This window comes from Sorangium aterium, assembly GCF_028368935.1.
GTDB lineage: Bacteria > Myxococcota_A > Polyangia > Polyangiales > Polyangiaceae > Sorangium > Sorangium atrum.
Genome location: NZ_JAQNDK010000004.1, coordinates 863186 through 920856, shown reverse-complemented (window position 1 = coordinate 920856; position 57671 = coordinate 863186). Strand labels below are relative to the sequence as shown.

The window sequence follows — 57671 nt, the reverse complement described above, 5'->3', positions numbered from 1 at the left end:
ACGGCATGTGAGGTCCGCCGGGCTCTCGGCGCCCTCGACCGCGGCGACGTCGCGAGAGCGCATCGCGGCGGCGGGGCCCCTCGCGCGGCGGCTCCGTCCGGCGGATCCATTGTCGCAACCGTCACCCCTCCGTGGCTCTGACCAGGGTAGTCGAAATACGAGAACGAGTCGCGGCTTCGAACGCAGGCCCGTAACCAGCTTCACGGCGACATCGACCGACTTCATCCCATGTTGCCCGCCGCCGGCCGCCGGCAGGTGCGCAGCGCCGACCGTCACGCCCTGCGCCGTGCGCACGGCCGCGAGGCGAACCGCTCGTCAGTCGTCGCTCGTGGGCGAGAAAGGCGTGACGGGCGCGGATTCCTCGATCTCTCGCCTGGGCGGGTTCTTGACGGAAAGCGTGCTGTCGATGAGGACGGCTCGACGCGGGCGCGGCGCGCTGACCTGAGCTTTGCAAAGCTCCTCGACGACGCGGCCGCGCAGCGCATCGTTCACTTCCTTGTTCTTGCCGGGCGGCACGCGCGCGCTGATACGCAGGACGATCGATCCCTCGTTGAGCTCCTCCACGCCGACTTCCACCTGCCCCGGAGCGCCCGTCTGCAGCTCGACCTCCTTTTCGGCGACCCTCGCGAGGAGCTCGCGCACCCGCTGCACGTCCTCCTCGTAAGGCACGTGCACGTCGACCACCGCGTTCACGTAGGATCGCGAATGGTTCGCGACCTTGCGCACCTCGCCGTTCGGGATCGAATGGAGCACGCCGATCTCGTCGCGGATCTTCGTGATACGAACGCCGATCTCCTCCACGCGCCCCTGGATGCCGCCGATCTCCACGAGATCCCCGACGAGGAGCAGGTTCTCGAAGAGGATGAAGAAGCCGGCCACGATGTCCCCCACGAACGTCTGCGCGCCGAAGCCGATGGCCACGCCGATGACGCCGGCGCCGGCGAGCAGCGGCGTGGGGTCGATGGAAGCCTCGCGCAGCCCCAGCACGAGAGCCGAGAAGTAAATCGCGTACCGCACGAAGCCCATGGCCACGGGGACCAGGGTCTTTCGTTGCTGGAGCGTCTGGGGGTTCTCCTCCGCCACCTTCCCGAGGAAGAGGTCGTTGATGAGGAGCACGCAGATCTCGACGAGGACCCGGCTCGCATAGACGATCGCGATGATCCGGAGCCCGACCCGCCCCGCCTGCGAGAGCCACGTGTCGGGCGTGAGCGCGTCCGCGACCCACGTCGCCGCCGTGATGTACACGCAATAATCGACGACGCGCTTCGTGATCCCGAGCAGGTGCGACAGGTTCCCGAGGTACCTGAGCGGGCTCTCGAGGCGGGCGAGCCTCGTGGAGTTGTCGAAGATGACGTCGAGGAGGAGGTAGCCGATCCCCGTCGCGAGGCGGCTCATGTAAAATGCGCCCAGCGTGTAGCTGGCGAGCAACACGGCGCGCTGGGTCCCCGGCGCGAGCGCGAGCTTCTCGGCGAGGAGGACCGCTGCGGCGCCGAGGACGACCACGCGGAGCGCCTTGCGCAGGCGTATCGTGACCTCTGCGACCGGCTCGCGCCGCTTCGCCAGCCAGTCCGAGCGCGCGACCGCCTTCCCCACCGCGTCGGCGAGCCCCCGGGCGAGGGCGTCGACGAAGAGCGCGCCGACGGCGATGCCGAGCGCGGTGAGCCACCGCATCTTGGCGAGCGCGGGATCGTCTCCGGCGAGCCCGACGAGCGCGCTCTTCACCACGTCGAGGGCGCGAATCCCGCGGACCACGGCGAACGCCGCGCCGCCCACGAGCACGGCCCCGACGAGCGCGACCCAGACGAGCGCGCGGCGACGGACGCGACGCCGGAACGACCTGCGCTCGTCGGCCGTGACGTGCTCCAGCGTCGGCGAACGCAAGACGAAGGCGTAGCCCCGATGGATCAGCCTGACCACGAGCTCCGAGAGGAGCAGGAGCGCCACGATCGCGATGCACAGCGCGACGAGGTTGTGGAGGAGCAGGTCGAGATGCAGAGTCATCGATGCAGTCGAGACTACCGCCCGATCTGGACGTTCTCAAGGACGCCGAGGGCGTCGGGCACCAGCACCGCGGCGGAGTAATAGGTGCTCACAAGGTACGAGGTAATGGCCTTTCCGTCGGTCTCCATCCTGCGGGCCGAGACACCGGGCTCGATCTCCTCGGGGAGGCCCGTGCGGTGGAGGCCGATGACGCCCTGATGGTCCTGCCCCGTGCGCATGACGAGGATGGAGCTCGTCTTGTCCTCGTTGATGGGGATCTTGTCGCAAGGCAGGATCGGGACGCCGCGCCACGCCGCGACCTGCATGCCGGAGAGCTCGACGGTGGTCGGGTAGACGCCGCGGCGACTGCACTCCCGGTGGAAGGCGGCGATCGTGCGCGGGTGCGCCAGGAAAAACTGCGACTTGCGGCGCCGGCAGAGGATCTCGTCCATGTCGTCGGGCGTCGGGCGGCCGCTCCGGGGATGGAGGCGCTGCTTCAGGTCGGCGTTGTGCAGGAGGCCGAAATCACGGTTGTTGATGAGCTCGTGCTCCTGCCGCTCGCGCAGGGCCTGGACGGTCAGGCGGAGCTGCTCCTGGAGCTGATCCATCGGATCATTGAAGAGATCCGAGACGCGCGTGTGGAGCCGGAGGATCGACTGCGCGACGCTGAGCTCGTATTCACGCGGCGCGGTCTCATAATCGACGAACGTCCTCGGGAGCGCGTGCTCGCCCTTGTGACCGGCGGTGAGGGCGATCGCCGCCTGTCCGAGCTTGTCCTGCGGCTTCTTCAGCCGCTCCTTGAGCGACTCGACGTGCGCGCGGAGCGCCGGCGATCGCGAGATCAAATCCTCGAAGACGCGCTGCGGGAGCTCGAGCACGATGCACGGCGTGACGGCCCTGACCGAATAGGTCCATACGTCGTTCGATTCGATGACGGACTGATCCCCGAAATGATCCCCATCCGCGAGGACGTCGAGGATCGTGTCGGCGCCGTACTTGCCCACGCCGAGCTTCTGGGCCTTCCCGTGCGCGAGCAGGAAGATCGTCTCCGCTGGTCTCCCGCGCTCGGCGATCAGCGCGCCGGGCTTGTACTCCCGCTGGGTGAACCGGCTCGCCAGGGTGTCGAGCACGGCGTCATCCGAGAAGCCTTGCAAGAGCGGCAATTCGCCGAGCTCCTGCGGGATCACCTGCACGTTCGCCCCGACGTTGCTGAAGCTCAACCGCCCGTCGCCGACGGCATAGCTCAGGCGGCGGTTCACGCGATACGTGCCGCCCGTGACCTCGACCCAGGGCAATACATGCAAGAGCCACCTGGGCGTGATCCCCTGCATTTGCGGGTGCGATTTGGTCGTCGTCGCGAGCCCTCGCGCCCCCAGCGTCCCGAGGCTCGAACGCTCACCCTCGTCCCCGTTCCCAAGTATTTCCGCGTTTGCCATGACGTACCTTTCCTTCTGCGCGCTTCGGAGAGCAGAGCGCTCCGCGTGTGCCCCACGTCTGCGCGGGGCACGCGCGGAGCGGCTACCGCTCGAGGTTCACTCGTGGGCGCGTCCGATCTCGACGCTCTCCAGGACGCCGAGCGCGTCGGGGACCAGCACGGCCGCCGAGTAATAGAGGCTGACGAGGTACGACATGATGGCCTTCTCGTTGATCCCCATGAAGCGCACGTTGAGGCTCGGCTCGACCTCGTCCGGAATGCCGGCGTGGTGCAGGCCGATGACGCCCTGGTTCTTCTCGCCCGCGCGCACGAGCAGGATCGAGGTCGTCCGCGTCTCCGAGACCGGGATCTTGTTGCACGGGAAGATCGGCACGCCGCGCCACGCCGGGACGCGATGGCCGTTCACCTCGATGCTCTGCGGATAGACGCCGACGCGGCTGCACTCCTGGCCGAACGCCGCAATGGCCCGCGGGGGCGCGAGGAAGAACGACGGCTCCCTCCAGACCGTGGCGAGGAGCTCGTCCATGTCGTCCGGCGTCGGGGGGCCGCTGTGCGTGTGGATGCGCTGCTTCAGGTCGGCGTTGTGCAGGAGACCGAACTCGGGGTTGTTGATGAGCTCGTGCTCCTGGGTCTCCTTCAGGGCCTCGATGGTCAGGCGGAGCTGCTGCTCCGTCTGGTTCATCGGCTCGTTGAACAGATCCGCGACGCGCGTGTGGATGTGGAGCACGGTCTGCGCCACGCTGAGCTCGTACTCGCGGGGCGAGGTCTCGTAATCGACGAACGTGCCGGGGAGGACGGGCTCGCCGGAGTGGCCCGCCGCGATCTCGATCGCGGCCTCGCCCGTGTTGTCCTGCTTCTTCGTGGCGAGCGCCTTGAAGTTGTCGAGGTGCTTCTTCAGCGACGGGTGCTGGGCGACGAGCTCCTCGAAGACGCTCTGCTGGAGCGTCAGCACCGTGACCGCCGTGACGGCCTTGGCCGTGAACGTCCAGTAATCCTGCGTCTCCAGGAGCGCCTGGTAGCTGTAATGGTCGCCGTCGGCGAGGACCGCGAGCACCGTCTCATCGCCGTACTTGCCCGCGCCGATCTTGTTGACCTTGCCGTGCGCGATGAGGCTGATGTGATCGGCCTCCTTGCCGCGCTCGGTGATGACGTCGCCGGGCTTGTATTCACGCTGCACGAAGCGGTTCGCCAGCGCGGTGAGGACCTCGACGTCATCGTAACCGCGGAGGAGCGGCAGCTCGCCGAGCTCCTGCGGGATGACCTGGATCTTCGCGCCGGTGTTCGTGAACGTCACCCGCCCGTCGCCCACCGCATAGCTCAGGCGGCGGTTCACGCGGTACACGCCGTTGACGTGCACCCACGGCAGGAGCTTGACCAGCCACCGCGACGAGATGCCCTGCATCTGCGGCGCCGACTTGGTCGTCGTCGCGAGCTGCCGCGCGGCCGCCGTCGCGAGGCTGGTCTGGTGCTGATCGATCGAACCCAGATTACCTGTGATAGACATGAGTATCTCTTTCCCGGACGGCTAGGGCCGCCCGTGCTTCGCCGGCACGGACCGCGCCGTACCCATTGAAAGATCCGCCTTCGCAGCAGGAGCCGCGGCGCCGGCTTTTCCGGCGCCGAAGAGACTGCTGATACGCGCCGCAGAGGCGCCAAACCCACGCGCGCCCTCGATCGCCCGTTCGATCGGGTGGCGCTCGAGCTCCGCGTCCACGTACCGGCTCGTCACGACGTGCCAGTTGAGGACGCCAGCCATGTACGCTCGCTGCTTCTCGACGTATCCGAGCACGGCCTCGCGCGCCGCCTTGTCGAGGTCGAACTCGTCGAGGATTCGGGGCAGCTCGGTCGCGACGATGTGCTCGAACTCCAGCACGCGCGCCGTGATCAGGTCATTGACGACCTCCTTGGCGCGCTGCGCGTCGCATTCGAGGAACCGCTCGGCGACCAGCACGAGGTTGTTGAGCTCGCCCTCGAACTCGATCTCCTTGCGGTACGAATAGAGATCGTTGATCCACCCGCCCACGTCGGCCGTGGTGTTGTCGAGCCCTCGCATCGTCCGCGTGCGGAAGAGCTCGGCCGGGACCACGTCGCCCAGCGTGAGCTTGGACAGGCTCATCGTGAGATCGGCGCCGAACGTCTTGCGGCGCATCTCGACGTAATCGACCGGATCCGGGATCCGGTTCTGGGTCTGGTTCAGGAGCTCCCAGAGCCAGCTCCCGGTCATGGTCTCGACGCTGCGGCGGAGCGATTGCCGCGAATTCATCGACATGGTGGAGGCTGTACGGATCCAGAGATCCAGCAGGCTGCTCTCCACCGGGTTCTCGGGCACCGGGGCGCCCGCGCAGTCGAGGGGCATGAACATCGAGAGCCGGGCGATGAACCGTTTCGCGCCCGCCATGTCCCGCGTCGCGCCGAACACGCGCGGGAAATAATCGTCGCCGTACGTTCCCCACGTCAGCCAGGCGGAGCTCAGGTCGAGCTCGTGCGGGGACGCGTCCGGGTGAATGCCCGCAGCGCAGATGGGGAAATCGAAGCCGATGAAGCTGCGCTCGTCCCAGATCCCGGACCCGAAGACGCCCGGCACCACGTCGAGCATCGCGAACTTGCGGGCCCACTCGAGGGTGTTCCGGCGCGCCGCGGGCAGATGCGGGCTCAAGCGGAGCTTGAACGGCATGTGGATCTTCGGGAGCGGCGTCCTGCCCACAGGCTGAAACGGGGCGTGGGTGAGGGTCTTGATCCGCTGCAAACCCAGGGCGCCGGGCGTGAGCCTGAGCCGGAACGCCGAGGTGCCGAGCCCCGTCGGCGCCCCGACGAGATCGGGGACGCTCGCGGATTTGTCCGCGTTTTGGTTCATGTAGCGGCTCGACCGCATGTGCCACTCGTGGCCGCCGGACTGCCAATCCTGCAGCCCCTTCGCGTACTTGGCGACGTCGAGGGCCTGCGCCGGCGTCAGCCCGTACTCCACGCAGAGCGCCGGCACCTCGACGAGCGCCGTGTTCTCGAATTGCTGGAGCCGCGACGTCAGGATCTCGTTCGTCAGATCGGCCGCCCTTTGCGTGGGGACGCCGAGGAAACGCTCGAGGACGAGCACGCAGTTGGCGTTCTCCCCTTCGTCCTCGACCTCGCGCTGGTACGAGAACACGTCATTGCGCAGGTGGACGCCGTCCGAGAACGTGTCGCGCAGGACCTCGAGGGGGCGCGTCGCGGCGACGGCGGCCGGGACCTCGGCGCCCACGGCGATCTCCACGAGGCCCGCGGACCAGGGCGCGCCGCCGACCTTGCGGCGCATCTCGATGTATTCGACCGGGTTCGCGACGCGGTTCTCCTGGATATTGGCGAGCTCCCACATGCATTCGAGCATCAGGTTCTTCGTCGCCACGAGGAAGCGCTCGCGCCAGTGGACCGAGGTGAGCGGGACGGTCCGCGCCCAGAGGTCCGCGAGCGCGCGCTCGACCACGTTCGTCGGCTCCGGCGGGGTCCCCGTGGGCACGACGGGCATGAAGAGCGGCAGGCGGTCGAGGTACGCCTTCGCGCCGCGCATGTCCTTGGTGCGCTTGTAAATCTCGAGGAAATGGTCGTCGAAGAAGAACACCCAGACATACCAATCCGTGATCAGATTGAGCTCGGGCGCCGGCGCGTCGGGGTGGGTGTACGCGCAGAGCAGCGCGTAGTCGTGCGCGTCGAGATCGCGCTCGGTCCAGATGGGTTTTCCCTGCGGGTTCTCCTCCAGGATACCCATCTCGTAGGACCAGGCCTTGGTATGCGCGCGCGCCCCTTCGAGGTGCGGATTGAGGCGCGCCGGATGCGGCATGTAGAAGTCGGGCAGCGTGAAAGGTTGCATGTTCGCTGACTTCTCGCGCGCGACGTCGAGTTGGGCGGCGCGGGCGACCTGAATGTCTTGGCGGTCCGTATTCCGGACGCACCTCGGCCGCTCGCACGCAGACGTGCGACGACGCATTGGTAGGGCTCGTCCCCACAGCCCGATCGGGATCGTTCGGACGGGGCGGATCTAGTTCAGTCCAGCGCTGCCACCAAATTAATTGATGGCGAGCTTTGGACCGCAGGAACTCCAAACCTGTTGCTTGATGCGGAGCCGCTCGGGCGCCGCGGCGACCGCTCGAGCCTCGCGGGCGGGCGCGGTCATGTCACGCTCACCCGCCGGGTCGGCTCGGCAGCCTGTGAGGCTCCGGCAGCAACCACGTTTCAGCCCGCTCGTTTGCGCTCACCGCGCGGCGGTGCGGCGTGGTGCTTACCCCAGCCTTCCAGGATGCTGGAGACACCAAGACGCCACTATTTTTGTGTTCTTCTTGGCGTCTTGTAGCGTGTCGGCGATCCTCGGCCGGATCTCTGACACACGAAGCTGGGCTATATCCGCGCCGTCTCCTCGAGCTCCTTGCCGCGCGTCTCCGGGAGGAGCCACAGGATGAGCGCGAGCGCGACCAGCGGGAAGAGCGCGGTCGCGGACACCGCCGGTCCCCAGCCGATTTCCTCCGCGGCGAAGCCGACGGCGATCGGAGAGAGCATGTAGCCGATCCGGCCGAGCAGGTTGTTCGACCAGGCGATCGCGTCGCTCCTGAGGTGCGTGGGGAAGAGCTCGGTCATGTAGGCGTTCAGCACGGGGAGCACCCCGCTCGCGCCGAAGATGGCGAAGATCAGCGCGGCCGTGAGCCCGCCCCGCGAGCCCAGCGAGTAAGCGCCGAGCACGCCGGCCGCCGCCAGCACATAGATGATCACCGCGCCCTTGCGGCGGCCCACCACGTCGAGCAGCTTGCCCGAGGCGAAGATGAGCGGCATCGAGACGAGCGCGGCGAACGTGATGCTGCCGCCCACCTCGCCGTCGCTGAGCCCGCGCTCCCGGAGCGCGAACGTCTTCCAGAACGTCACCGCGTTCTGGGTGCAAACGTACGTGAGCCCCCAGATCAAGGCGAGCTGCAGCATCCGCCCGCGGTACGGCGTGCGCAGGATGCGCGTGAACGGCGGCGTCCCCTCCCCCTTTCGCTCGGCCGCCGCCTGCTCGAACCGCGCCGTCTCGCGCAGGCCACGCCGCGCGACCGCGATGAGCAAGAGCGGGACGCCGCCGACGAGGTACACGCTGCGCCACCCGTAGGGCGTCGCGAGGAGCAGCGGCACGACGCCCGCGCACACGATGGATCCCAGGCTCGAGAACGCCTGGATGACGCCGATCACCATCCCGCGCCGATCGCTCGGGTACTCCTCGGCCGCAATCACCATGCTGACCGCCCACTCGCCGAGGAGGAAGATGCGCGCGAGGAGCTGCAAGACGGCGAAGACATAGACGTTCGGCGAGAACGCCGTCAGCACGGAGAAGATCGTATACCCCGCGATGGTGACCGAGAGCACCCGCCGCCGCCCCCACTGGTCGGCCTTGCGCACGAGGAGATACGCGATCATCGTCCCCGAGTTGATGACCCCGACGAGGAGCCCCTCGTGGCGGGGCGCGAGGCCCATCTGCGCGCCGAAGTTGGGCAATATCTGCGTGAGCGCCAGGAAGTCGTAGCCCTCGAAGAACGAGGCCACGCTAAGGAACCAGAACAGCCGCCGCTGGTACGGCGTGAACGGCGTCTTCTGGTGCGGGGCAGCTGTCGTCATATCACCTGTTCCCTCCGAGCGGGCGCTCGTAGACGCGATAACGGCGGTAAGGCACGCACCCGGCCGACTCCACGATATGGCGCATCGCCGCGTTGTCCTCGTGGATCAAGGAGGCCTCGAGCCGCTCGTACCCCGCCGCGAAGAGGCCGTCGACCACGTGCCGCACGAGGAGCGCGTGGAGGCCCGTCGACCGGAACGCCGGCACGACGCCGATGAGCTTGAAGCTCGCCGTCCGGACGCGGCGGAGCGCCCCGAGGACGCGCGCCCAGCCGAGCGGCAAGAGCCGCCCGCGCGCCGCGGCGAACGCCTCGTTCAGCTCGGGGAAACACGCCGCGAACGCGGCGGGCTCGCCGCGCACGGTCGCGATCTGCAAGAGGCGCGGGCTCGCCAGGGCGACGAACGCGCGCCCCAGGTTCACGAACTCCGCGCGCGACATCGGGACGACCTCCGGCACGCCGCGATATGCCTCGGTGAAGACGGCGTGGGCGATCTCCATGTCGCGCGAGAGGCGGTGAACCGCGACGCGACGCACCTCGAGGCCGGGGAGGCTCACCGCGTCGGCCTTCCGGCGCAGGGCCTCGGGGAGCTCGCGGCGGCGCCCCGCCGCGTCGACGAGCGGGGTGTCGTAAGCGAGCATGTCGTAACGCTTCGAGAACCCCTCGGCCTCGACGAGCTCGCGGTAATACGGAGGGTGATGGCCCGCGAGCATCGGCGGCCGGGAGCCATACCCCTCGACCAGGAGCCCGATGTCCTCCACCCGCGTCACGTTGCGCGGGCCGCGCAGCGACGTGGCGCCGAGCGCCAGCGCCCGCTCGCTCACCGCGCCGAAGAGCGCCCGCGCCGCCTCCGGGTCGCGCTCGCACTCGAAGAAGCCGAAGAACGCCGCGCGCTCGCCGCTGTGGCGATCGTGGCGCCCGTCGAGGAGGAGCGAGATCGTCCCGACCGTCTCGCGCCCGCGCCGCGCCCGGAACAGGCGCAGCTGCGCGTCGCGGAAGAACGGGTTTCGCGGGTCGAGCCGCCGCAGCACGAGCGGGCGGAGGGGCGCGACATAGCCAGGATCGGCCGCGTGGAGGCGCAGCGGCAGGTCGAGGATCTCGGTGAGATCCGCGCCGCTCTTCGCCTCCTCGATGGTGATCGACATCGAGGCGCTCAGTACCCCGCGAGCCGCTTCAGCCGGAAATAGAGCGGCGTGGGGCTGCCCTCGTGCTTCTCCTTGAGCGGTCCGCTCATGAGCGGCAGGTACATCACGCGCCGCTGGCTGGCGTCGCCCGTGGCCGTGGCCTGCGCGACGCGGTGCCAGATGCGGCCGTCGTGGATCGTGAGGTCCCCCGCCGCGGCCTCGAGCGCGTACTCGTCCGGGTCGGGCCGGTGGTCGAGGAAATAGGCCTTGCGGGTCATCATCTCGAAGAGGCCTTGTCGGTGAGAGGACGGGATCAGCCGCACGCCGCCCTTCGAGAGGGGCGAGTCGTCGAGATAGAAGCCGACGTTCAGGTACCGGCGCGGCTTCTCGAGATAGAAGAGGTCGCGCAGGCTGTCGGTGTGCCAGCCGAGCCGCTGGTACGTCGACCCCTCCTCGTGGCGGTAATGGTTGATGACGAGCCCGTCGCGCTCCCGCTCGCCGATCCTGTAGCCAGGCCCGGCCACGTCGAGGACGGCGCCGAAGCGAGGGTCGCGGACGAAGGCGCGGAGGCGCTCGCCGAAGAGCGACGCGAACACCATGCGCTGGATGTAGCGGGAGCCGTCCTTCGCGTGCCGAAGAGGAGCGGGACGCCGTTGATGTGCGCCCTGCCCTCCCCGACGAGCCGGCGGTCCATGGCCTCGACCTCCTCGACGAGCGAGCGCACCGCGCCGCGATCGGCGAACCCGCGGAAGCGGATGAACCCGTGCTCGTCGAGGAAGTCCCGCTGCTCGGCCGTGAGCGCGCCGCCGAGCTCGAAATCCGGCAGCCGGATACGGTGGTTCGCCGGAGGCAGGCCGGCGCTCGCGGGCGTGGCGGCGGCTGGCTGCGTGTCGCGCGGGGCGTTCACGTGACGTCTCCTGCCAGGTCCCTAGCGCAGACGGGCCGCGGCGGGAACAGCGGCCGCAGGGAGCGCCCGCCAGCGCGGAATCTGCACCGATGCGCACGCCTTGCAGCCGAGCGCGCCGGCCCGCCGCGGCGTCCCGCGGTCGCTCCTCGAGCCGAGTCGGCTCCCCCCGCCGCCAGGCCCCCGATCGCCGCTCCAGCGGAGACGTAGCGGCACCTGCCTTGCAAAGCGGTCGATCGAGGATCGATGAACCGGTGAACCGGTGCGGCGACGAATGACACAAGAGCAAGATCCCATGACGGAAGGGCAACGGCGAGATGAACCGCCGGAGCCGCCGGTGCGCGGGCGAGCGCGCGGCGGGCGCGGCTCCACGGGGGCCTTGCTCCTCGCGCTCTGCGTCGCGCTCGGCGTGGCCGCCGGGCTCGGCGGGTACACCTTCGTTTATGCGAAGGGCGCCTCGTACCTGGGGAGCGATCCGTCGGCGTGCGCCAACTGCCACATCATGAACGAGCAGTTCGCCGGGTGGCAGCGCTCCAGCCACCGAGCGGTGGCTGGGTGCAACGACTGTCACGCGCCGCACACGTTCCTGGGAAAATATGCCACGAAGGCGTCGAACGGGTTCTGGCACTCCTTCGCCTTCACCTCGGGCCGCTTCCCGGACCCGATCCGGATCAAGCCCAGCAATCTACGCATCACGGAGGAGGCCTGTCGCGGGTGTCACGGCGACGTCGTGGATGCGATCGACAGCGAGCACCACGGCGCCGCGGGGCTCTCGTGCGTGCGCTGCCATGAATCGGTGGGCCACCTCCACTGAGGGGCGCCCGCTGCACGAGGGATGGAACCGATGACGGAGCCGAAGGACGAAGGATCCACGCAGAAGAGCGCGCGCACCGGCAAGCCGCCGGCGCGCTGGCGCTACCTGCCGCTCGCGGCGGTCGCCGCCGCGGCGGCGACCGCCGGGATCGCCGCGCTGCTCGTGAACATCTTCGAGCACAAACAGGAGGCGAAGAGCCCGTTCTATCGCGTCGTCGAGCTTGACGACACGATAGACGACCCGGCCGTATGGGGGAAGAACTTCCCCCTCCAGTACGACGGCTACCGGCGCACGGTCGACCAGAAGCGCACGCGCTTCGGCGGGAGCGAGGCGGTGCCGCGCACGCCGACGGAGGCCGATCCGCGCAGCGTGGTCGCGCAATCGAAGCTCGAGGAGGACGGGCGGCTGAAGACGATGTGGGCCGGCTACGCCTTCGCGCGCGACTTCCGGGAGGAGCGCGGGCACGCCCACATGCTCGAGGATCAGGTGTACACCGAGCGGCAGATCGCGACGAAGCAGCCGGGCACGTGCATTCACTGCCATGCGTCCGTGTACGTGCCGTACAAGAAGCTCGGCGGCGGCGATCTGATGCGCGGCTGGGAGGCGATGAACCAGATGCCCTTCCCCGAAGCGCGCAAGCTGGTGACGCACCCGGTCTCGTGCATCGACTGCCACGATCCGGAGTCGATGCAGCTCCGGGTGACGCGGCCCGGGTTCATCGAGGGGATCCGCGCGCTCAAGGCGTCGACGGGCGAGGCCGATTACGACGTCAACACGATGGCCACGCGCCAGGAGATGCGCTCGTACGTCTGCGGGCAGTGCCACGTGGAGTATTACTTCAAGGGCCCGGAGAAGCGCCTCGTGTACCCGTGGGCGAAGGGCATCAAGGTCGACGAGATCTACGCCTATTACGAGGAGAACGGCCACTCGGACTGGACGCACGCGGAGTCGGGCGCGAAGGTGCTGAAGGCGCAGCACCCGGAGTTCGAGATGTGGAATCAGGGCATCCACGCCCGCTCCGGCGTGGCCTGCGCCGACTGCCACATGCCGTACCAGCGGGTCGGCGCGACGAAGATCAGCGATCACCACGTGCAGAGCCCGCTCCTCAACGTGAACCGCGCGTGCCAGACGTGCCACAAGTGGCCCGAGGACGAGCTCCGGCAGCGCGTGGAGACGATCCAGTCGCGCCATTTCGAGGCGCGCAACCGGGCGATGGACGCGGTGGTCGCGCTCATCAGCGATATCCGCCGGGCGAAGGAGGCCGGGATGGCCGATGAGGCGCTCGCGGGGCCGCGCGCGGCGCAGCGGAAATGCCAGTTCTTCGTCGATTTCGCCGAGGCCGAGAACTCGTCCGGCTTCCACGCGCCCCAGGAGGCGATGCGCATCCTCGCGTCCGCCATCGATACCTGCCGCCGAGGCCAGCTGTCGCTGCGAGATGGCTCTCCGCCCGAGTGATGCCAGCGCACCGCCCGCCTGCCCGAACAGGCCGAGCGGCCTCGTCATCGCTCGCTCACGGCCTGACGAGCTGGGCCATGACTCCAGAGCTCCGATATGGAGCGCTCATGTGTCCCTCATTGCATTTGACGCGATTCATCCGAAGCTCGACTCATCGCGAGATAGTGCTTGGATAATTCGTTTGAGATCCGTACGGTGTCGCCGAAAGGGGAAGACGCCATGGCAACCTGCCTCAATCGTTCGAGCGCCGTCGCCGCGCTGTGTGCCGCGTTTGCGCTCGTCTCGACGTCGTGCGCCTCCGGCGATCCGGGCGAGCCGGCGGCCGAAGAGATCCACGTCTCGCACGTGGGCAAGGATACGGTCAGCACGTTCCTGAACCGGCTCGCGACGGAGACTGGCCAGGTCGTCGTGACCCGCGCCAGCGTCGAGGACGCCTGGCAGAGCGTCACCCTGAAGAAAGAGCGCGGGAGCTCGCTCTACCTCGTGGAGGGGCCGCTCCCCGGCGCGGCGCTCCCGGGCGAGCGCGCGCGGGTCGGCGGGATCGCCGCCGTCGCCGTCCCGACGGGCCGCGACCCCCATGACTGGCTCGGCTCGCCCCGCCTTCACGCGGAGCCGATCGGAGAGCACGACGTGGTCCTGTCGCACGCTCCGGAACGACAGGGGACCCGCGCTCCGGCCGGGGCGCGCGCGCCGCGCGACGGCGACGCCGCCGAGCCCCCCGAGCTCCACATCGACGCTGCGTTCCTCGAGGCGCGGCTCAAGGAGCTCTCCGGGGCCGCGCCGGTGACGGTCGATGGCCGCACGGCGGTCATCCGCGAGCGCGGGTCCGAGGACGGGCGCGCGCTGGCCCGCCGCTGGATGCGCCAGCAATACGAGGCGATCGGGTTCACCGTCGAGGAGCACGCCTATCAAAGCGGCTGGAGTCAGGGCGTCAACCTGACGGCGGACAAGCCCGGCGCCGACCGATCGCGCGTCCTCATCCTCTCGGCGCACTACGACTCCATGAGCAACGCCGGCGCCGACGACGACGGCTCCGGCATCGTGTCGTCGCTCGCCATCGCCCGCGCGCTGAAGGACGCGAAGCTGAGCATCGGGCTGCGCGTCGTCGCCTTCGATCAAGAGGAGGACGGCCTCCTCGGCTCAAAGGCCTACGCGAGCAAGCTCTACCGGGACGGGCAGATGGATCAGGTGGTCGGCGTCCTGGATCTGGAGATGACGGGCTACGACTCCGACGACGACGGGCACTATCACGTCATCCACTGCAACGAGAACACGTCGTCCGATCTGGCCGCGCTGGTCGAAAAGGCCGCGTCGCACGGCGAGCTCGGCCTGACCCGGGTGGACGCCTGCACGAACCGCAGCGATCACTCGGCGTTCTGGCGCTACGGGGCGCCGGCCGTGGCCATATCGCAGAACTTCTTCGGCGATGACGGCAACCCCTGTTACCACCAGCGCTGCGACCGGGTCGATCGGCTCAACTGGGACTACATGCGGCGGCTGACCGAGGCCGCGGGGCGCGCGGCGGCAGGCATCCTGGTCGAGTAGCGGGAGGCCGCCGCGCGGCGGACGAGCGGGCGCGAGTCGCCGTACGCTGCCCATGCAACCCGAGGATCTGGCCGCGCAGGTGCGCGCCTCGGCCTACGTGGGGCGGCACGTGGCATGGCTGCGCGAGGACGCGGAGCTCAGCGTCAGCACGATCTACGTGCACAACGCGATGAACCAGCAGGCATTCATCGAGGTCTTCATATGCTGGCGGGCAGCTAGCTGGGGTTATCGCCCACCAGCACCCCGAAACCGACGGTCACCACAGGCGCAGGGCCTACACAGTAGTAATCGTCACCGACGCCAGCTTCTTCGTCTTATGGTCCCACACCCTGAGCGAGATCTTGGTACCTGGACTCGGATTTCCGATAGCCGTGTTGAATGCCTCAGCATTCAACACGGCAACATTGTTGACCCCGACAATAATATCGTCTTTTTCGATACCTGCATTATTGCAAGGCCCTCCCGGAGTAACAGCGACGACCAGCGCACCGGGCATAGTAGTCGCATCCGCGACATCGGCGCCTATAGCCGTCGGGCCCACCAGATATGGAATTGGGAGCGCGTTCGCGTAGTTGAGCGACCCTCCCAAAACTCCAGCCATTACGAGCGACGCAGCAAACAGAATCACCAATCCTCGCAGATTTCTCATGCCCCCTCCCATACGCATTCCGCCTGCGCAAACAAGAGCCACAGACCAGCCCCACATCGATATGAGACACAGCCTAGCCGACGACAATCGAACGCGACCGGCAAACGTCACACGCTCATGTTTCCTACCTAGCAATACCGCACGAAGCATCCCTAATATACACCAATGTACACAGCGGCAAACCGCGCGAGCCGCCGCGTTCAGGCTCCTGGCGACGCCGACGCCGACGCCGACACCGACACCGACGACAAATCGATCTCGGGGAAAGGGGAATAGAGCGATTCGGGGACGTCAAAGGCGAATCACCACGCTGGCCTCAGGTGATAGAGCATTTTGACGCAATTCGCCCTCTCCTGAAAATGGACGACATCACAACGTGCACCCCGACGCCGTGGGCGCGCGGGCGCGCGTCTCGGCCGACGTCGAGCGGCACGTCGCCTGGTTGCGCGAGGACGCCGAGCTCGGCTTCAGCGCAATCCGCATTCGCAACGTAACCTTGAACCAGCAGTTCTTCCTCGAGGTCCTCCGCGGGCGTGTGCCCCCGGCGCTGTGCAGGTGACGCAGCGACGCGGCGAGCCCGGCAACAGGGAATGGATCATCGACAGCGCGCCGTGCTGCGCGTGGAACGCCCCCAGCGCGGGCAGCGTGACGAAGCGGTCGCCGCCGAGCGACGGCGGCGCGGCCCCGCCTCGGAGGATCCATGCGATGTGCGCCTCGGCGGCGGCAGCATCTCGAGCGGTCTGCCGAGATCCTACTGGCAGCGCCGTGCGGCGCTACTCGGGCCGCCTCGCCTTCCTCTTCTTTTCTGGCCTTGTCAGGTCGCTGATGGCGGCGGCCAGCGACTGGAAGATGGATATGTCGCGCAGCTCGATCCCGAGGCCGACCATGCCCTGCGCCATCCCGGGCCCGACGCCGACGAGGCTCACGCGCGCGCCGAGCAGCCGGGTCGCCTGCGCCGTCTGCACCAGCGCCGCCGCGGTCGCCTCGTCGACGAACGGCACGCCGGTCACGTCGAGCAGCACCCACCGGGCCCCCTCTCGCGCGACGCCAGAGAGCGCGGCCTCCAGGATCTGCTGCGCCCTCGCGGCGTCGATCGCGCCTATCAGCGAGATGAGCAGCACCCCGGGCAGCAGCGGGATGACCGGACAGCCAAGCTCCCGCACCGTGCTCGCCAGCGCGCGCTCGCGCTCGTAGGCGGCGGCCAGCATGTCGCGCTCCGCCTGCAGCGTGGCCTCCATGTCGTGGTGCTCGAACGCGGCGATCAGGAGCGACACCCACATGGCCAGCGGATGGAGGTTGCCCACGAAGCTCTCCAGGTGCAGCCCTCCCAGCACCAGAGTCCCCCAGTCGCGCCTCGCGCTCACGAGCGGGACCAGCAGGAGATAGCCGCCCGGCTCGTCCGGCAAGGCCGCCGCGCGCAGGGCGGGCGGCGGAAAGTCGCCGGCCGGATACCGTTGACCCACGAGCGTGGTCAAGTCCGTGTCGTACGGGTACACCGAGTGGACGACGAACTCCGGCTCGGACGACCCCGACGCATCCGCCCAGAGCGCGATGCACCCCACACCGATGGAGGTCTGCGCCAGCCACTCCAGGCGCTCCTGGGTCCATGCGTGCTTCGAGGCGAGGAGCCTGCTCATGTGCACCTTGGCGCGGACCAGCCGCTCGAGGCTCTTCACGTTCCGCCGCTCCCACGCGGCGAGGGCCCGCTGCTGCGAGAGGCGCACGCGGTCGAGGAACGTCTCCAGCCGGCGCGCGGCCTCCGGCCCCGGCGCGACGGCGAGCCGCCGCGCCGCGGTCTGCTCGACGAGCTTCACCACCGCGAGCAGGACCTCGATCTTGTCGTTTCGCGTGACCCCCGCGGCGAAAGCGCGCTGGAGCGTCTCCACGTCCAGCGGCTCCTCCCCGGCGAGCGCCGCGCCGAGGCCCTGCGCGATCACCTCCGCCTCCGGCCAGCCGAGCGGCGCGTCGTCGGACAGCGGGAGCTCCCACCCATCCATGAGGAGGCTCATCTGCCGGGACAGCACGCGCTGCCAGTCGCCCTCGGGCGCCTCGATCGCCGGCGCGACAGGCGCGGTGTTCCACGCCGCGCAGCCGCTTCCGCACGAGCGACGCACCACCAGCTCGGCCGGGCCGCGGGTCACGAGCTCACGAGGGGGGAGGCCGTCGAGCAAATCGATGAGCCGCTCGACGGCCATGCTCCCGAGGAGCGCCGGGTCCTGCCGTACCGTGGTGAGCGGCGGATCGCAGTGCTGGGCGGCGTTGATGTCGTCGAACCCCACCACGGCGATGTCCTCGGGCACGCGGTAGCCGTGCGCCCGGATCGCGTTGATGGCGCCAATCGCCATCTCGTCGTTGCCCGCCACGAGCGCGGTACAGAACTTGCCGTTGCGCTCGAGCAGCTGATGGAAGCGCTGCTCGGTATATAAGATCGCACACTCGTGAAACTCGGAGAGCAGGTTGAGGTCGGCCTCGATCCCGCGCGCGCGCAGCGCCTGATCGAATACCCTGCTCCGCTCGTGGAAATCGTCCGACCCGGTCATGCCGATGTAAGCGATCCGGCGATGTCCGAGCCGGATGAGATGATCGACGAGCAGGTGAATCGAATCGTGGTTCTCCGCGCGGACGACCGGGCAGCGCGTCCCGAGCGGGGGCGCGCAGAAGATGACGCCAGGCTTCCCGTCGGAGAGCAGCTCCTCCAGCCCGTCGGTGTTGTACATCGCGATCCAGCCCGCCACGTGGCGAAGCGCCACGCGGCGCTCCAAGACGCGCCGAGGCGTCGCGTAGATGAGGAGGAGCTCGTAGCCCCGCGCTCGCGCGGCGCGGTGCATGCCACGAAAAGCCGTTGTGTTGAAGGAATTGTCGAGGAAGACCGACGCGACGCCGATCACCTTCGATGTGCGCTGATCGACAGGCCCAGTCTTCATCCCGGTCGCGTTCGCCCCCGCATCCCCCAGGCGAGCCTATCACCGTCCTCGATGGATCGACTCAAGAACTTCTGTGTGTCGACCGCCGCGCTCGATCCCACGTGACCCGGCGTGACGCGACAGGTGCGCGCATGTAAACAATCCGGAGCGGCCGCTTCGGCCGAGGTTTACGCGCGGCGCAGGCTGCGCAGGGCGGCCGTGCATCGATGTTCGTGAGGAGCCCCACGCAGGAGGCGACGTCGGTGATGGGAGCGCTTCAGGGCGCGGCGGGCTCTCCCCGCGGAGCGCGCAGGGCGACCGCGCGAGCACCTTTGTCAGGGCGGCAGATCGTGGGCGCGGTCACTTGCCTTGACGAGCGTGCCCGACAGGGAGGTCCGGGCCGACGCAGCCGCAGCCGCACTCGTCGGAGAAGAGCGCCTCTCCCGGCGCGCAGATGAAGTCGACGAGGTGGCAGTACTCCGGATCGTGAGAGATGTAGCGGACGTCCGGATCCGCGGCGTCGGGGCAGGTCTCCGGCGCGGGGCCGACGCAGCCACAGCCGCACTCGCCGCCGAAGAGCCTCTCGGGCGGCGAGCAAGCGAAGTCGATGAGCGCGCACTCGTTCTGATCGTGAGAGACGTAACGGACGCCCGGAGCGCCCGGGTCCGGGCACGCGGGAGGCGGCTCCTCGTCGATGCAGCCGCAGCCGCACCCTGGTTGGGTCATCAGCCGCTGTCCCTCCGCGCAGACGAAGTCGATGAGCGCGCACTCGTCCGGATCTTGAGAGACGTAGTGGACGCCAGGATCGCTCGGATCCGGGCACGCGGGAGGCGGCTCCTCGTCGATGCAGCCGCAGCCGCACCCCGGCGCGTTCATCAGCGTCTGTCCCTCCGCGCAGACGAAGTCGATGAGCGCGCACTCGTCCGGATCTTGAGAGACGTAGTGGACGCCAGGATCGCTCGGATCCGGGCACGCCCCGCCCCCGCCGCCCGTGGGAGGTTTACAGCCGGACATTCCTACGATCGAAGAGGCCGCAAGAAGCAACAAGGCACAGGCTCGCATGTTGGTCTCCATATCTTTCTCGTGTGGGTTGGGAGATGCACTCCCCCTCGAGGCCCGTCTCGAGCCTCCCGGAGGAGCAGAGAGCTGGAATCGACTCAGGGAGCGCCGGCCACGAAGAGCGTCACCGCCCGCCGGAAGACCTCCGGTGAAGAGACCTCGATCAGCGCCACTTCCTCGCCGCGCGCGGCGGCCTCGGTCGGCCGGTACACCACGCGGAGCTCTCCGGCGCTCCCCGCCTCGAGGACCACGGGAGCCGCCGTTCCCTCGAGGCTGTACTCGGGGGCCGGGGCGCGCAGCGCGATCCTGTCGATCGCGAGCGGCGCGCCGCAGGAGTGCGCGAGCGCGACGGCGCTGCTGGACATCGCGCCGACGGCCGCCTCGGGCAGGGCGAGCTCCCGCTCGACCTCGAAGCAGCCTGCGAGCGGGCGAGGCGACGGCTCGAGGGCGCCGCGCCCGGCGATGAGGTCGACCGGCTCGGAGCGCAGCGCGCCGCGCCGGGCCTGGAGGCGCACCTCGTCCCCCCGGAGGCCGTCGATGTCGAGCGCGAAGCTGCCGTCGGCCGCGACCGGCGCGACGACCGGAGGCGCGGTCCCATCGAGGTTCACCGCCCAGACCACGTCGGCGTCGGTCACGCTCCCGGGCGCGCCGGTGAGCTCCAGCGGGGCGCCGTCGCACTCGTCGCACACAGCGCCGACGACGTCGCCGGCGAGCGCCGGCGGCCGCTCGAAGGGCGGCTCCGGGATGGGGTTCACCCCGCACCCGGCGACGCAAGCGACGAGAAGGACCGCAAGCCAGCGCATCACGACGCTCCTCTGTTCAAGAGTCGCGCCAATGCGGTCCGCGGCATTCCGCGGAAATCGTGGCCCCTTGTTGTACCATGTTGTACCATATTGTACCGATGGTACACCACGGCATTGCGCCAGGAGCCGTGGTCGATGGCCGTTACGAGGTCGTGCGCGCGCTCGGGCGCGGCGGGCTCGCCTCGGTCTACGAGGCGCGCGACCGGCTCTTCGATCGCGACGTCGCGATGAAATCGCTGAGCTTCGGCTCCGCGGGCGCGCTCGAGGCGTTCCGGCGGGAGTTCTCGCTGCTCTCGGCCTGCGCTCACCCGCGCCTCCCGCGCGCGTACGACTTCGCCCGGACGACGTCCGGCGGCGCGCCGGGCCAGCCGCTCACGTACGCCACGACGGAGCTCATCCGGGGCCGGACGCTGGCCGAGCACGCGCGGGGGCGCGCCTTCCGCGCGGCCCTGCCCGTCCTGCTCGACGCGCTCGACGCGCTCGGGTGGCTCCACGGCGCCGGCATCGTCCACGGCGACTTCAAGCCCGAGAACGTCCTCGTGAGGGACGACGGCGCGGGCGTGCTCATCGATCTCAGCGCGGCGCGGAGGATGCGCGCGGACGCGGGGGACCTGTCGGGGACGGCGCGGTTCTTCGCGCCAGAGCTCCTCCGGGGGGCCCCGCCGAGCGCGCGCACCGATCTCTTCGCCGTGGGGCGGACGCTCGAGGCCCTGTTCCCGCTCCTCTCCGGCGCGCCGCCCGCCGCCGTTCGCCGCCTCGCCGGGCGGCTCACCGCGGACGATCCGGCCAGCCGCCCCTCGGGGATCGAGGAGGTCCTCGAGGCCCTCTCCGCCGGCGGCCTGCCGCGGCGCGCGCCCGCCGTCGTGAGCGAGCCGGGCGAGATCGTGGGCCGGGAGCGCGAGGTCGAGGCGTTCGGCGCGGCGCTCGAGGCGCTGCTCCGCGGCGAGCGCGGGCCGCGCGCGGTGATCGTCACGGGCGAGGAAGGCGCGGGCAAATCGCGGCTGTTCCGCGAGCTCAAGTGGCGCGCGCAGCTCAGCGCGCAGGTCGTCGAGGGCGCGCCCCGCGGCGACGATCCCCTGCGCGCGCTGCTGGTCCGGGCGCTCGGCGGCGCGCCGCTACCGGCCGGCGTCGACGCGCTGCTCGGGGCCCGCGGCGAGCTCGCGGGGGCGCGCGGGCGCGAGGGCGAGGCGGCGCGCGCCCCGCGTGATTCGCGCGACCCGGCTGATTTGCGCGCCCCGCGTGACTCGCGCGACGTGCGTAATTTGCACGCGTTGCCCGCGCCGCGCCGGCCGCGCGTGCTCGCGATCGACGACGCGCACAGGCTGGGCGCGCACGACCGGGCGCTGCTCGAGGCGCTCGTTCGATCGGCCGAGCCGACCGACGCCGTCCTCTGGCTGATCGCCTCCGCAGAGCGCCTCGACGTGGGCGGCGGCGCGGTCGTCGAGCTCCCGCTGGGACCGCTCGGGGAAGATGCGGTCCGGGTCTGGACCGCGCCCCTCGCCACGGCGGCGCGCACGTCGGATCTCTTGCGCGCGAGCGGCGGCCGCCCGCGCGCGCTCAAGGAGCTCTGCGCCGCGCTGGCGCAGCGCAGTTTGAGCGAGGCGGAGCTCGACAGGTTCGTCCACACGACGGGCACCCCGGAGCTCTGGCGCCGGCGCGTGGCGGCGCTCGACCGCGGCGAGGCGCGCGCCCTCGCGGCGCTCGCGGTCGCCGATCCGCTCGGGCCCGAGGCCGCCGCCGCGCTCGGCGTGGGGCGCGCGGCGCTCGACGCGCTCGAGGCCGCGGGGCTCGCGCGGCTCGACGGCGAGGGGTTCCGCCTCGGTCAGGCCGGGCAAGCGAGGGCGCTCCTGCCCTGGCTCGACGCGGGCGCCGTGCGCGAGGTCGCGGCCGCGATGGCGGCCCACCTCGCCGGCGCCGACGAGGCGGCCCTCGCCCCGGCGCTCCGCAGCCAGCGCGCGGCGGACCGGGCGAGGGCGCTCGTGCTCGCGGGCGACCACGAGGCGGCGCGGCGGGCGCTCGCCGCTTCCGGGCCGATGCTCGAGTGGGCGCCGCGCGCCTGGGTGCGCGCGGCGGACGCCGCCTGCGAGGTCCTGCCGGCGCCGAGGACGCTCGTGGCCGCGGCGTCCGCGATCGAGGCCGCCGGCGACCCGCGGCGCGCGCTCTCGCTGCTCGCGCGGGCGAGGCGCGCGGGGCCGCCCGCCGACGTCGGCGCGGAGCTCTCGTACCGGGCGGCGCGCTGCTACGAGAAGCTCGGCAAGGTCGAGCGGGCGCTCTGGCAGCTCGGGCGCGCGCGGGCCCTCGCGCCCGGGCCCTGGGGCGGGCGGCTCGCGAGCCTCTCCGCGCGCTGCCTGCTGCGCCTCGGCCGCTACGACGAGGCCCGGCGCGAGGCGGAGGGGGCGCTCGCGGCGCTCGGATCACGCGAGGTCGCCCGCGCGCTCGCGAGCGGCGGGGCGCGCGAGGCCGCCGCGGAGCTCGCGAGCGGCGAGGCGCGCGAGACCGCCGCGGAGCTCGCCGAGACGCTGGGCCTCGCGCTCGGGTACCTGAGCGACCAGGCCGGGGCGCTCCAGAGCCTGGCGCGCGCCGTCGCGCTGCGGCCGGCGTCGGGCTCGCCCCGCGCCCGCGCCCGCACGCTCAGCTACCACGCGCTCCACGCCTACCGCGCCGGCGACGCGGCCCTCGCGGCGCGCGGGTTCCAGGAGGCGCTCGACCTGGCCGAGGCCGAGGGCCTCGGCGACCTGCTCGCGACGGCCGCGCTCAACCTGGGGACGGCGAGGCACCAGCTCGGCGACTGGGGCGCGGCGCTGCGCTGCTACGAGCGCGGGCTCCGGGCGGCGATCGCCTTCGCCAAGGAGCGGACCGAGGCGACCCTGCGCTTCAACCTCGCCAAGATCCACGCGGACGTCGGCCTCCTGGAGCGCGCCGAGCTCGCCGTCGCGCGGATGCGAGCGCCCGAGGGCCCGAGGGCCCCCGAGGAGATCGCCGTGGCGGCGCTCGGGCTCGCCGCGGAGATCGCCGCCGCGCGCGGCGCGCTCGGCGAGGCGGCGCGGCTGCTCGAGGAGGCCCGCGCCGGCCACGCGGCGCGCGGCTCGAAGCGCGAGGCGTGCGAGGCGGTGATCCACGCCGCGGAGGTCGCGCTCGCGGCGCGGGACAGGGCCGCGGCGAGCGCGCGGCTGGCCGAGGCCGCGGCGCTGCTCCGGGAGGCCGACGCGGCGGATCTCGCGCTGCGCCACGCGACGGCGGGCGCGGAGCTCGCGCTGGCCCGCGGCGACACGGACGCCGCCCTCGCGGAGGTGCAGCGGGGCGCGGGCCTCGTGGCGAGGGTCTCGCAGCTCGAGCTCCACGCGAAGCACGAGGAGGCGTCCGCCGAGGTGCTCCGCCTCCGGTCGGCGACGGCGCTGGCGGAGCGGCACCGCACGGCCGCGCTCGAGTGCTGGGAGCGCATCGGGAGCACGCTCCCCGCCGAGCTCGCCGAGGTCTTCTGGCGGCACCCCCGGCGGGCCGCGCTCCGCGGCGGGCCCGCGCCGCCGGGGGCCCGCATGGAGCTCGTGCTGAAGCTGCTCGAGGTGAACCGGCGCCTGAGCTCGACGCTCGACGCGGAGGAGGTGCTGCGCCTCGCCATGGACGCGGCCATCGAGCTGACGGGCGCCGAGCGGGGCTTCGTGATCCTGACGTCGCCGTCGCTGGAAGCGGAAGGCCACGCGAAGGGCAAGCTCGAGGTCGCGGTCGCGCGGAACCTCGATCGCGAGCGCGTCGGCAAGAGCCAGCTCAAGTTCAGCCACGGGATCGCGAAGCGGGTGGTCGAGCGCGGGGAGGCGGTGCTCACGGTCGACGCGCTGGCCGACGAGCGGTTCCACGGGAACGCGTCCGTGCACGGCCTGCGGCTCCGGTCGATCGTGTGCGTGCCGATCCGCGCGCACGGGGCGGTGCTCGGCGCCGTCTACCTCGACAACCGGTTCCAGCGCGGCAAGTTCGCGGAGGGCGACGCGGATCTGCTCGGCGCGTTCGCGGACCAGATCGCGGTCGCGCTGCACAACGGCAGGCTGATGGCCGAGCTCCGGGACCGCACGCGGGCCCTGGAGGAGGAGCAGCGGCGCGTCGCGGAGCTCATGCGCTCGCAGGCCGACGAGATCGAGCGGCTCTCGCACGAGCTCGAGCGGACGCGGGCGGACGCGCGCCGCGACTTCCCGGAGATCGCGGGGAGGAGCGCGCCGATGCGCGCCGTGCTCGCGCTCTGCGAGCGCGTCGCGGAGAGCGACGTGACCGTGACGGTGACCGGCGAGAGCGGCACCGGCAAGGAGCTCGTCGCGCGCGCGATCCACGCGGGCGGGCCCCGGCGGGACGGGCCGTTCGTGGCGGTCAACTGCGCCGCGCTGCCCGAGGCGCTGCTCGAGTCGGAGCTCTTCGGCCACGTGAAGGGCGCGTTCACGGGCGCGGTCCGCGAGCACGGCGGGCTGTTCGTCTCGGCGCGGGGCGGGACGCTGTTCCTCGACGAGCTCGGGGAGGTGCCGCTCGGCGTGCAGGCGAAGCTGCTCCGCGCGCTGCAGGAGCGCTCGATCCGCCCGGTGGGGTCGGACCGGAGCGTCTCGGTGGCCGACGTGCGGGTCGTCTGCGCGACGAACCGGGATCTGCGGGAGGAGGTCGCCCGGGGGCGCTTCCGCGAGGATCTCTACTACCGGATCAGCGTCATCGAGATCCGCTTGCCGCCGCTGCGCGACCGGCCGGACGACATCCCGGCGATCGCGCAGGCGATCGTCGAGAAGCTCGCGGCGCGCCAGGGCCGCCCGGCGTTCCGGCTGTCCCGGGGCGCGCTCCGGCGGCTCTCGTCGTACGGCTGGCCCGGCAACGTGCGGCAGCTCGAGAACGTGCTCTCGCGCGCGTGCGTGCTCTCGCCGGGCCCGGAGATCGGCGCCGCCGACATCCAGCTGCCGGCGGCGGCGCCCGCGCCGCGTGGCCGGTCGCGCGCCGAGCACCAGGGCGCCGAGGAGGAGCGGATCCGCGCCGCGCTCGAGCTCTCCCGCTGGAACGTGTGCGAGGTGTCGAGGAGCCTCGGGATCCCGAGGATGACGCTGTACCGGAAGCTCGCCCGCTATGGGCTCTTGCGGAAGGAGTGAGGGTCAGGCCAGCGTGAGCAGGGCGCCAGCGACCATCAGCCCCACCCCGAGCGCGAGCTTCCAGGTGATGGGCTCGCCGAGGGCGACCGCCGCGAGCGCGATGGTGAACGCGAGGCTCAGCTTGTCGATGGGCGCGACGCGGGACGCCGGGCCGAGCTTCAGGGCCTGGAAGTACGCGAGCCAGGAGGCGCCCGTGGCGAGGCCCGACAGGGCGAGGAACACGGCGGTGCGGGCGCTGATCTTGGCGATCTCGCGGTGATGGCCGGCAGCGAAGACGATCCCCCAGGCAAAGACGAGGATCACGACGGTCCGGACCGCCGTCGCGAGGGTGGATGGGACGCCCTCTACGCCGATCTTGGCCAAGATCGCGGTCGCGGCCGCGAAAACGGCGGAGAGGAGCGCGTAGATCCACCAGGTTGCCATCGTTTCCCTCCGGTGTTCCCGCTCAGCGATGCCTCCAGGAGGTGCCGCTCCCCACGTCGACGTCGAGGCGCCGTTCGCCGGGGGAGAGGGGCCTAATCCCAGACGCGCACGACCATGAGCCCCAGGTTCGACCGCTTCCCCGCGGCCACGATGCGGCCGTCGCGCTGGACGGCGACGGCGTAGAGGTAGTTCTGGTCCGGATGGTCGTCGAGCACGACGGCGCCCGAGGTGCCGAATCCGGCGTCCATCGTGCCGTCCGGCAGGAGCCGCAGGATCGAGGCCGTGATGCCCGAAGCCCCGGTGCCTCCCGCGACCGCGCCGAGGATCTTGCCGTCGGCCTGGAGGGCGACACCATAGCCCCGCACATAGGGCTTCTCTTCGCCGCTCGCGTTCACCATGCCGGTCCCGCCGAACGTCGTGTCCGCCGAGCCGTCCGCGTTGAAGCGCGCGAAGGCATAGTGGTTCACGCCGTCGAGCGCATATCCGATCAGGATCGGCTTGCCGTCGCTCCCGAGGGCGAGGTCGTTATCGTTGTACGGCGTCTGCGAGAGATAGGCGATGCCGCCCATTCCGAAGTCGGGATCGAGCGCCCCGTCGCGATCGAGCCGCACCGCGAGGAAGGTCGGGCCCGCGTCCCGCTCGGTCCCTCCTGCGACGATCTGCCCGTCCTCTCCGAGCGCGACCGAGTGCAGCGGGCGGTTCTCGAACGAGACGAGGCCCGAGCCGCCGAAGTCGCGATCGACATCGCCCATGGAAGAGAACCGCACGACGATGCCGCGGTTGCCCGGCTTCCCGACGCCGGCGGCGATGATCCCGCCGTCGCTCTGGACGGCGGCGTCGAAGCCCTCGGAGCCGCTGATCGAGGCAGGATCGAGCCTCGCGACCCCGCTGGCGCCAAAGGCCTGATCGATCCCGCCGCTCGCGTTGAATCGGACCACCGTGAGCTGGTCCTTCCGCGTCCCCACGGCCAGGATGCGCCCGTCCGGCTGGAGAGCGAGCGACTCGACCGTTCCTTCCTGGCCGACGACGAGGCCCGCTGTGCCGAACTCCGGATCGAGCACGCCGCCCGGCAGGAAGCGCATGAGCCCCCAGGTCTCTCCGTCGTTGCCGGCGACGAGGATCTTGCCGTCTTCCTGGACGACGATGGCGCGCGCCTCGTGGGGCGTTCCGCTGGTCGCGATTCCATCGCCATCAAACGACTGATCGAGCGTCCCCGGTGGATCGGCGACGAGGAGGGAGAGCGGCACCACCTGGTCCTCCTGCCCGGGCGCGCTGGCCACGAGCGAGGGCGCGGCGCCGCCGACCGTGGCAAGCGGCTCCGCGGCCAGCGTGAGCACGCCGGTGGCCTCGCCGTCCGAGACCACGATCGGGCTCGCCGAAACGCCGCTCGGCAGGCCCGACAGCGAGAGCGCGACGTCGCCCGCGAAGTCGCCCGAGCGGGTGATGGCGACGGTAAGCGACGTCGAGCCGCCGCGCACAACGCGCGCCGCCGCCGGGTCGAGCGCGATCGAGAAGCCCACCTGGGGCGCCCCGCCGCCGCTGCCGTGCGCGGACACCTCGCCGCCCCCGCCTCCGCCCGACGCGGCGGCGCCACCGGCGCCGCCCTCACCGCCGGCCCCGTCGCGCGAGACGTCGTGAATGCCGAGGATGCCCTGGCAGCCGAGCGCGAGACAGGCCGCGGCCGCCCCGGCGAGGAAGGCCGCGCGCGCGAGCCGGACGCCCCGGGCTGGCCGGGGCAGCGCGCTCCTCTGCACGAGCGGCGCGAGCGGGAGGATCATGCCGGCAGGCTACCACGTCGGCCCCCCGCAGGACGCAGCGCCTCGACGGCGCCGGAAGTCACGCGCTCGGAGACGAGACGCTCTCCACCTGCTGCGCGAGGTCATTCCACTCGGAGTACGCAAACCGATAGGGCTCGACGGACAGGCCCTTCAGGAATCGGACGATCGATCGCGCCACGGCGTCGACCTCATCGCGCGGCGCCATCGGGTGAGAACGCCATGCACGGAACCGCTCGACCACCTCCCGAGGCTCGAAGGGCAGACACCGCGAGTTCGGGCTTGGGTCGGGATCCGGATAGGAGGTCAGCACCTCGATCTCCTGCCGCAGGAGATCGAGCGCCCCGCAAGGATCGGCCTGCTCCAGCAGGCGCGCATAATCCCGATAAGGGGTGTGGTGCGACGGGCTCAGCCGCAGGGCCTTCTCGTAGTAGAACCGCGCCCGATCCGGATTGCCCAGCCGATCGCGGTACAGGTTCCCGAGCCTGCCGTACGCCTCGACCGTCCCCGGATAGAACCGCTTGACGTCGTAGTAATCCGGGTGGGAGGAGTACGAGTTCCTCGGGGAGAAATCGGGCTCGAGCTCGGCGAAGCGCGCGTAGTGCCGCGCGGCCTGCTCATGAGCGCCCCGGCGCTCATAGAGCTCTCCCAGGTAGAAATGATTGACCGCGTAGAGGCGCGGGTCGTGATAGGCCCGCGAGACGTTGTCCAGATATCGCTCCTTCAGAGGCGCGCGCGGCATGACCTGAGCCGCTCCGCCCCGCCCCCGCGTCATGAGCGTCTCTGCCAGGTCGAACGAGCGGAGGAGATGGCGCTCCGCCTGGTCCGATTCGTGATAATGCCACAGGAACTGGCTGCTGATGATGTAGGCCCCCAGCGGGTGGATGCCGTCCTCGTCCATGAACGGATCCGCGTGTCGATAGGGGGCCTCGGGCTGGAACGAAGGCGCGATCTCGTCCCACCAGCGCTCGAGCTGGCGAAGCGACGTGAGCGCGCGCTCCAGTGACATGTTCAGGCTTCGCTCGGAGTACCAATGGTAGATATCGTACGGCATGCGCAGGAAGTCGACGGCCTGCGTGAGCGCGGCGCGCTCCTCGCTGGACAGCGATCGTCGCCTGGTCACGTCGTACTCGACGCGAGCGAGCCCCGGGTGCGCCCACCGGATCTGCTCCTCTTCCTCCTCCCGGAGCTCGGTCTGCAGAAGGTCGATCACGACGTCGATGTTCTCCCGGTTCGGCTCGTCGTCCTCGGCCTCGCGGGCGGCCTGCAGGACGGGGATGAACCGGGCCCAGCAAGCTCTGGTGTCGTATACGCACCAGGCCGCATGGAACCGGACCAGCGGAGACGGAGACCGCAGCGCGCGCTCGTAGAGCGACGCGATCCGGTCATCGAGCGCGGCTTCACTTCGCGACGCCTCCGCGAGGAACACGAGCGGTTCCGCCGTGCGGGCCAGCTCGCGGTCAGCCAGGTCGATCAGCTCATCGCGGGTGTACTGCGAGAGCGCCTCCCTGCCGAGCCGCGTGACCGCATCCTGAGCCATGAACCAGGGATTCAACCACAGAGGACACGGCGGACACAGGCGCTTCCTTGGTACGCCATGCCCGGGCGTCCGCCACTCCCGGACGGCCCACCGCGCCGCGAACACCCGCTACACCTGTACATCCGTTCAATGATCTGCTAGCCGATCGGCATGCGCTCCCGCAAGGCCGCCGCCGCCGTCGTCGTCGAAGAGCTGCCGTCCGCCGAGGAACCCATCGACGCGATCCCGCCCGACGACACCGCGGCGGACGAGCCGATCTCCGCCGTCCGGGAGCCGCTCGCGCTCGATCTCATCTGCATCGACTGCGGCAGCAGCGGCGGCGCCTACGACGGCTGCGCGCACCGCGAGCGCGCCCGCTTCCACGCGCCGCCGCGGGCAGCGCTGGAGCTCGTCGCGCGCCTGCGCCGGGCCGCCGCCGAGCACCGCGCCGCCGCCCGCGCCCTCCGCGCCCTGGTCACCGCCGAGCATGCGCGCGGTCGCGCCGAGATCGAGCGGGCGGATCCGGTCGAAGCGCCGCAGCCCGAGGCGGCGCCGGAACCCCCCTCGCCTCCCCGGCTCGAGATCGCGGCGCCGGAGCCGCCCGCTCCGCCGCCGGTCGTCTGCCCGCGCTGCGCCGAGCGGACCGAGGGCGAGCCGACGGAGGCCGGGGCGCCGCCGCGCCGGCCAAAGCGCAAGGGGCGGGTGGTCCTCGAACAGCAGGCGTTTCTCTTTTCGAGCCATTCCGAGCAAGGATCGCCGCACTCCGAGCAAGAGTCGCCTCACGGGACCTGAGCCGCGACCAGGGCGCTGCCGAAGGAATCGGAGACCCGGGATCGGCGTTAGGCTGCGCCGATGTCCCCGAGCCCATCCCGAGCTCCTCGCTTGCGCGCCGGAGGCGGCGTCCTGGCCGCCGCGCTGCTCTGGCAACTCGCCTGCACGGGAGGAGCTCCACCCGGAACTCCGCCCGTGACCGGAGCGCGCCGGCCACTCGCGCCGCCTCGGCAGGAAGACTCGACACCACCGCGCCCGCGGCCCGCGGAGCGCCAGAGGACGCCGGCGCCCGCGCCAGGGCCAGCCCCGGGTGAAGCGCCGCTTCCCGCCCCGGGTGAAGCGCCGCTTCCAGCCCCGGGTGAAGCGCCGGTTCCACCCGATATCGTGGCCACGATGCAGGCGCTCGCGGCGCTCGACACAAGCGCGGAAGGCATCGGGCTGAGCGCGCCCCCCGCGGGAGCTCCCGCGCTGCTCCGCGCCTTGAAGGCCGAGCTCCGAGGCGTCGTCGGGCGCGCGCTCGACGCGGTCGAGGGCGCGCCGGCCGCCGCACGCGAGCGCGCGATGGCGGAGCTCGGGCGCCTCGGCGTCCGCCCCGCCGGCGAGGAACGGCGGTGGGGCAGCCTGCTCGACGTCCGCATCGAGCAGCCCGCGGCGCACCCCGCGCTCCGGGTCGCGCTCGTCACGCTCGCGGTCCCGTGCGGCGAGGACTCGTCTCTCTACGTCTTCGAGCGGGGCCGGGCGGGCTTTCGCCTCGCGCTCGCCCACGAGAGCGATCCGTCGGAGTGGACGTCCGAGGGAAACCGGCTGTCTTATGGCTTCCTCACGGGCCAACCGAAGGGGCGCTGGGCGCTGGCCGTCTCGAGCGCAGAGTCGTCCTGTGTCTCGCTCTGGAGGACGCTGACCACGAGGGTGCTGCTGGAGGGAACAGACCCGCTGCACCCGCGCGCGGCCTTCGCGAACAGCCTCCGATTCCACATGCCGGCCGGCTACACCCTCGCGGTGTCGGCCAGGGGCTTCACGCTGCGCTGGACAGGCGACCCGACCTTCCTCCCATGGTACCCGCGCTGGGACGCCCTCGCCGCGCGCTACACGGTGGAAGGCGACAGCGTGCGTCGAGCGCCGCCCCTCGCCCCTGACGCGGAGTCGTTCGTGTACGCCTGGCTCGGGCTCGAGTGGGCAGAGGCCGAGCGCTGGCTCTGCCCAGCGGCATCGCCGTCCGCAGGCGAGCGCTGGCACCGGGAGCTGCGCGCAGCGCTGCCAGGGCTCGCGTCGACACCGCAGCTCGGCGCGTGCGGGGGCCCCGACGGGGAAGATCCCACGACGTGCGAGGACGTGGAGCTGTGGCTGACGCGCCCGGGCCTCGCCCGGTCGACCGCGACTACCCACGTCCTCCTGGCGAAGCAGGGCGCGGACCGCTGCGTCGAGCGCGTGTTTTCGAGGGTGAAGCCATGAGAGGTCCGGGCAGCGGCTCGGTCGAAAGCAGGATGCTCGCGGCGGCGATCGCGCGGCCGGCGTGGCGGCGCCTGCGCGGACTGGCCCTCTCTTGCGCGGCCTGCCTGTCGCTCGCGCTCACGGCGTGCGCGGCCCCCGCGCCCGAGGCGAGAGGACCTCTGGTACCTCGGCCGGCAGCGCGGCCCGTGGCGCACGGCGCGCCCACAGTCCCCGCCACAGCCCTCTCAACAGCCCTCTCAACAGCCCCCTCAACAGCCCCCCCAGCGGACGACGCCTCGGACCTCGTGAGAGAGGCGCTCGCCCCGTTCTTCGCCGCCCCGAGATCGGGCGCGGCCGACGATCAGGACACGTGGCTGGCGCCGCGGGTGAGCGTGGAGAAGCTGCCGGCGGAGTGCTGGGAGCTGGCGCCGGAGCAGGACGCAGCCGGGCTGGCGATGGTCGCGCTGCATCGGCGCGAACGCGGCCCCGTCCAGTGCGCTCCGTTCAGCGCGCGCCTCGCGCCGTTCGCCACGTTCGTCGTCGACAGGCGCGCTGGCACCGTGCGCTGGTGGGACGAAGCTACGCCCCGGCCGATGCGCGAGTTCCTCGCGGCGCGCGAGGAGTCCCTGAGAGCAGCCGTCTCGGCGCTGGAGAAGCGCTTCATCGACGACGCCATCGACTGGGGAGGCACGACCGCGCTCCACGTCGAGGACGAGACGGCCACGCACCTCCACGTGTCCGTGCTCTCGTCCGACGGCCGCAAACGGCTCGCGCGCTTCCGCATCGACAGGCGCACGCACGAGCTCTCGTGGGACGACAACGGCGAGCTCCGCGGCTACGGGGCGTTCAAGGCGAGCTGGTACCGGGACCATCACCCGGCGGTCATCGCGCTCGGCCAGCTGCTCGAATGGAAGTGGTCCGGGGTCGATTCGCTCACGCTGGAGGCATCCCACGGCCACGTCTTCGATCTCATCGCGCGAGCCGACGAGACCTGCTCCCCGGCGAGCACCCTGTGCACGACGGAGCGATTCCGCGTCGATATGCGGCGCGGCGCGGCGATGTGGCACGACGGCAAGGCCTACGTGCCCATCGAGCGATTTCTCCAGGACCTGGAGCGGAAGGGGCAAAGGGCCGTCCTCCTGGCCAGGGCCTGGGCGCTGAAGCGACGAGGGCCCGCCGGCGCCTCCTGCATCGCCTTCCGGCCCGAGAGCGTCGACAGGGCGAGCGCGCACGTCCGGATGCACCTCGCCCCGCCGTGCAACACCTCCCCGATGCTGATGACGCTGGCCTGGTACTTCGTGGATCTCCGCACAGGCAAGGTGTGCTCGTCCGAGGACGAGAAGTGCGCGCCGGAGGCCGGACAGGAGAGGCCATGACATCGTCCAGCAGGGCTCCGGCGCCATGAGGTCGCCCGCCGAGGTGCCCTCGCCGCCGCCCTCACCACCCGCCGAACGGTGCTGACAAGCGAAGCCGTCCGTCCGATACTCTCGCGGCTTGCCGCACAGCGCCGCTAGCCATCAGCAGACGACCGGGAGCCGGACGTGACGACGCGGATGCGCTCCCGCCGCGGGCGCGCCGCAGAAGCGGCATGGCCACACGGGTGCCCCGTGCTACCCATTTCCGCTTGGGATCGCGTCACGACGGAGCGCCGGCGCTGAGGACCACCGAGGATCCTGCCACCATGTCGCCCGATAGAGCCATCGGCATCATGTGCCCCGACATCTGGGGCAGCTATGTTTGCGAGCTTCTCGGCGGTATCCAGTCGGCCGCCGCGCGCGCTGGATATCGGGTGCTCGCCATCAGGGCGTCCCCGCGAGACGTTCACAGGCTGCGGCTCGCGCGAGACCAGGTCGACGGGTGGATCGCGCTCATCGACGCGGCGGAACTCGAGCCCTTCCTCGACGATGGGCGGCCCGTCGTGACCCTCAGCGCGCGCCCCAAAGAGGACGCGCGCTGTCCCTACGTCCTGCCCGACAACCACGGTGGCGCCCTCTCGGCCGTACGCCACCTGCTCGACCACGGGCACGAGCGGATCGTCTTCGCGGGGCACATGGCGCACGAGGACATCCGGCAGCGCTTCCAGGCCTACCGGGACGCGCTCGAGGAGCGCGGCATCTCGTTCGACCCCGACCTCGTCTTCGATCTCCCGAACAACGAGCGGGCGAGCGGTCGGCTCGCCGTGCAGCGGCTGCTGGAAGAGGGCGTCACCTGCACCGCGATGTTCATGTCGGCCGACAAGGAGGCGCTCGGGGTCCTCGACGCGTTCGCCGAGGCTGGCATCCGCGTCCCCGAGGACATCGCGCTCGTCGGGTTCGACGACATCGAGGCGGCCCGGTACGCCTCGCCGCCGCTGACGACGGTCCGCCAGCGGTTCGACCGGCTCGGCGGGACGGCCGCCGAGCTGCTCATCGACCTCCTCGCCGGGCGGGAGCTCCCCTGCGCGGGGCACATCGCGCCGACGACCCTGGTCCTGCGCCGCTCCTGCGGCTGCTCGCCCGCCCCGGCGCTGCGCGACGCGCCCCCGTCGTCCCGCAGCGCCGCTGCGCCGGCCAGCGGGCCCCCGTCGTCCCGCAGCGCCGCCGCGCCGTCCGGCGCGCTCGCGCGGGAGCTCGCCGCGCTCGCGAGCGCCTCGACATCCCTCGATCCGAGCTCGCCGGCGGAAGAGGCCTGGGCCGGGGCGACGGAGGTGGTCCTCGGGCTCGAGGCCGCCGTCTGGGGCAGGCCCGGCCCCGCCGCCGCGGCGCTGGAGAGGGCCTGGCGGGAGGCCGCGGAGCAGATGCCCGACATCGACCAGCTCCTCGAGATGGTCGACCGGCTGGAGCGGGCCGGCCAGAGGATGCTCAGCGGCGCGGGGGACGCCGCCGCAGAGCGGCGCGTCGCGGCGTACATCCGGGCGGCCCGGCGCGCCATGATGGAGGGCCGGGTGGCCATCGAGGCGGCCCGCGCCGACTACCTGAACGGCCTGCTCGACATCAACCTCGTCATCCGGGAGACGCTCCTGGCGGACGCGGGCGGCGGCGGGAGCAAGCTGAGCTGGCTCTCCGCGGTGCAGATGAGCTGGGGCTGCCTCGCCGTGTGGGAAGCGCCCGGGGACACGGGTCGCGCGCTGCGGATCGTCGAGAGCTGCTCCCCCGGGGCGACGACGGCCTCGCCCGAAGCGGGCGCGCGCGTCGCGGCCGAGGCGTTCCCGCGCCGCGAGTGGCTGCCAGCCGCCGCCCAGCGCGACGACCACGTCCTCCGGCTCATCCCGCTCCGGGGCGAGGGTGAGGATCGCGGCGTCCTCGCCGTCTGCGCCCCTGTGAGCAGCCCGCTCGGGCTGGATCACCGGGACATGGAGATGTGGGTGGCGATGCTCACCGCGGCGCTCGAGCGCGCGGCGCTGATCGAGTCGCTGATCGAGCAGGAGCAGCAGGCGCGCGCCGCCTACGAGCGCGAGCGCGCCCTCGCGGACGACGTGCGCCAGCTCGGGTGCCCGGTCATCCCGCTCGACCAGGGCGTGCTGCTCGTGCCGCTCGTCGGAGCCATCGATCTGGAGCGCGCGCGCCACGTGCTCGAGGTGGTGCTCGCGGAGCTCAGCCGCCAGGAAGCCGAGGTGCTGCTGATGGATATCACCGGCGTGCCCTTCGCCGACATGCAGGTCGCGGCGTCGCTGATGAAGACGACCCGCGCCGCCCTCCTGCTCGGCGCCGAGGTCATCGTCGTGGGGATGCGGCCGCAGGTCGCGCAGGGGTTCATCCGCCTCGGCATCGACCTCCAGGGCATGACGCTCCACCAGACCCTCGGCAGCGCGCTCTCGGCGCTGCGCGGCAGGCGGCAGCCGCTCAAGGCGCCGCCGGGCCCCCGCGCCTGAGCCCCCGGCGCGCGCCGCGCCTCGGCTCCGCTATTCCGCTGCGTCTGGCCTCGCCGCGGCGGCCCCGCGGGCGCGGCGGCCGCGCTTGCCTTCCCCCGGTTCCCCCGGCGCGCCGCGCGCGGCGCGCGGCTTGCCCCTATTGACGCCGACCCGCCGCACGAACGACAGGAACCGCCGGAGCGTGGGTGAGGCGTCGTCGGCGCGCCACGCGACGAGCAGGTCGGTCGACGGCGCGCCGACGATCGGCCGCAGCGCGAGCCCCTTGCGCCCGACATTCTTGATGGATTCCGGCAGGATAGAGACGCCGAACCCCGCGGCCACCAGGCTCAGGATGTCGAGGTGCAGCGCCTCCTGCGCGATGCGCGGGGAGAAGCCCGCCTCGCGGCAGAGCCCCATCACCAGGTCGAAGAAGGCCGACCCGCGCTGGCGCGGGAACACGACGAACGGCTCGCGCGACAGGAGCTCGAGCGGGATGCGCTTCCGCGCGGCGAGCGGGTGGTCGGCCGGCAGGGCGACGAGGAGCGGCTCGCGCCGGACGCACTCGGACGCGAGCCGGGGGTCGTGGAGCGGCGCCCTCACGAAGCCGACGTCGATGCGCCCGTCCTTGAGCGCCTCGATCTGCTCCTGCGGCGGCATCTCGCGCAGCGCGAGCTCCACGGCGGGGAGCTCGCCGCGAAAGGTGCGGACCAGCTCGGTGATGCCGCTGTACGCGAGCGACGACAGGTAGCCGAGCACGAGGCGCCCGGTCTCGCCCACGCTCGCGCGCCGGGCCTCGTGCACCGCGAGATCGAGCGCGTCGAAGACCCGCCGGACATGGGCGAGGAACGCCGCGCCCGCGGGCGTCAGCTCGACGCGCCGCCTCGAGCGATCGAAGAGCGAGAACCCGAGCTCGGACTCGAGATCCTGGATCTGCCGGCTCAGCGGCGGCTGGGCGATGCCGAGCCGCTGCGCCGCGCGGCCGAAGTGCCGCTCCTCGGCGACGGCCGTGAAGTACCGGAGGTGGCGCAGATCCATACCTTGAAGGTATCGTGTGATACGAAAGAATAGATTGGACGAACGTCACGGGCACCCTAAATGCGGAGCCTGCCCTCAGGCGCCACCCCCGGCCGGGGCGCTCCGGAGGGGGACGGGAATTGGCCCATGTGGCTCGTCCGGATCGCGCTTCAACGCACGTACACGTTCATCGTGATGTCGATGCTGATCGTCATCCTGGGCGTGTTCACCGTCGCCCGGATGCCGACGGACATCTTCCCGGACATCGACATCCCGGTCCTGTCTGTAATTTTCAACTACGGCGGCCTCCCCCCCGAGGAGATGGAGAAGCGCATCGTCAACAATTACGAGCGCTTCCTCACCACGACCGTCAACGACATCGATCACATCGAGAGCCAGTCGCTCACCGGCATCTCGATCATCAAGATCTTCCTCCAGCCCGGGGCCAGCATCGAGGCCGCCACGGCGCAGGTCACGGCGATCTCGCAGACCGCGATCCGCCAGATGCCGCCCGGGATCAGCCCGCCGCTCATCATCCGTTACAGCGCCTCCAACGTGCCGATCCTCCAGGCCGCGCTGGAGAGCGAGTCGCTGAGCGAGCAGCAGCTCTTCGACTACGCGGTCAACTTCATCCGCGCCGACATCGCCACGATCCGGGGCACGCAGATCCCGTACCCGTACGGCGGGAAGCAGCGGCAGATCATGGTCGACATCGACCCCCAGCGCCTCTTCGCCTGGGGGCTGTCGCCGCGGGACGTGAACGCGGCGCTCGGGCTGCAGAACGTCATCCTGCCCTCCGGCACGGCGAAGATGGGGGAGAACGAGTACCCCGTCATCCTGAACAGCAGCCCCGCGGCCTTCGAGGAGCTCGGCAAGCTGCCGCTCAGGACCGTGAACGGCAGGACCGTGTACCTCCGCGACGTCGCGAGCGTGCGCGACGGGAGCGCGCCGCAGACGAACATGGTGCACGTCGAGGGCAAGCGCAGCGTGCTCCTGAGCATCCTCAAGAACGGGAGCGCGAGCACGCTCGACGTCGCCTCGCGCATCCACGCGATGCTGCCCGCCACGCTGGAGAAGCTCCCGAAGGAGCTCAAGGTCTCGCTGCTCTTCGATCAGTCGGTGTTCGTCCGCGCCGCGGTCTCCGGGGTCGTGCACGAGGCGCTGATCGCCGCGGGGCTCACGGCGCTCATGATCGTGCTGTTCCTCGGGAGCTGGCGCAGCACGCTCATCGTCGTCATCAGCATCCCGCTCTCGATCCTCGTCTCGATCATCGCCCTGAACGCCCTCGGCCACACGCTCAACGTGATGACGCTCGGCGGGATGGCGCTCGCCGTCGGGATCCTCGTCGACGACGCGACCGTGGCCATCGAGAACATCCACAGGAACCTCGGGCAGCGGAAGCCGTTCCTGCGCGCCATCGTCGACGGGGCGCAGGAGATCGCCGTCCCGGCGCTCGTCTCCACGCTCTGCATCTGCATCGTCTTCGTGCCGGTCGCCTTCATCACCGGCGCAGCGCGGTCGCTCTTCGTGCCGATGGCCATGGCGGTCGTCTTCGCCATGCTCACGTCGTACTTCCTGTCGCGGACGCTCGTCCCGACGCTCGTGCGCCTGCTGCTCGAGCGCGAGGCGGCGGAGCACGCGCACGGCCACGCCGCTCCCCAAGGCCTCTTCGGGCGCGTCTTCGCCGCGTTCAACCGCGCCTTCGACCGGCTGCGGGCGGCGTACGGCGGGTGGCTCGCGTGGGCGCTCGCGCACCGGGCCCTGTTCGTCGGGGCGTTCCTTGCGCTCGTCGCCGCCTCGGTCGCGCTGATCCCGCTCCTCGGCCGCGACTTCTTCCCGACCGTCGACGCGGGGCTCATCAAGCTCCACGTGCGCGGCCCGCCGGGCACCCGCCTCGAGGAGAGCGAGCGGCGCTTCGCCCGGATCGAGGAGACCATCCGCGGCGCGCTCCCGCCGGGCGAGATCCGGACGATGCTCGACAGCATCGGGATCCCGGCGAGCGGCATCAACCTGTCGCTCAGCGAGGGCGCGCAGATCTCGTCGGCCGACGGGCAGATCTTCATCGCGCTCGCGGAGCACCACCGGCCCACGGCCGACCACGTCCGGGCGCTCCGCGCGAGGCTCAACGCGGCGTACCCCGACACGACGTTCTTCTTCCTCGCCCCCGACATCTCGACGCAGGTGCTGAACTTCGGCCTCGCGGCGCCGATCAACGTCCAGGTCGTCGGCCCGATCGGCAAGGAGGACGAGACCTACGCCGTCGCGCTGAAGATCGCCGATCGCATGGAGAGGATCCCCGGCGCCGTCGACGTCCACCTCGCGCAGGTGCCGGCGAGGCCGCAGCTCCGCATCGACGTCGACCGCACCATGGCCGACCAGCTGGGGCTCAGCCAGCGCGACGTGGCGAGCGACGTGCTCGTCTCGCTCTCGTCGAGCGGGCAGACGTCACCGACCTACTGGCTGGACAAGCGCGGCGTGCAGTACCTCGTCGCCGTCCAGACGCCCCAGTACGCGATGGGGTCCATCGACGACGTGAACACGACGCCGCTGTCGACCGGCGACGGCCGCCCCCAGCTCCTGTCCAACGTCGCGTCGATGTCGCGCACGACCGGGCCGGCGAACATCACCCACTACAACGTCGCGAGGACGTTCGACGTCCAGGCGAACGTCGACGGCACCGACCTCGGCTCGGTCGCGGGCGCCGTCGCGCGCGTCGTGGACGAGCTCAGGCCCGAGCTGCCGCGCGGGACGAAGGTGACCATCAAGGGGCAGGCCGAGAGCATGGACACCTCGTTCACGGGGCTCGGCTACGGGCTCCTCTTCGCGGTCGTGCTCGTCTACCTGCTGATGGTCGTGAACTTCCAGTCGTGGCTCGACCCGCTCATCATCCTGATGGCGCTCCCGGGCGCGGTGGCCGGCATCGCGTGGGTGCTCTTCGTGACGCACACGACGCTGAGCGTGCCCGCGCTCATGGGCTCGATCATGTGCGTCGGCGTCGCCACGGCGAACAGCATCCTCGTCGTGACGTTCGCGAACGACCAGCGCAAGCTGGGCCGCGACGCGGGCACCGCGGCCCTCGCCGCGGGCATGACGCGCCTCAGGCCGGTGCTCATGACGGCGCTCGCGATGATCTTCGGCATGCTGCCCATGTCGCTCGGCCTGGGCGAGGGCGGCGAGCAGAACGCCCCGCTGGGGCGCGCGGTCATCGGCGGTCTCCTCGTCGCGACGCTGAGCACCCTCTTCTTCGTGCCCGTGATGTACAGCCTCCTCCGGAACAAGGCCCCGGCCAGAGACCTGCTCGCAGAGGACCTATGAGCTCCCCCGCCCGCCGCGCCCCTGTCCCCCCGACGTCTGCTCCCCCGCCTCCGGGCAGCCCTGCCGACGACCTCGGGTTCGATCTGCCGCCGCCCGCCGTGCTGACGAGGACGCGCGGCCTCGCCCTCGGCGTGGGCCTCGTCGTCGTGCTCGGGGCGGCCTTCGCCGCGGCCTACCTGCCCCGCCGGAACGCCCGCGCCGCGCTCGAGCAGGGCGCGCGGGCCGCCGAGGGCGCGGCCCCGCGCGTGGGGGTCGTCGCGCCGCAGCCGGTGTCGAGCGACAGGGCGCTCGTCCTGCCCGGGAGCATCCAGCCCCTCGCGGAGACGGTCGTCTACCCGCGCGTGAGCGGCTACGTGCGGAAGTGGACCGTCGACATCGGCGACAAGGTCGAGGAGGGGCAGATCCTCGCCGAGATCGACACGCCCGAGCTCGACCAGGAGCTCGCGCAGGCCCGCGCGCAGCTCGTGCAGGCGAGCGCCGGCCTCGTGCAGGCCGAGGCCAACCGCGACCTGTCGAGGTCGAGCGTGAAGCGCTACGAGCAGCTCGTCCCCGCGGGCGTGGCGCCGCAGGAGGAGCTCGAGCAGCGGCAGGGGCAGGCGCACGTCGCCGAGGCGAGCGTCACGGTGGCGCGGGCGGCGATCACCGCGCAGCAGGCGAACGTCCAGCGCATCCTCGACCAGAAGAAGTTCGCGAAGGTCGCCGCGCCGTTCGCGGGGACGGTCACCTCGCGCACGATCGAGCGGGGGGCGCTGGTCACGGCGGGCAACGGGACGCCGCTCTTCACCATCGCGGCGACCGACCCCGTGCGCGTCTTCGTTGGCGTCCCGCAGGACGTGGCGCCCAGCGTGCGGGTCGACGCGCCGGCGAAGGTCACGGTGCGCGAGTTCGCGGGGCAGCCGTTCCAGGGCACGATCGCGCGCACGGCCGGCGCGCTCGACGCGGCGACCCGGACGATGAACACGGAGGTGCGGGTGCCGAACCCCGACGGCCGGCTGCTCGCGGGCATGTACGCGGAGGTCGCCCTGACCTTGCCCACGCCGCACCGCGTGCTCGAGATCCCGGCGACGGCGCTCTACAACGACGCCAAGGGGCTCCGCGTGGCCGTCATCGACCCCGGGAGCAGGATCCGCTTCGCGCCGATCGTCGTCGAGCGCGACACGGGCGCGACGATCCACGTGTCGACCGGGCTCGACGGGAGCGAGCGCATCGTGAAGCTCGCGAGCGCGGAGCTGAGCGAGGGGATGGCGGTCGAGATCCTCCCTGAAGCGCCGCCGCCACCTCCTCCGGGCGGGGCGAACCGCTGAAGTAAGCCTCGATCGCGTCGAGCTCCCGGGTAAACAGCGCCCTGGAGAACGCCGGGCGGTGGGGTACCTACTCCATCCTGCCGGAATGATGGGGCCGCCAAGACGCCATAAGACGCCAAGATTCTGATGTCACGCCGTGACAATGTCACGATGTCACGCCTGACGATGTCACGATGTCACGCCTCCGCGAGCGTGCCCTCTTGCGGCGCAGCAGCGCGCCGAGCCACTCCCCTCCTCCTCGCGAGCGGCGCGACGCCGGGCGGAGGCGGCGCCCGGCGCGGCGCTGTCGGGGGCGTCAGGAGCTCGCAAGTGGCTGATATGCGATGCATTTCCGCGGGCTCCAGGCGACGCAACGGCCGCTCCTGAGCGGCGCCCGGCCGTCGTCGCGGCCACCAAGGCGCGCGCACCGCGCGGGGCGCGCGGCTCGCCGGAGCGCCGCGCGGCCCGCTGGCACGAAGGGTGGATAAGCGCCTGACGGGGCGCGGGCGAAGAGGCGCTCCGAGAGCCGATGACCCCAATAGCCCTTCGCCCCGCCCCGCGGCGCGCCGCGGCTGCACCACCGTTCAAGGAAGGAATCGCGAACATGAGAGCCAGTAGCTTGATCTTCTGTGGAGCCGCGGCCGCCGCCTTCGTCGGCATGGCGCCGTCGGCGCACGCCCAAGACACGTACCCTCTGTCGGGGGTAATCTACTCCCTCCGCACGGACACCCCGGCATCGGCGGGTCTGTCCAGCGCCCTCCTCGACCAGGCGGTCAACGAGCTGGAGGATGCGGTCGACGACGGGGATATCAACGGCGCGGTCCTCCTGGTCGCCCGCCGGGGCCGGATCGTGCTCCACACCGCCGTGGGCACGAGGGACGGCCTGAACGAGGACGATCCGAGCATGCCCTCGGTGCCGATGCCGCTCGATGGGATCTTCGATCTCGAGTCCATGACCAAGCCGTTCACCGTCTTTCTCGCGATGAGAATGCAAGAGTCCGGGAATTACCCGGGGTTCAACATCAACAACACGGTCGCGACGTATTTCTCGGAGTTCGCCGTCTCCTCGGTCAACAACAAGAGCTCTGTCACGATCAGGGATCTGATGAGCTATGTATCGGGGGAGGATATCGACTACTTCGACGACAGCAACCCGAACGGCCTCTTCGACGACGCCGACCCCTGGCACTCGATGCTCGACGCGCCGCTGGCCCGCCCGCGGGGGACGAAGGTCGTCTACAGCGATCTCGGCTTTCGGATCCTGGGCCACGTGCTGGAGACGGTCGGCGCCGACTCGCTCCAGAACCTGATGAAGACGTACATCTTCAACCCGCTGCAAATGAATGACACGGGCTTTCAGCCGTGGCTCAACATGCCGGAGAAGGAGGACCGCTTCGTCGGCACGGCGTGGTCCGCGGCGCGCGAGCGTTATCTCCGGGGCGAGGTGCAGGACGAGACCGACTACTTCCTCGAAGGGGACGGCCCGGACCCGGCCGAGCACCTCACCGGGTGCGACGGCCTGTTCTCGACCGCGAGCGATCTGGCGAAGTTCGCCCAGATGATGTTGAACCGGGGCAAGCGCGTCTACAGCTGCAACCCTCCCCCTTTCGGCAAATGCATAAGCACCCTGCTCCCTGCCCAGACCGTGTTCGACATGACCACGAACCAGACAGGCTCGCTCAATCTCAACAGGTCGGCCTGGACGTACTCCGAGAACCTGCTCTACTCGCGCAAGGGGTACGGCTGGGAGATGTGGGACGCAGGCATGTGGCCCGGCGGGGAGTCGACATCGACCGTCGCCTACAGCAAGACAGGCGCTGCAGGGACGCTCATGGTGCTCGATCCTGAGCCGAGCCGCGAGATGTTCGCGATCCTGCTCACGAACCACGGGCTGCCGAGCTTCGAGCACTTCACCGTCGACCCGGTGACGGGCAAGATGTCCTGGGAGGACTTCGACTGGATGCTCGGTGACATCCGGGCCAACGAGGTCATGACCAAGGTCTACGGGTCCCTCGCCTGGTGACCCGTCCCGCGGAGGCGACGCGCGGGCCGAGCCGCTGCAGCCGGGCCACCGCCTCCTCGCGCGGCGTGCTCCGGGCCCATTCGAGGGCGCGCGCCGCGCGTGGCCGATATGCCATGCATTTGCCTTCGAGGGGCAAGGAAGTTTGCCAGGTGGGGCAAGAACGTTTGCCCTTATCGCATCTCCGACCGTGAGGTACCACCTCCGTACCAGGGAACGGTCCTCGTACGAGCACCGCAACGCGACGGCCGCACCGCTGGAGCGACAGACACCGACAGCATGAATGGAGGCGGAGCATGACACACGACATCAAGAGCGCACAAGGCACACTCCTCGAAGGCCAGGACGACTGCACCGTGGCCCGACCCAAGGATGACCGGCGAGGTCGGTCGGGCGGGAAGGGCCGAGGCATGAGGCTTCTCGCGAAGCTCGGCGGGATGATCGCCGTCCTCGCCTCCACGGCGCTCGCGGGCTGCATCGCGCAGGAGGGCGATGAGGCCCTGAGCGACGAGGCCCTGAGCGAGGAGACCGTGGAAGAGGCGGAGCAGGCTCTCCAGGTCGGCCTCACGTCGGTGACCTGCAACAGCGGCTGGCCTGGCACACGAGGCTGCTTCAAGCAGATCGTGAGCGCGACGGACATCGTCCCCGGCACGGTCACCGCACAAGTCGATGGCCACAACGGCGCTGTTGGGTTTAGCGCTTCACAGACTGGGCCCCGGACCATCGACTTCTCGGCGAGCATCCGCGAGGGCGACGCGTTCAACTCGGGGAAGAACACGACCAAGTTCCTCGTGACGTGGGTGCGCCAGTAGCGGCGGGACCCGGACCCGACCCGGGTTGGGGCCCCGGTCGGGTCGCCCCATAGGCCAACCCCGATCGGGTCGCTCCAACTCCGGGGACGGACGTGTACGGATCAGCGGACGGAGCGGCCGACCGTCTCGGCCTTCGCCCACATCTGCGCAAAGCCTTCGGCTCCGTTATAGAGCCGGTCGACGAGCTGCTCTCCGTCCGGAAGCGCCTCGATGTGCTTGAGGAAGTCCGGGAAGAGCCCGATGTGGACGACCCCCTCCTCGTTGTAATCCCACGAGCGGCTCCCCATCCGGGCCTTGGGGAAGCTGGAGTAATCGACGCAGGCCTTGGCGGCCGGATCAACGCACCGATACACGATCTCCATGGCCTGCGTACAGAACGTGCGCGTCGCGGCCCGGACACCGGCGCGGCGGTATTCGTCCGGAGACGGAGCCTTGTAAGAGCAGGACGCCTTGTCGTTGCAGGCGCGGCCGACGAGGCCCGTGAGATTTCCGCTGGTCTGGATGTCGAGGCAGCCGATGCGCGCGGAGCGCACGTCGATCTTGCCCCCTGTGCACCGGAGCTGCGCGGGCGGGTGGCCCCAGGCGTCGCCTGGCACCGTCACCGCCTGGTCCCGGGGCGCCTGGCACCCGGGAGATCGCGGCATTTCGACCATCCCGTTGATGTCCGAGCCGAGGGTAATCTGGAGCGGCTTGCCGCCGGATGTGATCGCCGCCACTTTGGCTGCGTTCCGCAGGAAGGTCTGTGCGTCAGAGCCGCCGAGTCCGACGCCCGCGAGCCCGCCGCGCGCCGCGATCTCCATGTACTGCGCGTTGGTCCGGCTATTCTCATTGCTGCGCGAGCCGCGGAGCCCGTTGTGCCCCGAGACGAGCGGATACGCGCCGCCAGGCGTCGACCCGGTGAACGTCAGCACGTCGCTCACCATCTTCTGGGACATGTGATCGACGTCGATGACCATCCCGAGCTTCATCATCTCGTTGATGGCGACGCGGCCCATGGGCAGGATCCCCAGCCGGTTCTTGTGGCCTTGATCCCGCTTGCAGCTCGGAAGCGGGATGTGACCGCCGGCGTCGCCGAGCTTCATCAGCTTGAAGAGATCGTTCCCCGACTGGATCTGCTTCGTGATGCCCTCTCCATGGGAGCACTCGAGATCCCACCATTTCCCCGTCTGGAAGCGGTTGGCGCGCGCCACCTCGTCCTCGTAGGCGGCGGTGCCGCCGAAGAGGTTGTCGGTGAGGTGGACCGGGAACACGTAGCGGACGCCGAGGCCGTGCAGGCGCCTGATCTCCGCGCGGATCTGGGCCTCCGTGGGCGACATCTTGTTCCACACGAAATTGCCGAGGTCGTCCAGCTCGACGCCGACGATCACCGCGAGTTTGTTCTTCTCCACGATGCGCCGGAGATCGCCGGATGAACGGGCGATCTCCATCCACGTGTCGTGCTTGCCGACGAAGCGGACGAGCTCCTCGATCTGGAGATTGCCCGAATCCCTGTCGTCGATAGGTGAGTTCGCTTCGATGCCGTGGGCGAGCGTGCGGCTATTGACGGCCAGCGCGACCATCACCCGGAGGCCCCCCTCCTTCGCGCGCTGGATCCAGTCGACCCACATCTGCTGGTGCAGGATATCGTTGTGCGCCGGGAAGTGCGCGAACGTCGGGTAGCCCACGGGGCGCTCGACCTGGAACGAGCGGATACCGTGCGATTTCGCCATTTCCCCGAGCACGATCTGGCGGACGTGATTCCCGCACTTGTTTTTGAACAAATCGTGACCTCGGTGCGTGCTGTAGCTGGTTCCCAGCGCCTCCGCGATGTTGGCGGCGCGCCGCATTTTCTCGTTGCACGTGGAGCCTGATACGCCTTGACCGCTGGGATTGTAGATGGTCCCCGGCGCCATGAGCACGTCGACGTCGGGAGCGCCGTGGACCACGTGCCCCCCGAAGCCGAGGTGCGCCATCGGGTGGGTGTGGAGATCGGCGAACCCGCGCAGCGGCCGGCCGGGGGCGTTCAGCGCGGGATCGAAGATCGGCGAGCGCCGCGCCTGCGCGCTCGCGGGGCCGGAGGCCGCGAACGTCAGCGCGGCCGCGGCGAGCGCAGCGGCGAGCGCAATCGAGGTTGGAGCCAACCCAGGACCTGTCATCGGGCTATTTTTCTTCATGCCGATCTATCCTTCAGAGGTTTGCGAGCTACGGAGCCCATGCGGGCACCCACTTCGGCGCCGAGAGGTACCGCATGGCCAGGGGCGCGATGAGGGCCAATTTTCTTGCCCCCCTGTTTGCGCGCCGTGATCCGGAGGGGCGCTTGCGTTCGCGCCGTGGACAGCCCGCCGCGCCTCGCAGGCAGCGTGATGCGCACGCGTCCCCGCGCGCTCATCGGACCGTCGACTCCGTGGCTGCCGCTCGCTGCTGCGCTCCGTCGTCACACCGGCGCTTCGAGCAGCTCGATCGTGACCTTGGCGCCGCCTTCCGGGAGGTTGGCGCGCAGGACGAGCCCACCGCTCGATTCCACCATGCCGGCCACGAAGCCGAGCCCCTGTCCGGAGCCGCCCGGCTTCGGGCTCGGCGTGTCGTGGAACCCGGGGCCGTCGTCCTTCACCTCGATGGCCACCCGCCCGCCGCCCAGCGGGCGCGCGTCCAGCGTCACGCTGGACGCCCCGCGCTCGCCCGTCCCCTCGCACGCGTTGACGAGGAGGTTGAGGAGCACTCGCTCCAGCACGTCGTGTCCCCCCGCGAACAGGACCGCGGTGCGCTCCGCGCGATCCGTGACGTCGACCTTCACCGCCTGGTAGCGCCGCCGGACGATCCGGAGCGCGCCGCGGGTCGCCTCGCCGATCTCGGCGGGGGCCGTCGCGCGCAGCGCGTCGAGCTCGCGCATCGTCCGATCGCGGATGTGCCCCATGGTCGACGCGACATCCTCGATGCTCTCGCGGAGCTGCTCCAGCTTTCGCAACATGCGCTCGGCGCTCGCGGACTCGACCCGAAGGAGCTCGCGCCGGAGGAGGTCGGTGTCGATGAGGGCGGCCGAGAGCGAGGTCTTCACGTCGTGGTGTTCGTGCAGCATGACGCTCAGGTTCCGCTGCGCGCGCTCGGCGCGCAGCGTGGAGCGCGCCCCGAGCTCGACGACGCGGAGCGTGCGCATCGTGACGAGGAGCGCCGCGCTGGCGGTCGCCAGGAGCAGGAGGAAGAACAGAGACGGCGGTTTCCAGAAAATGCCGTGGCTGCCGTTCAGCACGTGGTCGAGCACGATGAGCACGAGCGCGGAGAGCGCGTTCGCCGCCGTCGCGAGGAGCACCGCTCGGCGGAGGAGCCGGAACGCGCTCACGGACACCGTGATCAGGAGCGCGGCCATATCGGGCACGTACAAGATTCCAGGGTAGCCCTCCCAGGGCCAGAGCACGTTCGGCAGCAGCGCCAGGAAGCACAGGAGCGCGTCGAGGCCGACCGAGACGAGGATCAGGTGAGGGGAGGCATCGATTCGCCGACTCCTCCACCACACGTACAGCGAGGCGGCGACAGCGCCGAGGAGGAGCGGAACCTCGGTGAGCGAGCGAGCGTAAGCGCCTGGCGACGGCGGACCACTGACGGCGAGGAACCGCGCGAGGAGGGCCGCGCAGAAGACGCTCCGCGCGATGGAGGCGGTGCGCTCACCCCGCAGCGCCTCGCGCGTGATGAGGGCGTCGAGCTGCGCCCCGCTCGGCAGCCCTGGGAAGCTGGCCAGCTCCGCCCTGTTGAGACTATGCGCCTCCATCGACCACAGGCATGCTACCACACCATGCTACGCTGGCTGGTCGTGGAGGACGACGCGAGGCTCAGGCGCGCGCTGCACGAGGCGCTCGAGGCGCGTGGCGCCGAGGTCGTCGCGTGCGCGTCGGTGGCCGAGGCGCATCGCGCGCTCGCGGATGGGGCGTTTCAAGGGATCATCGCCGACGTGATGCTCCCGGACGGGAACGCCGTCGACGTCGTGGAGCGGGCCATGACCTGCGCTGTCGCGCCGACGATCGTGGCCATCAGCGGCTCGGCGAGCCCGGCCGTCTCATTCCGGCTCGCCCAGATGGGCGTGCGCTCGTTCCTGGCGAAGCCGCTGCGCCTCGAGGAGCTGGAGCGCACGATCGACGACGCGCTGACCCGGCCGCCCGATCTCAGGCCTCAGGTGCGCGCGGCGGTGGGGCGGGCGTCGATCCAGGACGTCGAGGAGCAGGTGCGCACCGTCATGGTCGACGAGGCGCTCGCGCGCGCCGGGGGAAACCGCCGGAAGGCGGCAAAGCTCCTGAACGTCTCGCGCCAGCTGCTCCAGCACATCCTCCGGCGGCGATCGTAGGAGAGGCCAACGCCATAGCGCGCGGGCCGTGAACCACGGCAACTTCCTCCTCTACCGCAAGCGGTGGGGGGCGGGACGCGCCGGGGCCTGCGCCGTCACTGCGCCTGTGTCGCCGCGAACGGGTTGAGCTCGTTCGTGAACAGGTCCTCGGCCTTGAGCTGCCCCGGCTTGAGCTCGCCGTCCTTCACAAGCCAGTCAATCCAGATCTGGTATTCCCCGGCCGACAGGAGCCCCCCTTTGCCGGCGACGCCCAGGCTCGTCCAGTACTTGGCCAGCGACGCGTCCTCGTTGCGGCCCCGCCGCTCGATGATGCGCTGCAGGCGGGCCACCACCTCCTCGCGCGGCGTGCTCCGGGCCCACTCGATGGTGCGCGCCGCGGCCTCAACGAACTTGCGGGCGCTGTTCGGGCTCTCCTTCAGGAATCGCTTGCTCATCACGTAGCTGCCGGCGGTGAGCTCGCCGAAGAGCTCGTGGTCCGAGAACAGGGCCCGGACGCCGCCGCGCTCCAGCGCCTTGTCGCGCAGGATGTCGCCGAGGACGGCGACCTCCACCTGCCTCTGCCGAAGCGCCTGCTCCGCGCTCACCGGCGGCAGCACCACCAGCGTGACCTGCGCGATCTCGGCGCTCGTCAGCCCCTGGCGCGACAGGTACTCTTTCAGCATCAGCTCGTAGTGCGCGCCCAGCGTGTTCATCGCGACCTTCTTGCCGATCAGGTCCCGCGCCGACTTGATGGGGCTGTCCTCGGTCACGTAGAAGCCGGCCCACCGCTTCGCGTCGATCCCGTAGCCGCCCACCACCGCCCGGAGCGGCGCCCCGGCGGCGATCAGCTTGATCACCGCGCCGTTGAATGCCTGCCCCAGATCGGTGTCTCCGGTGACCACGGTCTGGATGTCCTGCGGCCCGCTGATCGTGTTGCCGACGTAGCTCAGCTTGATGGGGGCGAGGTACCCGAGGTCCTCCGCCAGCTCGGGCACCGAGACCATGCCCGAGAACCCCTGATATCGCAGCTCCAGCACCTCGTAGTCGCCGGCGGCGCTGTCGCCGTTGCCGTGGTCGACCTTCGAGCAGGCCGCGAGCGCGAGCGCGGCGCAGAGGGCCGCTGCGAGCCTACGGCGGGTCGTGGCGATCAAAGATGACTTGTCGAGCTCTCGCATGGTGAATGTCTCTTTTCGGCCGTTACTCGGCGGCCGCGGGCTCGGCGGGCGTGGGGCTCACGCCCGCCGCGCTGGGCGTCCTGCGCGCCACGGCGAGGAGGACGCCGAAGAACACGGACAGGAGCAGGAACATCGATTGGAGCCCCAGGCTCCGGCCCATCAGGCCGCCCACGGTGCTGCCGAACAGGCCACCTGACGGCCCCACGAGGGCCTGCAGGCCGGCCACCTTGCCCCGCCCCGCCCGCGCGCCGATCCGGGCGATGCGGGTGAGGTTCGCGATCTGGAGGACGCCGAGCCCGAGGCCGAGCAGCAGGCCGCCGGCCCGCAGCGGCGTCAGATCGCGCGAGAGGCCGAGCAAGAGGAGCGCGCTCGGGACGAGGACCAGGCTCGCGAGGTAGACGCGCTCGTGCCCCACCCGGCCCACGAGGCCGCCCAGCGAGAACAGCGCGAAGATGAAGGTCACGCCCTGCCAGGCCAGGAGCCCCGACGCCTCGGCCGGCGTCAGGTCGGCGACGGCGACGCCGATGGGGATGATGAAGAACATGAAGAACGAGTTGATCGACTGGGCCGCAAACTCGATCAGGCACACGCTGCGCAGCTCGACGTCCTGCGCGAGCAGGGCGAGGTCGGACCGGACGCCGGAGAGGCGCAGCGCTCCACGAGGTGAAGACCGCGCCGTATAGCGGCCGAAGACGATCGGCGACATGAGCACGGTGATCAGGAACGAGACGCCGATGAGCCGGTACGTGCCCGAGAAGCCCAGCGCCTTCGTGAGGCCGGCCGCGAGCATGGGGCCGAGCAGGAACATGCCGACCATATGGGTGCCGCGGTACCAGCCGGCCTTGGCCTCCCCCACCGTCTCGAGCTGCTGCATGAACACGGTGCTCAGCGAGACGAAGCGCATCGGCATGAAGAAGCTGATCGCCGTCGTGCAGGCCAGGAGGAACACCGGAGACGGGACCGCCGGCAAGGCCATGTAGAGCGACCCGGCGACGAGGCTCCCCAGCACGAACAGCCGCGAGGGCCCGAGGTGGTCGACGAGGAGCCCGATGGGGATGCTCATCAGGAGCACGCCGACGCTCTGCGAGCCGGAGATCAGCCCGAGCAGCGCCTCGTCCGCCCCGAGCTCCAGCGCATACAGCGTCGTGCTCACCTTGGCCACGCCGACGCTGAGGCCCATGACCGAGGACAGCGCCGCGAACATCACCAGAAAGCGGTTCTTGTCGATGAAGGAGCGCAGTTGGACCTCGAGGCACCGCGCGGATCAAGCCTGTTGATCCGCGCCGGCGAACACCCGCGGTCAGCAACCCCCATGCCGCGCCGGAGCGGGCCGGAACGCGGGACCGAGAGCTTCCGCGCTGCTGCCGTGGCAGCAGCGGGTGGTGATCCGGTGCCCCGGCGCGAGCAGGCGCGCCCGCTCGAGCGACAACGCAGCGGTGGAGCCTTGCGACCACGCGACAACGCGACCGCGCGAGCAAGCAATCAAGCGACCCGGCAACCGCCCGTCGCCGGTAGCAGGTTTTGCACGGAGCCGCCCGCGCTTTGTTGTTGCCCGCGCCATTTCGAGGGTGGTACTGGTGCAAGGCATGAAATTCCCTGCGATTCATGCACTGATCGCCGCGTGCGTGCTCTGTTCCACGGCCGCGTGCTCGTGGCAGCCGTATGGCGAGGTTCGCGTCGTGAGGCGGACGAAGGTCGGCGGCGAGCTCGCGATCCTGGGTGATCGCGAGGTGGCCATGCAGAAGGCGAGCCAGACGATGGCCACGACCTGCGGCGGACCCGAGAGCTACGAGATCGTCGAAGAGGGCGAGACCGTGGTCGGGGAAGACACCGTGTCCGAGGCCAGCGAGCGCCGCGAGAAGGATTTCTTCGGGCCGAAGAAGCGGAAGCAGGAGAGCACGCACACGGTGCAGAAGACCGAGTGGCGCGTGAAGTACGAGTGCAAGAAGGACGAGCCGGCGGCCGCCGCGGAGGGGGCGCCCGCGGGCGACGCCGCGCCCGCCGAGGCCACCGAGGGCAAGACCGAGGGGCGCCGCGTCCACGAGGTGATCATCCGGTTCTGACGCGCGTCTCCGCGCGCGGCGGCGACCTGTCCGCCTTGGAGCAGCAGAGCCGGCCACAGGGTCGCTCCCGGTCGCGCCGGCTTTGACAGCGTGCTCTTGGCCTGCCCAGTGGTAGATCTGGTGCAGCATGGACGTTCTTCAATGGGTCGAGCGTGCGGCGGCCGCGCCGTCATTGCTGCTCGCGACGGACTTCGACGGGACAATCTCCGAGATCACCGCGGTCTCGGGCGGGGCGGTGGCGGCGCCGGGCGCCCTCGGGGCGCTGGGGGCGCTCTCGCGGGCGCCTGGCACGACCGTGGCGATCGTCACGGGGAGGACGATCCACGACGTCGCGGCGCGCACGGCGCGGTGTGGCGCGGTGTGGCGCGTGGGCGAGCACGGGACGGAGATCGCGGCGCCGGGCGGGGAGCTCGTGTACCTGGCGGACGCCCCGACCGAGGCGCTCGACGCCCTGGAGCGCGAGGCGGAGGAGGCGGTGCGGCGGGTCCCTGCGCTCGGGATCGAGCGCAAGCGCTGCTCGATCGCGCTCCACTGGCGGCTCGTCCCGGCGGAGGCTCGGCCGGCGGCGTTCGACGCGCTCGGGGCGTGGGAGGACGCGGCGGCGCGGCGGGGGTTCGTGGTCATGAGGGGGCGCAGCATCCACGAGGCCCGGGACGCCGCGCATGACAAGGGCCGCGCCCTCGCGTTCCTGCTGGCGCGGCTGCCGCCGGGGACGCTGGTGGTCTATGCGGGCGACGACACGACGGACGAGCCGGCGATCGCCCATGCCCGGGCGATCGGCGGCGTGGGCGTCTACATCGCCTCGTCCGAGCGGCCCGACACCGCGGTCGAGCCCGACCTGACGCTCGATGGGCCCAAGGCGTGGATCGCGTTCCTCGAGGCGCTCGCGGCGCGGCGCGGCGGCGTGATCGGCGAGGCGCCGCGCCTGGCCTGAGGGCCTTAACCAAGCTCTCCGTTCTCGTACGTCGGAGAGAAGATCAGGAGAAGCGGTGTTGCGCGCGCAGCGCGCGGAGCGCGGGTGTACGGCGGGCAGATGCGGTGGGGTGGTGCGCCGGACGGCGGTGTCTCGCCTCGAACGGAGCGTGAGTCCACCTAGGGTATCCGCCGCCAGCAAACCGAGCGCGCCGTTCGTCCATGACCGCTCGAAAGATGAAGTCTGATTAGCGGGTGAGCTGGACCGACAGTAGAGTTCGGCGCATGTGGACATTTCACATCTCAGCATTTCCGCTCCGCCGCACGAGCCGCGTGCAGGCGACCTCGGTGCCGCTGTGCCTCGTCGTCGCGCTGGCGGGCTGTTCGCCCAAGGCCCGCAGCTTCCAGGGCTCGGGCGCCGTGAGCGCCGGCGGCGACGGGGATCAGGGGGTCGGGGCGGGTGACCCCGGCGCTGGCTGGGACGGAGAGGCCCCTGCGTGCGCGGCCGAGACGCAGGCGGCCGACTGCGACGATGGCAATCCATGCACCGCGGACGCGTGCACCGGAGGCGCATGCGTCAACGTCCCGCTCGACGGCGTACCGGCGCTGCCGTCCGGGCAGATCGCGGGCGACTGCCAGATCCTCACCTGCGCTGCGGGCCAGCCGTATCCTGCGCCAGACGACGCTGACGCCGAGGACGACGGCGACCCATGCACGAGCGACGCGTGTCGACGCGGGGTCGCCACGCACGTCGTGGCTGCAGGTTCGCCGTGCGGCCAGGGCCTCGTCTGCGATGCAGCGGGCGCATGCAAGGGCGCGAACGGTCGGGCGTGCGCCGGTCCGGGGGACTGCGCGAGCAGGAAATGCGTCGACGGCGTCTGCTGCGACACGGCCTGCGACGAGACCTGCATGGCCTGCAACGTCGAGCGGTCGGTCGGCACGTGCTCGCCCCTCGGCCCCGGAGTCGAGGACGAGCCGGACTGCGTGCTGGATCACGAGGTCTGTGACGGCATGGGCGCTTGCAAGCTGGCGCCCGGCCGGCGGTGTCATCGAGACGAGAGCTGCGCGAGCGGCGTCTGCCGCGGGAGCGGCCGCTGCGGCGAGTTCACGACGGAATGAACCGCGTCCGGCGCGGCGTTCCACAGGATGGAAGCTGCCAGAGCGGCCCCTCCTTGCTGCGCGCGCCGCTCGATAGGAAACACCTTTGACACAGGCGAGAGTTCTGGCATGGACTGACGCCCGATTGTCGACGCAAAGAAAAGGAGAGCGTCAACCCATGGATCGTACACGCGCGGCTCACCGCCCATTGCACCGATGGCCGGGGGCCCTCGCGATCACCGTCGTGACGCTGGTAGGCTGCTCGGGCGCGCCGCCCGCGACAGCGCCTCCGCCCCCGTCTGCTGCATCCCAGGAGGCCCAGCCGCCGGCGGCCCCGGCGATCGCGCAGGCGCCCACCGCGGCGCCGGGCGCGTCCGCCGCCGCCCCGGAGGAGCCGCCGCGCGCAGCGGCGCACGCCGCCGCGCAGCTCACGATCGATAAAGCGATCACCATCGGCAAGTGGCCTGAAGGGATCGCCGTGGTCGGCGACACGGCGTGGGTCGCCGAGAGCGGCAACCGGCGCGTCGCGCGCGTCGACCTGAAGCGCGGAGAGGTGGTGTCGCGCGTGGCGGTCGGCCGGCTCCCGGTGCAGGTCGTCGCCTCACCCGAGGGGGCGATCTACACGCTGGCGCACACCGATCGGGCGATCTGGGCCATCGACGGGCAGACGGCGCGCGCCCGCGCGCTGGCGCGCTTGCCCGATTCCCCCCAGGACATGGTGGTTGCGGACGGCGCGCTCTGGGTGCTGCTCTGGAGCAAGGGGAGCTCCGCAAACTCCTCGGTCGTGCGGATCGATCCGGCCACGGGAGGTCAACGCCGCTCGCCAGCGCTCGGCCGGGACGCGTTCGCGCTCGCCGTCGGGCACGGCCGGATCTGGGTGGCGCACGGCAATGGCAAGGTGAGCGTCGTCGACCAGACCTCGCTGGAGCCGCGCGACGAGCTCCACATCGGCGACCTCCACCGACGCATCGCCGCCGGCCCGGGCGCGATCTTCACGGACGTGCGCTCCGGCGTCGCCCGCCTGGATCCGATGAGCGGCAGAGCCACGAGCGAGGTCGCGCTGGGCGAGACCGTCTCTGTGCTGCGGCAGATGGGCGACGACGTCATCGCCGTGGGTGAATCGGGCCGCACGTGGCTGCTCGACCCGGAGAACCTGACCATCCGCGCGATCCTCTCTCCCCCCGATGGGGTGCGGTCGCCGCACGACGCCTGGCGCCATGGAGAGACGCTGCTCCTCACCGAGTTCGACGACGCTGGCGCAGGTGGGAAGGAAGACGGCCGCCTTCTCATCCTGCGATCTTCGCCTCGCTGACGCGGAGCCACGCCGCAGCTCGGTTGACGGGAAGGGCCCGGGAGCGAGCGCGCCGCGGCGCGCTGGGCCCGCCGGGGGTCGCCAGCGAGCATTCATGATAGGGCGGCGGCACGCGTGCGAGCCCATCAAAGCGACGCTTGACCTCCCGGAGCCGCTGAGACCACATGGCATGCCATGATCAACGCCCCGGTCCGGCCCGGCGACGTCGTGGCGGGCAAGTACCGCGTCGAGCGTCTGCTCGGCGCGGGGGCCGTGGGGGTCGTCGTCGCGGCGGTCCACGTCGAGCTCGGCCAGCGCGTCGCCGTCAAGTTCATGCGCTCGGCCCACCACGTCTCCGCCGACGCGCGCGAGCGCTTCTTGCGCGAGGCGCGCGCGGCGGTACGGCTGCGCAGCCAGCACGTCGCCCGCGCGTTCGACGTCGGCACCCTCGAAGGCGGCGCGCCGTACATCGTCATGGAATTCCTCGAAGGGCGCGATCTCGCCGCGTTGCTCAAGGAGAGTGGGTGTCTCTCGCTCGACGACGCCGTGGAGTACGTTCTCCAGACGTGTGAAGCCGTCGGCGAGGCGCACGCCGCCGGCATTGTGCACCGCGACCTGAAGCCGGCGAATCTCTTCGTCACGCAGGACGTCAGCGGCGCGCCGTGCATCAAGGTCCTCGACTTCGGGATCTCGAAGATCAGCGGCGCGGAGCTCGCCCTCACGGACGACGACCAGCAGCTTGGCACCCCCTACTACATGTCGCCCGAGCAGATGAGCTCGCCGAAGGACGTCGACGCGCGCAGCGACCTCTGGGCGCTCGGCGTCCTCTTGTATGAGCTCATCGCCGGGCAGACGCCGTTTCACGCGGAGACCTTGGCGGAGTTCTATGGGCGCATGCTCGCGGCGAAGCCGACGCCGCTCCACGAGCGCCGGAGCGACGTGCCCCCGGAGATCGACGCGGTGATCCGGCGATGCATGATGCACGATCGAGAGCAGCGCTGGAATGACGTGGCGGCGTTCGCCGGCGCCCTCGCGCCTCACGCGCCCGCGCGAGCGCGGGGCTATCCGGAGCGGGTTTGGCGGGTGCTCAACCTGTCGCGGTCGTCTTCGCCGGGAGCCAGAGGCGCGCCGGAGCCGCGCCGCGCGGCGGCCTCCTCGCCGCCGGCCAGCGCCGGGGCAGCAGGGTCGATCGCGCCGCGCCCGCCGGACGCCATGGCGGACACGGCGCCCACCGCGTCCTGGCCCCATGGAGCCCTATCGTCCTTCGGAGTGCTGCTGTCGAAGCCCCGCTATTGGGCTCCCCTTCTCCTCGGCGGTGCGTTCGTCGCGGGCGCTGCGCTGGCGGTGATCGCCTGGGGGGGACAGGAGGGGGCGCGATCCCCGGCACCGACAGGCCGGGCGGCGGCCTCCTTCGAGGCGCCTAATGCGGCCCCGTCCGCGCCCGTCGAACCCCGAGCGCCCCCCTCCGCGCCCGCCCCTCCCGACGCGAGCGCGAAAGCGCAGGCGGAGCCCACCTCGCCTTCGCCGGCGGCGACGGACACGCCGAAGGCGACGAAGCCCTCCCTGCGGGCAAAGCCTCCGGCCAAAAACCTTCTTACCCCGAAGCCTGAGCCGGCGTTCTCGTACGACGAGCGTCGCTAATCCTGGGACAACGGCGATGGGTGCCCATAGAATGGGATCGGTGCGTGGCCCAGGACCGATGCGTGTGAAGCGCAGCGTCGCCGCTGCGGGTGCGCTGATCCTGTCGTTATCGGTCGCGCCGCGCGTCCTCGCGGACCCGACCGCCGAGGACCGGGCGGCCGCCGATGTGCTCTTCCGCGAGGGGCGCGCGTTCGTCAAGCAGGGCAGCTACGCCCTGGGGTGCTCGAAGCTCCTCGCCAGCCAGAAGCTGGACCCGATGGCCGGGACGCTGCTCGCCCTGGCGGATTGCTACGAGCTCGATGGCGCGACGGCGAGCGCCTGGGCGACCTTCAACGACGCCGAGGCAACGGCGCGCAAAGCGGGCGATGGGCGGCGCTCGAAGGAAGCGGGGCGGCGGGCGGGCCTGCTCGAGCCGCAGCTCTCGAGGCTCGTCATCGAGGTGGCGCCGGAGGCCCGGGTCGAGGGGATCGAGGTGCGGCGCAACGCGAGGCCGCTCGATGCGGCGATGTTCGGCTCGGCGATCCCGGTCGATCCGGGCGAGCATACGATCGAGGCGGCGGCGCCTGGCAAAAAGGCATGGAGCACGAAGGTGGTCGTCGAGCCGAAGCCAGGGCAGAAGACGGTGCGCGTCCCTCTGCTCGAGGACGCGCCCGCGCCAGGGCGGGCAGCGCGCGCGCCTGTGGCCACGAGCGCCGCGCCCCCGGCGAGCTCGTGGAGCGCGCAGCGGACCGTTGGGCTCGTGCTGGGCGGGGTGAGCTTGGCCGGGATCGCGGTAGGCGCTGTGTTCGGTCTCGAGACGCTCTCGAAGATGAGCGAGGCGCGCAACCAGCACGGGTGTACCAACGACGACCCTCCCCGTTGTGACGCCGAGGGGGTCAAGCTCCATCAGGACGCGAACACGACCGCCAACATCTCGAATGTAGCGTTCGCGGCGGGAGGCGCGGCGCTCGTCACAGGCCTCGTCGTGTTCCTGACCGCGCCGTCGAGCGACGCCGTGCCGTCGACGGTGCTGGAGGTGCGCCTGGAGCCTCCGGCCCGGGCGGTAGCAGCGGGGCTGTCGTTGCGAGGTAGCTTTTGACATGCACCCGATGCGACCCTGGAGGCTCGTCATCGCCGGGGGCGCATTGCTCGTCGCCGGCTGCCAGATCATCGCGGGTGTGCGCGCCGACGCGGAGCTGAACCAAGGAGGCAACGGCGGCCAGGCGTGCAGCGCTTCTCCCGAGTGCCAGAGCGGCGTCTGTCAGGACGGCATCTGCAAGCCGGCCGAGGCGAAGTGCGCGCTCGATCTCGAGCCGTTCGACATCCTCACGTCCGGAGACCTCGGCGGCCATGAGGTCGACACCTCCTCGCTCGTGCTGGCGAGCGGACCCGATCGCGTATTCGTCTCGGTGGTCGACAAGGCGGCCAGCCGGCTCGTGATCGGGACGGTGCACGAGATCGGGGAGCCGGCCGGGTCGAAGGCGGAGTTCCCCTTCACCGACGGCGCGGCCTTCGTCACCGGCCGCGAAACGGGAGGGCAAGTCATCCTCCAGGGCAGGGTGGGGTACGAGATCGGGCAGCTCGTCTTCCCCGCGACCGCCGACGGCGTCTCGTCCAGGGGGACGTTCCACCGGTTCCCCG

40 protein-coding genes (1 of these 40 cut by a window edge) are annotated in these 57671 nt (G+C 70.9%); 21 read left to right on the top strand and 19 right to left on the bottom strand.

The genetic code is table 11. The features are described from left to right. Positions 1 to 315 precede the first annotated feature (315 nt). The 7 genes from POL72_RS34890 to POL72_RS34860 all read right to left on the bottom strand — a co-directional run bounded on the left by POL72_RS34890 (position 316) and on the right by POL72_RS34860 (position 10744). Positions 316 to 2001 (bottom strand): mechanosensitive ion channel family protein, encoded by a 1686-nt coding sequence (locus POL72_RS34890; protein ID WP_272101117.1) that lies wholly within the window; start codon positions 1999 to 2001, stop codon positions 316 to 318. A gap of 14 nt (positions 2002 to 2015) precedes the next feature. Further along, on the bottom strand, positions 2016 to 3416 hold the full coding sequence (locus POL72_RS34885; RefSeq protein ID WP_272101116.1) for a family 2B encapsulin nanocompartment shell protein: 1401 nt from the start codon (positions 3414 to 3416) through the stop codon (positions 2016 to 2018). Positions 3417 to 3512: 96 nt separating this feature from the next. Further along, positions 3513 to 4919: a family 2B encapsulin nanocompartment shell protein gene (locus POL72_RS34880; RefSeq protein ID WP_272101115.1), complete on the bottom strand. Its 1407-nt coding sequence runs from the start codon at positions 4917 to 4919 to the stop codon at positions 3513 to 3515. A gap of 21 nt (positions 4920 to 4940) precedes the next feature. Next, on the bottom strand, positions 4941 to 7256 hold the full coding sequence (locus POL72_RS34875; protein ID WP_272101114.1) for a family 2 encapsulin nanocompartment cargo protein terpene cyclase: 2316 nt from the start codon (positions 7254 to 7256) through the stop codon (positions 4941 to 4943). 524 nt (positions 7257 to 7780) lie between these two features. Next, positions 7781 to 9025, bottom strand: a complete 1245-nt coding sequence (locus POL72_RS34870) for an MFS transporter (RefSeq protein WP_272101113.1) — start codon at positions 9023 to 9025, stop codon at positions 7781 to 7783. Between the two features lies 1 nt (position 9026). Then, positions 9027 to 10166 carry a hypothetical protein gene (locus tag POL72_RS34865; RefSeq protein ID WP_272101112.1) on the bottom strand — a complete coding sequence of 380 codons (1140 nt, stop codon included), beginning with the start codon at positions 10164 to 10166 and terminating at the stop codon, positions 9027 to 9029. Between the two features lie 8 nt (positions 10167 to 10174). Beyond that, positions 10175 to 10744 carry a phytanoyl-CoA dioxygenase family protein gene (locus POL72_RS34860; RefSeq protein WP_272101111.1) on the bottom strand — a complete coding sequence of 190 codons (570 nt, stop codon included), beginning with the start codon at positions 10742 to 10744 and terminating at the stop codon, positions 10175 to 10177. A gap of 600 nt (positions 10745 to 11344) precedes the next feature. Here POL72_RS34860 and nrfH point away from each other — a divergent pair. From nrfH to POL72_RS34845, 3 genes are all read left to right on the top strand, one after another. After that, positions 11345 to 11863 carry a cytochrome c nitrite reductase small subunit gene (gene nrfH, locus POL72_RS34855; protein WP_272101110.1) on the top strand — a complete coding sequence of 173 codons (519 nt, stop codon included), beginning with the start codon at positions 11345 to 11347 and terminating at the stop codon, positions 11861 to 11863. Between the two features lie 30 nt (positions 11864 to 11893). Then, entirely contained in the window at positions 11894 to 13318 is a 1425-nt protein-coding gene (locus POL72_RS34850; RefSeq protein ID WP_272101109.1) for an ammonia-forming cytochrome c nitrite reductase subunit c552, read from the top strand. A 219-nt stretch (positions 13319 to 13537) separates the two neighbouring features. Further along, positions 13538 to 14863 carry a M28 family metallopeptidase gene (locus tag POL72_RS34845; RefSeq protein ID WP_272101108.1) on the top strand — a complete coding sequence of 442 codons (1326 nt, stop codon included), beginning with the start codon at positions 13538 to 13540 and terminating at the stop codon, positions 14861 to 14863. A 274-nt stretch (positions 14864 to 15137) separates the two neighbouring features. Here POL72_RS34845 and POL72_RS34840 read toward each other — a convergent pair whose 3' ends face one another. Next, complete coding sequence (locus POL72_RS34840; protein ID WP_272101107.1) at positions 15138 to 15512, bottom strand: PDZ domain-containing protein; 375 nt, start codon at positions 15510 to 15512, stop codon at positions 15138 to 15140. A 376-nt stretch (positions 15513 to 15888) separates the two neighbouring features. On the opposite strand from POL72_RS34840, the gene POL72_RS34835 reads away from it, so the two are divergent. Further along, a complete protein-coding gene (locus tag POL72_RS34835; protein WP_272101106.1) occupies positions 15889 to 16071 on the top strand; it encodes a hypothetical protein in 183 nt (60 codons plus the stop codon). Positions 16072 to 16285: 214 nt separating this feature from the next. On the opposite strand, the gene POL72_RS34830 is transcribed toward POL72_RS34835, so the two are convergent. From POL72_RS34830 to POL72_RS34820, 3 genes are all read right to left on the bottom strand, one after another. Further along, positions 16286 to 18436 carry a substrate-binding domain-containing protein gene (locus POL72_RS34830; protein ID WP_272101105.1) on the bottom strand — a complete coding sequence of 717 codons (2151 nt, stop codon included), beginning with the start codon at positions 18434 to 18436 and terminating at the stop codon, positions 16286 to 16288. A 339-nt stretch (positions 18437 to 18775) separates the two neighbouring features. Beyond that, complete coding sequence (locus tag POL72_RS34825; RefSeq protein WP_272101104.1) at positions 18776 to 19429, bottom strand: hypothetical protein; 654 nt, start codon at positions 19427 to 19429, stop codon at positions 18776 to 18778. Between the two features lie 143 nt (positions 19430 to 19572). Further along, the gene (locus tag POL72_RS34820; RefSeq protein WP_272101103.1) at positions 19573 to 20277 is read right to left on the bottom strand and encodes a hypothetical protein; all 705 of its coding nucleotides are present in this window, start codon (positions 20275 to 20277) and stop codon (positions 19573 to 19575) included. 128 nt (positions 20278 to 20405) lie between these two features. Between POL72_RS34820 and POL72_RS34815 the strand changes: the two genes are divergently transcribed. Next, positions 20406 to 25388, top strand: coding sequence for a sigma 54-interacting transcriptional regulator (locus tag POL72_RS34815; RefSeq protein ID WP_272101102.1), 4983 nt, complete (start codon positions 20406 to 20408; stop codon positions 25386 to 25388). 3 nt (positions 25389 to 25391) lie between these two features. Here POL72_RS34815 and POL72_RS34810 read toward each other — a convergent pair whose 3' ends face one another. From POL72_RS34810 to POL72_RS34800, 3 genes are all read right to left on the bottom strand, one after another. Then, positions 25392 to 25811 carry an EamA family transporter gene (locus tag POL72_RS34810; protein WP_272101101.1) on the bottom strand — a complete coding sequence of 140 codons (420 nt, stop codon included), beginning with the start codon at positions 25809 to 25811 and terminating at the stop codon, positions 25392 to 25394. A gap of 92 nt (positions 25812 to 25903) precedes the next feature. After that, complete coding sequence (locus POL72_RS34805; protein WP_272101100.1) at positions 25904 to 27589, bottom strand: NHL repeat-containing protein; 1686 nt, start codon at positions 27587 to 27589, stop codon at positions 25904 to 25906. A gap of 58 nt (positions 27590 to 27647) precedes the next feature. Beyond that, positions 27648 to 29126: a tetratricopeptide repeat protein gene (locus POL72_RS34800; protein WP_272101099.1), complete on the bottom strand. Its 1479-nt coding sequence runs from the start codon at positions 29124 to 29126 to the stop codon at positions 27648 to 27650. A 150-nt stretch (positions 29127 to 29276) separates the two neighbouring features. On the opposite strand from POL72_RS34800, the gene POL72_RS34795 reads away from it, so the two are divergent. The 4 genes from POL72_RS34795 (at position 29277) to POL72_RS34780 (ending at position 35157) form a co-directional block, all read left to right on the top strand. Next, positions 29277 to 29897, top strand: coding sequence for a hypothetical protein (locus tag POL72_RS34795; RefSeq protein ID WP_272101098.1), 621 nt, complete (start codon positions 29277 to 29279; stop codon positions 29895 to 29897). Positions 29898 to 30260: 363 nt separating this feature from the next. Further along, positions 30261 to 31328, top strand: a complete 1068-nt coding sequence (locus POL72_RS34790) for a hypothetical protein (protein ID WP_272101097.1) — start codon at positions 30261 to 30263, stop codon at positions 31326 to 31328. A 284-nt stretch (positions 31329 to 31612) separates the two neighbouring features. Further along, positions 31613 to 32683, top strand: a complete 1071-nt coding sequence (locus POL72_RS34785; protein WP_272101096.1) for a hypothetical protein — start codon at positions 31613 to 31615, stop codon at positions 32681 to 32683. A gap of 305 nt (positions 32684 to 32988) precedes the next feature. Then, positions 32989 to 35157, top strand: coding sequence for a substrate-binding domain-containing protein (locus tag POL72_RS34780; RefSeq protein ID WP_272101095.1), 2169 nt, complete (start codon positions 32989 to 32991; stop codon positions 35155 to 35157). Between the two features lie 30 nt (positions 35158 to 35187). On the opposite strand, the gene POL72_RS34775 is transcribed toward POL72_RS34780, so the two are convergent. Next, a complete protein-coding gene (locus POL72_RS34775) occupies positions 35188 to 36171 on the bottom strand; it encodes a LysR substrate-binding domain-containing protein (protein WP_272101094.1) in 984 nt (327 codons plus the stop codon). 126 nt (positions 36172 to 36297) lie between these two features. On the opposite strand from POL72_RS34775, the gene POL72_RS34770 reads away from it, so the two are divergent. The 4 genes from POL72_RS34770 (at position 36298) to POL72_RS34755 (ending at position 43580) form a co-directional block, all read left to right on the top strand. Next, positions 36298 to 39465: an efflux RND transporter permease subunit gene (locus POL72_RS34770; RefSeq protein ID WP_272101093.1), complete on the top strand. Its 3168-nt coding sequence runs from the start codon at positions 36298 to 36300 to the stop codon at positions 39463 to 39465. Continuing rightward, complete coding sequence (locus POL72_RS34765) at positions 39462 to 40769, top strand: efflux RND transporter periplasmic adaptor subunit (RefSeq protein WP_272101092.1); 1308 nt, start codon at positions 39462 to 39464, stop codon at positions 40767 to 40769. Before POL72_RS34770 ends, POL72_RS34765 begins: the two co-directional genes overlap by 4 nt. A 583-nt stretch (positions 40770 to 41352) precedes the next feature. After that, positions 41353 to 42771, top strand: coding sequence for a serine hydrolase domain-containing protein (locus POL72_RS34760; RefSeq protein WP_272101091.1), 1419 nt, complete (start codon positions 41353 to 41355; stop codon positions 42769 to 42771). Between the two features lie 293 nt (positions 42772 to 43064). Then, a complete protein-coding gene (locus POL72_RS34755) occupies positions 43065 to 43580 on the top strand; it encodes a hypothetical protein (protein WP_272101090.1) in 516 nt (171 codons plus the stop codon). A 101-nt stretch (positions 43581 to 43681) separates the two neighbouring features. On the opposite strand, the gene POL72_RS34750 is transcribed toward POL72_RS34755, so the two are convergent. Then, complete coding sequence (locus POL72_RS34750) at positions 43682 to 45733, bottom strand: membrane dipeptidase (protein ID WP_272101089.1); 2052 nt, start codon at positions 45731 to 45733, stop codon at positions 43682 to 43684. Between the two features lie 260 nt (positions 45734 to 45993). Further along, complete coding sequence (locus tag POL72_RS34745; RefSeq protein WP_272101088.1) at positions 45994 to 47322, bottom strand: ATP-binding protein; 1329 nt, start codon at positions 47320 to 47322, stop codon at positions 45994 to 45996. A gap of 24 nt (positions 47323 to 47346) precedes the next feature. Between POL72_RS34745 and POL72_RS34740 the strand changes: the two genes are divergently transcribed. Beyond that, on the top strand, positions 47347 to 47892 hold the full coding sequence (locus tag POL72_RS34740) for a response regulator (protein ID WP_272101087.1): 546 nt from the start codon (positions 47347 to 47349) through the stop codon (positions 47890 to 47892). Between the two features lie 95 nt (positions 47893 to 47987). Here the strand turns inward: POL72_RS34740 and POL72_RS34735 are convergent, their stop codons facing one another. Further along, the gene (locus POL72_RS34735) at positions 47988 to 49046 is read right to left on the bottom strand and encodes an ABC transporter substrate-binding protein (protein WP_272101086.1); all 1059 of its coding nucleotides are present in this window, start codon (positions 49044 to 49046) and stop codon (positions 47988 to 47990) included. A gap of 22 nt (positions 49047 to 49068) precedes the next feature. Further along, a complete protein-coding gene (locus POL72_RS34730; RefSeq protein WP_272101085.1) occupies positions 49069 to 50250 on the bottom strand; it encodes an MFS transporter in 1182 nt (393 codons plus the stop codon). 475 nt (positions 50251 to 50725) lie between these two features. On the opposite strand from POL72_RS34730, the gene POL72_RS34725 reads away from it, so the two are divergent. The 7 genes from POL72_RS34725 to POL72_RS34695 all read left to right on the top strand — a co-directional run. Continuing rightward, a complete protein-coding gene (locus tag POL72_RS34725) occupies positions 50726 to 51109 on the top strand; it encodes a hypothetical protein (protein ID WP_272101084.1) in 384 nt (127 codons plus the stop codon). 127 nt (positions 51110 to 51236) lie between these two features. Continuing rightward, complete coding sequence (gene otsB / locus POL72_RS34720; RefSeq protein ID WP_272101083.1) at positions 51237 to 52043, top strand: trehalose-phosphatase; 807 nt, start codon at positions 51237 to 51239, stop codon at positions 52041 to 52043. A 263-nt stretch (positions 52044 to 52306) separates the two neighbouring features. Beyond that, on the top strand, positions 52307 to 53140 hold the full coding sequence (locus tag POL72_RS34715) for a hypothetical protein (protein ID WP_272101082.1): 834 nt from the start codon (positions 52307 to 52309) through the stop codon (positions 53138 to 53140). Positions 53141 to 53297: 157 nt separating this feature from the next. Continuing rightward, positions 53298 to 54431: an NHL repeat-containing protein gene (locus tag POL72_RS34710; RefSeq protein WP_272101081.1), complete on the top strand. Its 1134-nt coding sequence runs from the start codon at positions 53298 to 53300 to the stop codon at positions 54429 to 54431. A 174-nt stretch (positions 54432 to 54605) separates the two neighbouring features. Next, positions 54606 to 56051 (top strand): serine/threonine protein kinase, encoded by a 1446-nt coding sequence (locus POL72_RS34705; RefSeq protein WP_272101080.1) that lies wholly within the window; start codon positions 54606 to 54608, stop codon positions 56049 to 56051. Positions 56052 to 56109: 58 nt separating this feature from the next. Then, on the top strand, positions 56110 to 57129 hold the full coding sequence (locus POL72_RS34700) for a hypothetical protein (RefSeq protein WP_272101079.1): 1020 nt from the start codon (positions 56110 to 56112) through the stop codon (positions 57127 to 57129). Position 57130: 1 nt separating this feature from the next. Beyond that, a protein-coding gene (locus POL72_RS34695) for a hypothetical protein (protein WP_272101078.1) crosses the window boundary here: on the top strand, positions 57131 to 57671 show its 5' end (the start). The gene runs 800 nt beyond the window's last position; 541 of the gene's 1341 nt are visible here — the first part of the coding sequence; it begins with the start codon at positions 57131 to 57133; the stop codon falls past the right edge of the window.

Excerpts from the sequence above, each read along its gene's own strand:
- POL72_RS34890 (WP_272101117.1), bottom strand. The coding sequence starts at position 2,001 with ATGACTCTGCATCTCGACCTGCTCCTCCACAACCTCGTCGCGCTGTGC.
- POL72_RS34885 (WP_272101116.1), bottom strand. The coding sequence starts at position 3,416 with ATGGCAAACGCGGAAATACTTGGGAACGGGGACGAGGGTGAGCGTTCG.
- POL72_RS34880 (WP_272101115.1), bottom strand. The coding sequence starts at position 4,919 with ATGTCTATCACAGGTAATCTGGGTTCGATCGATCAGCACCAGACCAGC.
- POL72_RS34875 (WP_272101114.1), bottom strand. The coding sequence starts at position 7,256 with ATGCAACCTTTCACGCTGCCCGACTTCTACATGCCGCATCCGGCGCGC.
- POL72_RS34870 (WP_272101113.1), bottom strand. The coding sequence starts at position 9,025 with ATGACGACAGCTGCCCCGCACCAGAAGACGCCGTTCACGCCGTACCAG.
- POL72_RS34865 (WP_272101112.1), bottom strand. The coding sequence starts at position 10,166 with ATGTCGATCACCATCGAGGAGGCGAAGAGCGGCGCGGATCTCACCGAG.
- POL72_RS34860 (WP_272101111.1), bottom strand. The coding sequence starts at position 10,744 with ATGGTGTTCGCGTCGCTCTTCGGCGAGCGCCTCCGCGCCTTCGTCCGC.
- nrfH (WP_272101110.1), top strand. The coding sequence starts at position 11,345 with ATGACGGAAGGGCAACGGCGAGATGAACCGCCGGAGCCGCCGGTGCGC.
- POL72_RS34850 (WP_272101109.1), top strand. The coding sequence starts at position 11,894 with ATGACGGAGCCGAAGGACGAAGGATCCACGCAGAAGAGCGCGCGCACC.
- POL72_RS34845 (WP_272101108.1), top strand. The coding sequence starts at position 13,538 with ATGGCAACCTGCCTCAATCGTTCGAGCGCCGTCGCCGCGCTGTGTGCC.
- POL72_RS34840 (WP_272101107.1), bottom strand. The coding sequence starts at position 15,512 with ATGAGAAATCTGCGAGGATTGGTGATTCTGTTTGCTGCGTCGCTCGTA.
- POL72_RS34830 (WP_272101105.1), bottom strand. The coding sequence starts at position 18,436 with ATGAAGACTGGGCCTGTCGATCAGCGCACATCGAAGGTGATCGGCGTC.
- POL72_RS34825 (WP_272101104.1), bottom strand. The coding sequence starts at position 19,429 with ATGTCCGGCTGTAAACCTCCCACGGGCGGCGGGGGCGGGGCGTGCCCG.
- POL72_RS34820 (WP_272101103.1), bottom strand. The coding sequence starts at position 20,277 with ATGCGCTGGCTTGCGGTCCTTCTCGTCGCTTGCGTCGCCGGGTGCGGG.
- POL72_RS34810 (WP_272101101.1), bottom strand. The coding sequence starts at position 25,811 with ATGGCAACCTGGTGGATCTACGCGCTCCTCTCCGCCGTTTTCGCGGCC.
- POL72_RS34805 (WP_272101100.1), bottom strand. The coding sequence starts at position 27,589 with ATGATCCTCCCGCTCGCGCCGCTCGTGCAGAGGAGCGCGCTGCCCCGG.
- POL72_RS34800 (WP_272101099.1), bottom strand. The coding sequence starts at position 29,126 with ATGGCTCAGGATGCGGTCACGCGGCTCGGCAGGGAGGCGCTCTCGCAG.
- POL72_RS34795 (WP_272101098.1), top strand. The coding sequence starts at position 29,277 with ATGCGCTCCCGCAAGGCCGCCGCCGCCGTCGTCGTCGAAGAGCTGCCG.
- POL72_RS34780 (WP_272101095.1), top strand. The coding sequence starts at position 32,989 with ATGTCGCCCGATAGAGCCATCGGCATCATGTGCCCCGACATCTGGGGC.
- POL72_RS34775 (WP_272101094.1), bottom strand. The coding sequence starts at position 36,171 with ATGGATCTGCGCCACCTCCGGTACTTCACGGCCGTCGCCGAGGAGCGG.
- POL72_RS34770 (WP_272101093.1), top strand. The coding sequence starts at position 36,298 with ATGTGGCTCGTCCGGATCGCGCTTCAACGCACGTACACGTTCATCGTG.
- POL72_RS34765 (WP_272101092.1), top strand. The coding sequence starts at position 39,462 with ATGAGCTCCCCCGCCCGCCGCGCCCCTGTCCCCCCGACGTCTGCTCCC.
- POL72_RS34760 (WP_272101091.1), top strand. The coding sequence starts at position 41,353 with ATGAGAGCCAGTAGCTTGATCTTCTGTGGAGCCGCGGCCGCCGCCTTC.
- POL72_RS34755 (WP_272101090.1), top strand. The coding sequence starts at position 43,065 with ATGACACACGACATCAAGAGCGCACAAGGCACACTCCTCGAAGGCCAG.
- POL72_RS34750 (WP_272101089.1), bottom strand. The coding sequence starts at position 45,733 with ATGAAGAAAAATAGCCCGATGACAGGTCCTGGGTTGGCTCCAACCTCG.
- POL72_RS34745 (WP_272101088.1), bottom strand. The coding sequence starts at position 47,322 with ATGGAGGCGCATAGTCTCAACAGGGCGGAGCTGGCCAGCTTCCCAGGG.
- POL72_RS34740 (WP_272101087.1), top strand. The coding sequence starts at position 47,347 with ATGCTACGCTGGCTGGTCGTGGAGGACGACGCGAGGCTCAGGCGCGCG.
- POL72_RS34735 (WP_272101086.1), bottom strand. The coding sequence starts at position 49,046 with ATGCGAGAGCTCGACAAGTCATCTTTGATCGCCACGACCCGCCGTAGG.
- POL72_RS34730 (WP_272101085.1), bottom strand. The coding sequence starts at position 50,250 with ATGTTCGCGGCGCTGTCCTCGGTCATGGGCCTCAGCGTCGGCGTGGCC.
- otsB (WP_272101083.1), top strand. The coding sequence starts at position 51,237 with ATGGACGTTCTTCAATGGGTCGAGCGTGCGGCGGCCGCGCCGTCATTG.
- POL72_RS34715 (WP_272101082.1), top strand. The coding sequence starts at position 52,307 with ATGTGGACATTTCACATCTCAGCATTTCCGCTCCGCCGCACGAGCCGC.
- POL72_RS34710 (WP_272101081.1), top strand. The coding sequence starts at position 53,298 with ATGGATCGTACACGCGCGGCTCACCGCCCATTGCACCGATGGCCGGGG.
- POL72_RS34705 (WP_272101080.1), top strand. The coding sequence starts at position 54,606 with ATGATCAACGCCCCGGTCCGGCCCGGCGACGTCGTGGCGGGCAAGTAC.
- POL72_RS34700 (WP_272101079.1), top strand. The coding sequence starts at position 56,110 with ATGCGTGTGAAGCGCAGCGTCGCCGCTGCGGGTGCGCTGATCCTGTCG.